Origin of the sequence: Bacillus sp. FJAT-42376 (genome assembly GCF_003816055.1) — a bacterium.
In the GTDB taxonomy this organism is placed as follows: domain Bacteria; phylum Bacillota; class Bacilli; order Bacillales; family Bacillaceae; genus Metabacillus_B.
Genome location: NZ_CP033906.1, coordinates 2922503 through 2978660 on the forward strand (window position 1 = coordinate 2922503; position 56158 = coordinate 2978660).

Sequence of the window (56158 nt, forward strand, 5' to 3'; positions counted from 1 at the left end):
GACTTTTCCGTCAAGATTCGCCTTATCCCATGTATTAATCTGAGGCGGAACAAATCCGATGTAACCGATTTTGATGGTCTGCTCTGTTCCGTTCTCATCTGTTACTTTCTTTTCTGCTATCTTATAAGGGGTGAAGTAGTTTTGATCATTATCAGCATTTTGATCTCCATCTGCACGGTACACATTGGCATTTACATAACTGAAATTCGCGTCATCTGTTGCTTCATTTAGAAAATCCAGCCCGTAGTTGAATTCGTGGTTGCCGTACGTTGCTGCATCGTACCCCATTTGGTTCATCGCTTTATAAACGGGATGAATATCGCCTTCTTTCAAGCCTTTCACTTTAGCCATATACTCTCCAAGCGGATTCCCCTGAAGCAAGTCTCCGTTATCAACAAGAATGGAGTTTTTCGCTTCGGCTTTCATTTTATCAATGAGTGACGCCGTTCTCGAAAATCCAAACGTTTCTTTTGCGGAATCTGAATAGTAGTCGTAATCCGTTATAAACGTATGAATATCTGTCGTTTCCAATAAGCGCAGCTTAACAATGGAATCTGCCGTTTCTCCCTGCGCAGAAACAGGAAAAGCGGAAGGAATGGTAATGGTGCTTAAAGCAACAGCTGCCGCCAAAGAGAGTTTCATCATGCTATTCTTTTTCTTCATTTTTTAATCCCCCATTATATGTAGTGGGAAAGGATGAATCCTTCCCTTATTCCCATTAATTTTTCGTGTAGATAACTTTGCCTGCATCAAGCTTTATGGAATAGCCCCCGCCAACATAGAGAAGATCATCTTCCACTCCGTAGACGCGGTAAAGATTTCCCTTTTTCAACGTTTTAACCGCTGCTCCTTCTTTTAAAAGAGGGACATCCGACCTAAGCGATACGTAGCCCTCATAATAAACAGCATTGCGGTCCTTCTTCACGTAATAGCCGTTTCCAGTCTGGTACTTATCCTCTTCCAGGGAATAGACTTTTACAGCCTCTCCTTTTTTCAGAGTGCGGTACACCACGCCGTTAGATGAATAAAGTTTCATATCTTGTTTAATCAGGATTCTTCCTGTGTAAATCACAGCATTTGGCCCGGCTGCAACATAGTATTCTCCGCCAACGTTGTGCCATTTGCTATTGGAACCGTAAACGCGGAGCTGTTCCCTTGGAAGCACATCGCGAATTTTCACGAGCGTCCCATCCTCTTTAAGCTTAACGAGCGTAGCCGCCTTTTTAATGATGAGTCTTCCTGTCGGACTTTTTTCTTTATCCATTTCCCATTCGGATGGAGTTTCTGCAGCCGCTCCTTCTGAAATTCTTCCTTCCGCTTTATAGGAAAGCGGCTCTTTGAACGATTTCACAAAATTAACGGTTGCATCTAAATCGACCGGGCCATCAGTTCTTCCCGTTCCGTTTGCACGAATTCTGTATTTATCATCGCCATGATCATACATATAGTTGTTAACAGTAAGGGTATAAACTTTTTTATCTTCAATTGGCGACCCATCTGCCATTTTTAATTCGGTTACTTTGTTCGTCTTCGCATCCCATTTATACGTAAATCCACCGATTGAGCAATCCGGGCCGTATTGGGCAGAAATCTGTGCGTTGACAATATCGCGCAGTCCTTCACCGGTTACAGAGGTTTTCACCAGGTAATTTCCGAATGGCTGCACGTTAAACAGCTCTTCCCAAGTAATGTCTCCCTCATTGATCACATCACGGATACCTCCGCCATTCATCATGGCAAAATCACTTTTCATTTCAGCGTTCATTCCATCAGCGATTAAATTCCCCAGCGCATTATCCCCGATTTCTCCTTTTTTCCCGTAACCGCCCTCAAGTGCAGATGAAGTCTTTCCTACCACTTCATCAAGCTTCGGGCCGACCTGAGCATCATATTTGTCCATGATTGACTTAACCGCTGGATCCGGCGCAATGCTGCCTTGAACAACATCTATAATTTCAGCTTGCTTCTTAACGATGTCGTGTGTAGTCCGATCAATTTCTAAGTCTACATCCACAAACGCTTTGCCGTACTCCCACGCTTGAACGAGAAGTTTGTTATCAACAAGGCCATTTGCTTTTTTATGATTATGAGCTCCATAGATGACATCCACCTCGTCATCCACTTTGTTCGCAAGATCCGCAAGTTCACCCGAAGGAGTTCCCATTCCTTCAACAGGGACATGGGCTAGGACGACAATCGCTTTTACTCCCTGTGCTTTCAATTCAGGAACATACTTATTAATCGCTTCCGCCTCGTCCGTAAATTTTATATTCTGCACGGCTGATGCTACCACATTGGCTGGTGTCGCGGTTGTCGCAACACCGATGAAACCAATTTTCTCACCGCCGGACTCGATAATCTTGTAAGGATCCAGTACGAGCTTCCCTGTATCTTTATAGGTCACATTCGCCGCTACAAGCGGGAAGTTCATCCCGTCATATCCTTTCGTTCCGTTCGGATGATCTCCACCTTTAATCAGCCGGTTCATCTCAGGAACACCTTCGTCAAATTCGTGATTTCCGACCGTTCCAATGTCCATGCCGAGGGATTCCATTATTTCAACCGTTGGTTCATCCTGCAGCAATGCAGAAACCGGCGAACTGCCGCCTACCATATCGCCTGAATGCATCATGATTGTGTTTGGATTCGAAGCTTCTCTTTGACGCAGATAAGCAGCTAAATACTCAGCACGGCCGTATTTGTTAGGATCATTGGCCAAAGTTCCTGTCACATCGATTTTCCCATGCAAATCGTTGATGCCAAGCAATTGAACCTTAACGTTCGCCTCTTCCGCAGATGCAAGGGGAGCTGCCGGAGTTGCTAGCACGACCGCACTTGCAGCTGCCGAAAAAGCAAACGCTGATTTTAACAGCCTTCGCTGAATGGACCTTCTTATTCTTCTTCTCATTATGTACAGATCCTCCTAAAACAAAATGTAGTTTGACTGGCTACTAGTAATTCTAGATACCTATTGTAAAAATCCTCTATGAATTTTGTAGATTTTTTGTAAATGCTGTAAAATGATAGAAAAGTAGGAGAGATATTGCTGAAATATAAGGTCTATTGTCGGATTTTAGCTCTTTTCTTCCTCCAGTTAAAGGAAAACAGAGAAAAAACCTTCTCCCCCAGCTGGACTCAGGAATTGAAGATTTTTTCTTTTAGCTCTGTTAAACTTGGCTGTTGATTACAGCAAGCAGTCGTTCGCTTATTCTTGGGCGGGCGGTGAGCCGCCTCCTGGCTTCGCCACTGCGGGGTCTCATCCGTCCCGCTGCTCTAAGCAGAAGTCTCACGCTTTCCTATTCAATCAACAGGTGTCAAAAATCAACAACATGCATTAACATAGCCTTTCTTTTTTAATAGATTCAATCAAGAAAGGATTGACTTGTCATCAACGTCAGTGCAGGTTGCTTTTAATCCGGCAAAAAGCCAGGCACGGGAAAATTGGATAAATTAAAATCGATTTTAAAAATTTGCTTTTGCATGTAACGCTTGGACTTTTGAAAACTAGATACAGTACTTCATACATAAGGGCGCCTCGGGTATAGGGAGATGATCTTGGTTGAATAATGATTTTCAGCTTACAGGCCCCTCCGCCCCCGGGCTTGCTTCTTACAAAAGAATACTTTGCAAAAGAACGCAGCAAAAAACGCCTTCTCATTCCGCAGAGAAGGCGTTTTTTTATTTTCATGAATTCAAGTATGAGTACAAGGACTTATCAAAAATTTCAATGGATCCCGGGACAGAATAAAATGTGTTATGAAGCCATATGCTCCAGACGAAGCTTATCCGCAACCATCGCAATGAATTCGGAGTTGGTCGGCTTTGCTTTTGTCATGCTGACCGTGTAGCCGCGCGGTTTTGAACGGTTTTTGAAATCGTCGTTCCAATGAATTTCCTCTATATTTCCGTGAATTCATCGCAATCTCAACCGAAAACTTATCGGATAAAGGAGAGCGTTAATTTATGGCGAAATCACAAACGAATGAGGGCCGCAAATTCAACTTTAAAAGCCGGTCGGTACCACGGAAGAATATCGACCTGCAGGCGGAAATCGAGCGATTTTTGGCCGCTAAGCGATCAGAAGGCCGGTCTGAGCGGACCATTAAAACGTACAGACAGGCGCTGCTTCACTTTAACGGATGGTATGCGGAAAGGCCGGACGCTGCATTAACTACGGATACCCTGCGCGGCTACTTCGACTATATGAAGAACGAGAAGCAGAAATGGGACGACCATCCGACGAATAGTTCAGAAGTGATTGGCGTCTCTGCGCGGTCGCTGAATAACCTGCGGCGGAATCTCAACGTATTATTTAACTTTCTCGTTAGCGAGCGAATTATCGCCCAGAATCCATTAGCGTCAATCAAACCGTTTATAGATAACGAGGATACTTTCGCGGTCTTTTCGGATGAAGATGTGCTGCGGCTTTTGGAAGCGCCAAATAAGCGAGTCTATACCGGATTCAGGGATTACGCCATGATGCTCGTCTTAATCGATACCGGCCTGCGGATTAATGAGCTGACGAATCTCCGCGTATCTGATTTCGATATGACCTTGCGGCAAATTACGGTTCGGCCCGAGATAGCAAAAACCAGGACGACGCGGATCGTGCCGATATCTATACGGACCTTAAAGACAGTGCTGCAGTTGGTCGATTTTATCAACGTTGAGTCTAGCGATTATCTGTTCTTGACGCAATTTGGTGAGCGCTATATGGCGGATACGTTTGCGAAGATGTTGAAACAATATGCGAAGAGAGTCGGTGTGACAGGCGTCCGAGTGTCGCCGCATACGTTCCGGCATTACATGGCGGTAAAATTCTTGAAGTCAGGCGGGGATCCTTTTACGCTGATGCGGATTTTAGGACATGCGGATATTTCGATGACGAATAGGTACGTTAAGTATACAAACACCGATATTCAAACGCAGCATGATAAAGCGAGTCCGGTGCAGAATTTAATTGATAGCGGAAATGATCGGAAGCGAGGGCGGAAGAAGTTTATGTAAAATAAGAAAAGCCCTGTATCATCAGGGCTTTTCTCTAAATCGAATTAGGATACCAGATCACTTAAGTTGTGAGCATCCCTTTCAATAATATTACATAACTCAAGAACTTTCCCTCTATTATCTAGATTAAGCCTGGATATTCTACTCTCATCTAACTTCTGTAGATAATCTAAAGTACTAAAGAATTCCTTCTGTTCAGATATGTCTGATTCTCTATACATTAAATGAATTTTAGTGTCTTTATTTAAGTTTTCAAACATAAACTTTGTTTTAGCAAACCACTCTGTATTTTTTGAGGGACCATTTAGATTTGGGATGGTTTGCAGATAGTTCCAAACTCCATTTTTATATCCGAAATCTATGTTAATTTTTATATGATCAAGATCATGGATAGGGCTAATTGAAAAGTCGTGCTTAACCTTCTTGTCTAAAAGTGCCTTTTCCTCAAAAACCTCCTTCATGTATTTTTTTACACTTACATGTTTATGACTATTGGTTAAATATTTTTCGCCAATATATGTCTCAAACAGGCTTTTAAATAACATGTTAGGATTCCCTGTATACGAATACGTAGGTTTAGTTAAAAATAGTTGCTTATTTGTGTAGTAATCATGAAGTTGGAATAAAAAGTTGTCCATGTAAGGACTACCTATTTCGATTTCTCCGACCTGTCCAAACATATTTTTAACGCTTTTAGCTAAATAATGTTCTATTGAGTCTTTAAAACTTTTGTATATGTTTAATTCAACTTGAGAATTTGTTATTGCTTTAAGTTTAAGGGAAGTTTCACTCAAAAATTGGAATTTTGTACTATTCTTATCTTCTATAGTGTGTAGAATTATTCCAACATTTATAACTTCGCCTGAAACTTTGTCAGCACAATACCTTACTATACTGTACCAGCACTCTTGTCTATCTGCCAAGTTAACGCACCCCCTAAATAATTTGTGAATGCACGCCTATGAGCCAGCCTTTGTATTAAATGTCTTACTACATTTTTTTGTTTAAGAATGAACGATTTATAATAACTAATAATAACCTTTTCGTCAACGGAGTTAAACCAACTTTGAGGTATGTTTGAGAACCATTCATCTATGAGTTCCTCAGTAATGCATTCAATAATGGATACTACTTCTTTAAATGGGTTGTCATTTAAATTTTTCAAGTTAATATTGGATTCTAAAGCATGGAAAACTTCACCTAATCCATTTCCAAACCACGCATTCCCATTTAAGATTAGATCTACCGTAGGATCTATATATCCACTTAAATCATCAGACACAGATCTCATGGCATTAATTTTTGAGGTTTCCCAAATAGGCCCAAAAAAAGCGTGCCCGTGGTCTATTGTAAAAACTTTTCTTTCTCCGTTATCATTTGCTACGAGCAAGTTACCATTATTGTTATAACGATCAAAATTAGCAATTAGTAGATCAAATGCTATTATTTTCACTATATCTTGTGAATTAGTAATATTATTAAAAAAAGATTTCCACGTTTTATTCAGATATTTCTTGCCTTGATTGATCATTTCCACATAATTCTCAACCAAGTTATCTTCCTTGTTTTTTAATTCGAGAGAAGCGAATAATTCTCCTTCATAAAATCTATGGGCGAATTGAATAACTGGGTCATTGTTAATTATTCTTTGGTCTAAATAAGCAACTGCGGCCTCTGGAACTGGAACTTCGAGATGTGAAGCTATTTGATATGCTAGGAGTTCATTTATAAACATACAGTCATAAAAACTTGTTGTGCCTTTTTCTACTACTTTTTGTGTTTTCAAAATGTACTTCTTATAATCGTCTCCAATAACTAACGCAGGTTGAGTTATACCAGTTCCTAAATACTTAAGGAAGGTTTCTACATGTATCTTTCGAACGACCAATTAAGCAATCTCCCCTCGGACTAAAGTCTGTACTTATTCTAATAGCACAAGGGGAAAAAAACAATAAAACTTTCCAATTTATACAGATTTTATTATGATATTTGATGTTTTATGATTAGGATATAAATTTCGTTACACTTCCTACCTTACTTTGTTCCAACTTCTTGCTCATCTGCGCCAACCCTTCCGCTACCTCATCATCGGTCAACTGCGGAGTCAGCGGTTTAGTACCGATCTGAACGAGTGGCGTCGCAGTCTTACGCCCAATCAGCCCGTAATAAAGTTCGAGCGCTTTAATCGAAGCCACTCCGTTATTTGACGGTCCCTTGATAATCAAGTCCATCAGCCGGGCGTCAACCTCGCTGCGGAACTTGTTAAGATGAGCGTCAGATAGTGCGCTCTGATAGGCGGTAAAGTCGCCATTCGTGCGCCATGTATAAAGCGTAGTCCTGGACACGCCAACCTCTTCCGCAATATCATCCAGCGTCTTTTCCTTGCCGCCGAATTCATTATCCGTAATCATATGCGCAGCCAGCCGCTGTTGTTCGGTCAGGCGCGCTTCTAAGTCGCGTAGTTTCATTCGTATTACCTCCGTTTAATTAGTATAGATGCGATATTTGTTCGTATCGAGCGCGATATTCAGCGAGCTCTTTTTCGAAAACTGCCGGGTCCTGCTCATATCGTTCAAGCGCGGCCTTTGCATCTGCCGTTTGATTGGCGTAAGTTTCGGCGGAACTGGCGTCATATAAGCTCTCTAAACTAGGCGCGGCGTCGAGTAATTTAAGGTTGATATACAAGGATCTCGCCAAGTCTTCGGCCAACTCGGTCGTACTTTGACCGCCCGCTAGCGCCTGTTGCGTTTCTTCGATATCCCGTAAACTTTGCGACAAGAAAGCGCCCCAGCTTAATTGTTCAAGACCGCGGCAGGCGCGCTTTAGTAGCGTGATATCATCTTGAAATCGATCGAAGTCAGAGAGATTAATCGGAAGCACCTGGCCGGCCTTATGCGTCAATGTCGCGTATTGGATGATCGCTTCTTTTGCGGGCTTGACCCGGCGGCAAAGTATGATTCCGATTGCTTCCGGAATGAAAGGCTCCGGCGGTTCAGCCGGCAGTCCTTTCGCTACTCTTTCCGCTTGCATGGCCGCGATTTGTTCGTCTAGTTCCGCGATGCTTTCATCTAATCGGTCGTAGTCTATATGTGTCATTCGTTCATTCCCCTTTCGTCAGGTATTATCGCTTTTCCAAGTATTAACCATGTCTGCTGCTCATTGATGGACACCAGATAAACCCGGTCATCGGTCGTCAGCTTATGCGGATACTTGATTGTCGCAGGCTGGCCGTTGATTTCGACAATTTCAGTCCGCTCAAGCAGCGATTCCTCGATGATGAGGTCTTCCGCCTCAAACACTAAGCTGTTCGGATTATCGTCGTATTTGACTTTAATATCCGGCAGAGGGGCGATGACCTTCCCGATCATGAGGTCGACATCGCGGTTGTGTCCGACTTTCTTGATGACCTCCGCTAAGTTACTGTAACCGTTACCTATTAGTCTCACCACGCCGGACCTCCCGCACGTAACGCTATATTTTTAGCCAACGATTTTGCGATTTTTTCTATATCCGCTTCTTCGCGAACAATAATTTGATCCGCCAGTTTAGCGATTGTAACTCCACCGCCGCCGAGTCCGCCGCTCTTTTTAAGCTGCGTATTTTCCTCGTTGGTTAGGACGCGTTCGCCTTTGTGGAGCGTTGCTGCAAATCCGTCGTAAGGGACGTTGTCGAGTCCCGCAGATGCCGACTTGCCCTTTTTCCCCGTTACCCACTCGAATGTATTCACTACTCCATTCGTCATTGTATCGCTGATTTGCTGCGACATTTTTCCGAAGTCTGGCATCTTAATTTGCGAAATCCAGTTAATCAAGTCCTTCACCGCAGATACGACCGTGTTTATCGCTTCTGTAGCGTTGTCAAAGTGAACAACCATAAATTCAAGAATCGGTTTTGTTCTTTTCCAAGCGTTTTCAAGCTCATGCGCAATAAGCGGAACCAACGGCACGACAACCTCGTTAATGAGCGCCATCACCGTATCGGCCACCGTATTAAAGAGGTCGTTCATCGGCCCAAGCGCAGGCTTTACCGTTTGCCATACCTCATTAATAATGCGTCCGAGCACCGGAAGCAACGGTATCACTACCCCGTTTATCAGCGCCGCAATCACGTTCGATATTTTAGTTATGACGTTCCAGATAATCGGACCAACTGTCGCCACTATATCCGCAATTGTCGGCCATATTGCTTGGAAAGCGACGCCTAACGCATTTAGCACCGACCGAATCACTTTTCCGCCTGCATCCAGCGCCGCACCAACGCCATTATAGCCGGCTTTCAGCTTATCGAAATGTTGTCCGACGGTATTGACGACTGTTCCGACAAGCGCCTGGATAGCGCCGAGATTCAGCTTGATATTAGCGATGAATTCCGGCGGGATCAGCGACATGACCTTCGCTTTAAAACTGTCGAAGCCGGCCGATGCTTTCAATAGCCACGATAACCCTTTCGCAATCCCCGTAAACATGCCGGAGAGAGCGCCACTGGCCTGCTTCTTGAATGCCGCAAACTGTCCGCCGTCGAGGAATTTCTGCAGTTCGTCGAGCGCTGGTTTGGCCGCTTCAAGCGCACCCATACCCATTTCAGCAAACGCCATTTGCATCGTATCCTGGAGTTTCATCCATTTTCCCATCGCAGATTTATTCACTTTATCGATATAGTCTGTGGTATAACCTTGATTCGCCAGCAACTTGTCGAGTGCTTGGAGTTTCTGCATTTGAGTCGCGGCTTCCTTCATAGGTTTGAGGTCCTTCTTCGAAAGATTGAACCTTTCTTTAAGCGACACAAAATCATCCGCAAGTGCTTCCCGGAGTGCGAAGGCGGCACCTTCCATTTTTTGCGCAGGATTTGATGCAGCCAACCTTTCCGCAATCTTAACAGAGTATTCTAGCTCCTTGTTGTTGTCACGAAATACTGGTTTCATCATTTTACTCGTGGTAATAAATTCCTCCATTCCGAAGAGGGATTCCTTCGCCATGCCCGTAAGAAACTTCATATTCTCCGCGGCCCCTTTGGTATCGCCTTTGTATAAGGCTTCAAGGCTCATGACGTTCATTTCGGTCGTGGCCGCTTCGACCATCGCCTTTTTGATTAAACCGTAGCCAGCCGCCACTGTCCCGAGCGCTGCCGCCGCCGCCGCAATCTTGCCCGTTAGTCCGCTCATTGCTGATGATCCGCTACTTCCGATATGGTTGAGCGAGTTTCCGGCATTGTGGGCGTTGTGGTTAAGCTGCGTCAGGTTATTGTTCACAATGGTTATTCGGGAATTGACCGCGCTAAACGAATTCCCTACGCGATTAATACCGCTCGCCTGCGAATTAAAGCGACTCATTGCGTGGTCTAGGCGGCCGATTGAGCCGGAAGCCCTGGACATTGCGCGCTCGAATTTTTCCATTTCCTTCGTCGCTTTCCGCAGCTTGGCCGTCATGAGATCGCGTAGTTTAAGCGTCGCTACTAAGTTAATCGCCACGGCCAATCACCTCTATCGCGCGTTTTAACGCCTTAGACATCGCCTGCATGTTTCGCTCGACCAAGCGCCTGCTTGTACGGTCTAATTTGCCATTGATGATTCCGGTTCTTAACGCGATATAATTCTGTCGCGCCAGTTTGCCGACTCTCTTTAAATCCGGATCCGCGGCTTCTTCAAATGGCTTTGCTGTGGCCAGATATTCACTAAGACTAGCGTCGCTAAATTCGTTTGTTACGGCGGACCATGCTTCGTTCAGGCGGTCCAGATTATCCGCAAATTGTTCTGCATTCATTTTCGTCATCCCTTCCGTTTATAATAGGTGGCGCTCCGCGGCACCAGGGAGGAAGCCGCATCATCACGCCCGTTTTGAGTGAGTTATTTCGTGTTGACGTTTATCGTTCCGCGTTCGGATGCATCGTGAATCTCATGTGCTGCAATACCGTAAAGAGCTCCGTCAGAATATCCGTGGTCGTTATGACCGAAGTAAATTACTCGCTGTGAAGGGAAGTCAATTACCGCAGCATCACGCCCGACCTCTCTCGCAGCATCGATAATTTGCTTGCGGACGCCTTGATGAAGTGAATGATATTTCGCCAGCGATTCTAGATACGAGCGTTTCGCGGCATTGATTTCGGAAAGCACTCCCGGCAGTTCTTTTTCGTAATGAGCAGCCGCCTCTTGTTTAGTCAACGCAAGCGCTTCGTCCATTAGCGAGATTACGTCAGTTGGAAAAGCCATCCGGGCTTCTCGATCCTCTATCGCTGCGATTGACGCGGTTGTTTCGTCGATTTCGCGTTGAAGAGATACTTCCTTGCTGATTGCTTCGTCGGACACATCGAATACTGATTTCGCTTTCTGCGCTTCTAGTGATGTGATTGATTCGGCAAGTTTAGCTTGGAGCTCCGCTTTCTTAGACGCCAGTTGTTCCTTACCTTGCGCTACCTGTAAATTTGCTGCTTTTACCTCGCTGATTAGTGTTGCCGCTGTTTTCTTTGCCATTTTGAATTCCCCCGTTTTTTAGTTTTGGTTTTATCTAAAAAGACGCTGGTTGGGCGCCTTATTATTCGGATTCCTGCTTCGCTAATCTAGCTTGTTTCTCTTCTTCAAGTTCGTAAAATTCCGGCCTGTTGGCGTACTCCGCGATTCTAGGCCCGAAGGTTTGTTTAATAAGCGTCATTTCCATACCTTGAGGGAAGAATAAGTCTCTTCCGAAGTTGTCCCCGGCAATATCGAAAAGTTCAGCAGCCTTTTTCTGTTCTGGTGATATTGCTTTACTGCGGCTTTCGGATAAGACTGCATGTAGCTCGCTTTTGTATTTTGCCGGATTAGAGCCAGCTATTTGTATGACGGATTGCGCTAGTGAAGGAAAGTTTTCAATAATTTGATCTGAAAGATACGGATCCGTAATCTCTTTAGCGAAGGACTGAATTTTACTTAGAGCACTCTCCGGACGAGACTCTAGCATAATATCCATTTTTAGTTCGGATAGCTTTCTTTCAAAGGACTTAACAGCAATTTCAGAAGGCTTCTTGGGCTTTTCGTTCATAATCATTTCCGCGGCAGTCCTTGTTTTAACAGCACTTAAATTACGTTCTTCTTTTAGTTTCCGCGCGTTTCTGATAAATGCTTCTCCGAAGTCCTTCTGTAATGCTTCTTTTTTCTTTAGCTTTCCGTGTTCAGAAAGATCACTGTTAGACTCTATTTTGCCGCACTCTTCTTTATAAAGGTCTCGAACTGTGGTTACAAATGTACCGGTTGATTCTGAAACCTCTCTCAGCATTGAAAAGTGAGTAAGCATTTCTTGGTATTTTGACATTTCGCATTTCCCCTTTTATTAAATATTTGTAATTACGTCTTGCTTTCTATTAAGTGCATCCACCGCGAGCTGCACGCAGTCTTCCGGCATTCTGACAATTTTGCTAAAAACCAATCCCGCCCGGCAATATAAACCGAGCTTCCGTTCAAGCTCAGTTTTCCGTAGGAGCTGCGGCATAGTTCCGCGGACAATAATGAGCTTAATGCCGTCTTCGTCAATTTCCGTAAGCACTTGTTCCAGGACTTCGATAAGTGCGGCGCGCCTTGTAACATCGGCCCTGTAAAGAGAATACACACGGACTAAATTCCGTCCTTCGCTGCCCGGAGTCCAGACCTCGGCGCCGAAACCCATCTTGGAATCTTCGTCCTGCTTTCGCACGGATGCTATGCAAATATGAGCCACCTTATTTTCCGGAATCATGTTTTCCATTGCGCTCCTCCTTTCGTAATAATTTCACGCGCTCACCTTCCGGCCAGGCATCCGGCTGATTAGGCGTTGGATGATAAATTCCGACTTCAAGCGCTTATGTTCTTCGATTATTTCCGCCACCGACACGTTCCGGGCCGCCGCGATGCGCGAGATTATATTAGCGAGTCGATCGATTGTAAAACGTTCGTCGCGCTCGTAAAAGATAAAGAGTGGCAGCAGGTCTTTCCGTTTGTTCGCTGATCCGGAAGAAATCGTCACATTATCGATTGAATTGTGACCGCCTAGCGCAAGTGGCCGGATGTGCTCTAAATGCGGCGTATTGGTTCCGATTGTTAGAGGTTCACCGGTATATTGACAATTGCCTCCGAACTCTTTAAATAGCGCGAAGACTTGCTCGTAAGTGAGATCGCTCGGCACTCCGAACTTGGCTGCGCTTTGATTCGCCTTATTGAAAGCCCGGCGAGCGCGGCCGGCTAGGCTAGTTCTATATTTCTGTGAATAGGCGGTGCTGCATTTCCGGCAGACATACTTGCGGCCATTTTTTCCCCTGGGATCACGATTGAATTGCTCTAATGACTTAGTTTCGAGACACGTCGCGCAGACCATCGTTGTCATGAGTTCTGTCGCCTTCGCTTGGATTTTGAGTCCATGATTAATCGCGGTAACATATGAACTATGTGCGAATTTGAATTGTACGGGCCAAAGGCAAAAAACTTTGTGTCCTCGCCATCTATTACTTTCGCCGTGATATTCTTATCGCCAGGACAGTTTCGGCCAGGAATGCAAAGCATCGTACGTATTTTGTCATTCTGCATGACCTTCGCCCTCCCGTATCTGCAGTATTTGGTTTAAAATTTCATGACGGATGTACGACTTCTCTAACCCGTAATCACGCATCGGAGCGCAGACGCGGCAAAATAGCATCGCAATCCTTTCGACTAACTTTAAGATAGCGACATTATCCATACTGCGTAACGACTTCGCGCTGACTTCTTCGCGTGTAAATTCGTGAGCGTAGTTTAGAAGTCCGTATTGATCTGCGGTTATGCCGTCTACGGGCGCGGAATATTTAACTTTGCGTTTAGCTCCGTAGTCATATAGCCATTCGGATTTCTCTTCGTTCAGATACTCGATTAGCACTTCTGACATTTCGTAAGCCTCCTTTACAAAATTTGTTTTTAGTGGTATGATAATATTGGATATATATTTTATTTTTTTATTAAGGTGAAAAAATTAATAAAACTTCTTATAGCGGTCGATTGCAGTTAGAAGTTCGTCTGTAAGTTCAAATTGCTGCGAGAGTTTGAATTTCACTCTTTCTCCCACGTTTCTTCTATTGGTTTCAATGGCTGCAATGGTACCCTCTGCTACTCCTAGCAACTTCGAAAACTCCGGCTGTGAGTATCCGTGGAACAACCGAATAGCCTTCATTGTTTTACCGTCCATTACTCTTCCCTCCTTATCTTACAAATTGGTAAATAAATTATAGGGCTTTAAAAACCCTTTCAATATTATAGGACTGCATAGGGAGGCTTTTTGCCATTTTTCGAGGTTTTTTCATCAGTTTTTCGAGTTAATTTTGCTGGATCGGTCGGCGTATTATGGCGCTTATATTGACGGCCTTTCCAATCGTCCATGACGTACTCGTATTCGTATTCCGGCAGCATAGTCCCGGTCTTTTCTAAACGTTTTAGCGCGTTCTCTTGACCTTTACGGCACGTTTCCGAACAATAAACGCTATTTTTGTTGCCGCTTCTTATCGCTTTATACTTCCAATAGCGGTCAGCCGCCTTAAAATGGTCTTTCGTGATCGGAAAGTAATTGTCGCAACTAAAACAACCGCATTTCCGCCATTTCTTCCGCTCCTCACGATAAGCCTTTACCGTTGGCTCTTCGAAATGTTCTTCGTCTATGTGTCTTAGAATATCGTCATGCAAATCGCGCAAGTTATAATCATTCCGTTCTACAAACTCGTATTCTAGTCGCTTCCATTCCGCTCGCGTCCGGTTTGCGACTTCTTCTCGATGGGAGGCCCGGAGCAAATATTCAGCGTTAATTCCAAGCAGAGCGCCAATCGCATCCTGTGTATATAACGGGGCTTTCCGCAGCCTGTCTTCCGGAACATTGGCGAACGCGGCCGTTCGGTCGTATTTCTTTTGCGGAAATTCTTTGGAAACTTTATAGCGTGAGTGATTCATCATTAGTGGCGGACGCTTGCCGGCTTTTATGCAGAACGCTTCTACCGCTTTTTCAGTGCGATCGCATAGGTCGTCGCAGCGCTCTTTCATCTCGGCAACCGTAATTTTTTTCGGCGGCGCGAAACCGTATTTATTGCGGAGCCGGAGCATTTCTTCGTTCAATTCGTGTCTGGCGGCTAGTTCGTCGTATGCTTGCGTGAGAATGTCGCTTTTCTTTTTGGCGATTGTCAATTTAATCTCCCCTTTGATTTTATTGTTTGAAAACAGCCGTATATAAGATTTTCACCTCCTTAAATTTCGTAGTTGGCCCATGCTTTTAATAATCCGCGCATCCGGCTAGACGGCAGATACAACTTAATTGGCTGCCCTTCGCGGATCCTTGACCGCCATACCCATTGCAATAGGTCCGACACAGCTATCGCGTTCTGATTGACGGTCACATTGTTATCCTCGAAGAACGCTCTTTCTACCGGGTTAAGAAAACGGTTAAACACGTAAGCCAGCGCCCAACGGTCCTTATATTCGTTAGTTGCCCGTGCCGTACACGCTAGAAAAGTTCCGCGCTTATAACTTTTCGGACACATCGCTTTCTCTCGCACTTTCAACGTGGTCCATAAAACCTCGCCTTTCTTGGCGCCAGCAACATTCGAGAAGAAATTGTAAATATTCTTGCTGAACTGATTAATCGTCTTCTCGTCCGCTCTCCTTAACCATCCGGCGCCCAAAGCATTATCGCGATCGGCAATGGCGTTCATCTTTCCGTCGTAGATTTCGATAAGTTTCATTATTTCCGTCCGGTTTTCAGCCTTCGCATTATAGGCGCAGAGCTCGTAACGGCCGTCTACTAATCTAACGGACTGATATTCGTATTCGAAGCGGTAAAGGTCGTAATAGTAGCGCTGTGTCTGGCCGCTAAACATGTATGTCATTACGAAAACTTCATCGAAGGTGTGGAATACTTGCGGAGGAAACGCCCATATAAGAAACCGCCCGCGATGATAGAACAAGTTGCCGGCCTGCGCAAGCAAGCGAATATCCATATATCGGCTGTTGTCTTCCGGATCTCCTTTCCATACGACTTTATTTTCGTTCAAATCGATATCGCCAGTGTCCAGCAAGCGCCGGATATCGGTCGCGTTGACGTTCGCATAGTCGATCACGTCCATTACCTCGTCCAATATCAGCGTGTAGCCTGAACCGGTTAACAATTCGATGAGCTCGTCGTCCGCCGCCTGGAATAGCGAATGCGTCGCTACAATATCGTATCCACCTACGATAAGCTCTTTTAGACTGCGCAGCTTCTTTCGCTCGGCATTCGCAAGGTTTGGCTCGATAAATTTGCGATTCGCTACGCCACCTTTTACCCGAGCTACTTCGGTCAAGAATGGCGTGATATAGATGAATTTCTTATCCGCTGGATTTTCGTTCATGTGCTGGATAGCCCACGACGTCTTTCCGCTTCCCATGATTGCGTCGATAACCTTAATTTTCGTCAAACTTTATCCCCCTCCGTTTTTTGTTCCGCTAGATTTTTAGGCAATTTTTTGCCTAGAATTTTTCTTCGGCCTTACTCTCCCAACGGTTTTCAAGCGTTGTCCCTTAAAGGAAATTACTACAGTTTCGATATTAATATCCGCGGTGAATTGTAAATGAACCGCTATGTTTTGAACTTGTCATAACGGTCATATTCCGCTATTACTTCCTGCTTCGCAGGCATTTCGGCAAAGAACGCCTCATGCACCATTTATAACTTTTCGACGGTCTTATTTTAAAGAACGACGATATAAACGTAGTGGTCTAGCGAAAGGGCTAGGCCGAAGCCAGGCGCTAGTTTATTCGAGATCGATTTCCACTTTTGTGATGCGGCCCTCTGAATCACGCTTTACGAATACGTCATATATCCCGTCTCCATACGCTGTCCCTAAAGCGAATGCGCTCCCGTTTAAAATCTGACCGCAGTTATCCGGAGTCAATGTGACCTCGCAAGTTTTTTTATATTCTTCCTCGGTCCCTTTTCCGATGACGTAGCATGGATCAGTAATCATAAGCTGACCGCTATCGACTGCGACTGACCCGGCGTACTCCTTATCATCGAGATCCTCATATTTATAGAACTCAAACCAGAAACTGGCCGCTTCGAGTTCAAACCCTTTTAGAACTTTGCGGATTTCGTAAGTTTCCCCTAAATCAAGAGATGCCTTCAATTCTCTCAAAGTCTCGCCTTTGTCCAGAATGAATAGATCAACCGGTGTGTTGCTTTCTTTTTCGTAAACCTCATAATATTTTTTAGTCATTTCAATCTCTCCCTTAAATGTTTTTTGCTTCCTACTTTAAAATACCGATGTAAACTATAATTTGGCGCAAATTTCCCGGAAGTTTTTCACTATCTACTTAATATTGTGAGATTACTGCACCAAACCGCGCACTTTTTTCAACACTTTTTGCCTCTCATATATTTGTTATACATAAATCCGCGAATGGCACACTTTTTTCATAAGAAAAAACCGAAGTCAATCTCCCACCTAATGAGATCGACCGCGGCCGTAATCCGTTATATTCCGTTTTTATAAAGGATCACACTGTTGCCGCAGCCATCCTTCGTTTAGGTTGAAAGCACGTTGTCCAGCCGTTACTTTCGCTCGCTTCGTCCGTAATCGGTTTGTTGCCGGCGACCTGCCCTCCGTCTTTTCCGCTCCTTACTTCGACATCATCGGGCAATTCCGTAGTTACCGCCGATAAATTCGTTCCTCGCCGCCAAACAATGCTTCGATAAATTCTACCGCTGACATCATCCCGAGATCCGCCAACGTTGCCGCGTCGATCCGTCCGGCCGGTATTTCGATACTTTCCATCGTATCCTTTACGCTAATCTCTACGACAGACTTGCCGGTCTGTTCCGCAGGGATTACATTGAATTCAATTGTGCTGCTGTTGGATATGAGGTAGAAAATCCGTGGAGTTAAAAGCCATGCTGGATACTCTAATTCGAAGGTTCGCCCGCCATAGGAGCCGCGATAGTGAACGGTAATCTGTTTATCACGCTTCATCGCGCAGGAAGCCTCCGATTATCACGCCGAGGCAGAGCATGCAGAACGAAAATATAACCATCGCCGCCATTAGTGGGCGCCCCCTTTCGCGATTGCCGCAAGCTCGATGATTAGATCAAGCGCCGACATTTCGGATAGCCGTTCAAGATTGAAGTCCGCCAGGTCCGCCCCGTCTACGTTGATATTGCCGAGGAATTCAGTGACGACATTCGCTTCGTTAACCTGGTCGATGCAGATGCCGCTGTCTTCCGAAAAGCTGACCACGATATCCTCCGCTACTTTGAATGCTGGAACGTGATCCTCGATGATGGCGCCCTTTTCCTCGAATTGAATTGTTGCGCAAACTTTTTCCATTTAAAATCCCTCCGATAATTTGGTTGTTAGTTTATTCGTTTGACACATTTCGTGAAGCCAGCGTTCTCCTTCGAGATCGTAACCGAGTTCTTCTAATATCGCCGGTGCCATCAAGCAGCGTTTCACCGTGATATGCCGTAAGCCAAAATACTCTTCGAACTGCATTTCGTCGATTCTTAGTACATCCGCAATATGCTCGCCGGTATCATAGTCGTAAATATAGAGAAAATATCCGCTATCTGGCGCCGTTGTAATTAAGACCTCTCGATGCTTTTCAAGTGGATGCAACTGCATCACCCTTTCGAGTTATTGACTACGCTTTGTAGTTAACCAAAGTATATTACGACCACGTTTCGTTGTCAACAAAAATTGACTACTTTTTTTAGTCAGGATATTCTATAATGATTTTGGGAGGTGTTTTAAATGGGGAAAAGGTTAAAGTCTAATTTAAAGAATCTACTCGAGGAGCGCGGTTGGTCCATTAGAAAACTCGCGGAAGAAACCGGGTTGCAGTTTGAAACTTTGCGAAGGCTCTATAATGATGATACGAAACAATATCAGCGTGAGACGATCGGAAGAATTTGCGAAGTGTTAAACGTAGAGCTAAGTGAGGTATTGATTTTAGTGGACACAGAAGAAAGCAATACATAACATAAGGAGTAAAATGTTTATGGTAGAAATTCAAGACGGAAACACAAAAATCATTATTTATTCAGAGGTAGCAGCAATGTCAGACGCGGAACACGCAGCATGGATTAAGGAGGAAAAAAGAAAGGGAAATCCTTTATTTGAAAATATAAATCGGATTTTAAGCGATTACTTTTATAACCGCCACAAACGAAACGATAGCGAAAAATAGCCGTCGTTTTTTTATTGCCTCCATTCTGCCGTAAAATTAAAGCCATACAGCCGTTTGCCTCCGCGCCCACTAAGATCCTCCACCGCTTAATACGTAAGTATCTCCCCGTCAATTCGCCGCCAAAAAACACGGTGAAAAGCGCAAGGTTATCACGTTTATGATGGCCGATCGGATGACTGGGCCGGCTAAACGATTCGCCAGGCTGCTGCGCCATAGATTTCGCCAGGGCGTGCGCCACTAGGACGGTCGATACTTACGCAAAATAAAAAGCCGGCGATTTTGCCGACTGTTTTAATTATAACGAAGCTTGTTTTTGCTCTTTTTTATCCTCAAAATACGTTGCTAACAAGATAAAAAGATATGCACCTACAGCAAATAAAATGTTTACCAAGAGTAGCAAACTATAAGTGTTAAATAAACTAGCAATACCTATTGAATAAAAAAACCAATAAACTTCTGCTACTACTGGCAAACATAATGCAATAAGCCCTCCTAAAATTCCGTGCTGCGAATATGCTAAAAGCACTGTCCATAAATGAAATATCAAAAATCCTACAGAAGCTATCAACCTTGAAGTTAATCCCAACCCAAAAAACAAACGACTCATACTTATTTCCCCCGTATTCTTTTACCATAATAATACAATATTTACCTTTAATTTACGAGGAGTATTTTACTACTTAGCGAATATTATTATCGAACTAGAAGGAGGTGATTACGTATGATTAAACGTATTAAAATACCGCCTCACCTGCTTGAAGAGGCACGGCCGATATTAGAACGCGCCATCGTCCGCATACTTAAAACCGAAGCAGCAAAGGAGGCCGCTAATGGACGCAGCAATCGAGACAATAGTAATCGGAGAACTGATCGTCGAGATATTTGATTATGGCGATACATATGAAGCAATCTCGTACTACAACGGAAATATGGTCCGTGAAAGATCGGACAATCGCAATGAAGCCGTGTTTCTGACGCTGAAAAGAATGAGCGAATATATTAACGGAGCGTTTCCGGTAGACACTTCCGTTCATTAATTATGTAAAAAAATGGAATTTATTTCATATTACAACACGCTATATTTTACGCAGAAAGTTACGAAAATGTTCAGTTTTGGCCAGTCCGAAATCGCCAGGAATGCCGTCATATTAACGTTTGTGACGAATAAACTTATTGAACATGAACGCTTGGATTTTCGAAACATGTAGCGAAGTATAATGTAGCAAATACGGCGAAATAAAGGTGGCCGGATGGGGAAAACAAAATCAGACGGGAAATAGTTTTGTATAACGTTGCATAACGTATACACATCTGGTTTACATAACAGAACCTCTCGCTAGTTGCGAATATGCAAAGTCCTTGCGACTCTAAGCGTCAGTGACTGCGCCTTTTTCCCGATTATGCACGATTTTATACATAGTTGATATGACGCGGTTTATCCGATTGATCGGCGGACTGGATAGCGCTGTATACTGCATAAACATAACGGTATTTCCCGCCTCCTTTTCACCGGCCAAGACCGAGGTTACCGACCCCTCCCTCCGCCAGCAGCGTCGTGTTGATTATATGAGCGATAATACAACGGTATGTAAACGAACGCAACAAAAAGCGCCTTCTCTATTCCGCAGAGAGGGCGCTTATGCTATAATGCTCTCGAGTATTTGCGTGAGAATTCACCGGAATCTGGCCGGAAAATTCATCGGAATCTCGACGAGAAACTTATCGCAGTAAGACCGTACAAACCGTGTTATGAAGCCATATGCTCCAGACGAAGCTTATCCGCAACCATCGCAATGAATTCGGAGTTGGTCGGCTTTGCTTTTGTCATGCTGACCGTGTAGCCGAATAATGAGGAGATGGATTCGATATTGCCCCTGCTCCATGCTACTTCAATCGCATGGCGGATCGCCCGTTCAACACGGCTTGCAGTTGTATTGTACTTTTTTGCAATATCCGGATAAAGAACTTTCGTAATAGAGCCAAGCAGTTCAATATCGTTGTACACCATTGAAATGGCTTCGCGCAAATACAAATATCCTTTAATATGGGCAGGCACTCCAATTTCATGGATGATGCTTGTGATATTGGCATCCAGGTTTCTAGATTTATTTTCAGGTTTTGAGCTGAGGATGGAGTTGGATGATCTTTTCATAACCGGCGCTGCGTTTCCGCTCACCTGACGGATATGGCTCGCAAGGTTTTCCATATCGAAAGGCTTAAGAATAAAATAGGAGGCTCCAAGGTCAACCGCTTTTTTCGTAACATCTTCCTGGCCGAATGCCGTCAGCATAATTACGTTTGGCTGTTTTTCCAGATTCAGGTCTCTAAGCTTTTCCAATACGGCTAACCCGTCAAGATGAGGCATAATGATATCAAGAACGAGCACATCCGGTTTCTTTTCCTCCAGCATTTGCAGACATTCTTGTCCATTATACGCTACCCCTTGCACTTCCATATCATTCTGGCTTGAGATGTATTCCTCTAAAAGCCCCACTAGCTCACGATTATCATCCACGATACATACTTTTATTTTATTCACCATTTTTCCTCCTCAGTCTTCAATTCCCATAAGGTATGGTCATCTAAAAGAAGTTTTCGACAATCATGAATAAAACACCTCTAAATTTTTGAAAAAAATTCAAAATTTAAATATATCTCTGTTTTTCTCCATTTTACTCACAATTTCGACTTAAAACACAATTTGACTTTTAAATTTTCTGACAATTTTGTCGAAAAATCTTTCTATGGATATTGTACCCAATATTTCATGATAAATAAAGGACTTTCTATCTGTTTTTCCGTCTTATAAGGAGTCCTGTGCAAAACCTTAAGTATTTAAGACGGGCACGTGGAAGAAAACAAAAACCCGGGATGCATGCGAGTGCTCCCGGGTTTTTATATCTATTGCAAACTTTAGCCTAGCTTGCAGCTTGTGCTTTATCCTTATAGAGATTGATCCCCGCCTCATTCAGCATCCATTCAATATGGACTCCGTAGCCGGAAGTCGGATCATTTACAAATACGTGTGTGACGGCTCCGATTACTTTTCCATTCTGAATGATGGGACTTCCGCTCATTCCCTGCACGATCCCGCCTGTCTTTGCAAGCAGTCTTGGATCGGTCACTTTAAGAACAAGTCCTTTTGTGGCCGGGAACTTTTGAGGAATGGTGCTGACGATTTTCACATCGAATTCCTCGACTTTATCATCTTCCACAACGGTCAGAATTTTAGCCGGTCCCTCTTTTACTTCATGGGACAGGGCAACCGGCATCGGTTTATCTGCAATACCGTTTTTCATTCCCTTATTTAATTTTCCGAAGATGCCAAAGGGACTGTTTCTTGAAATGTCGCCTATAATGACACGGTCACTCGAAAACCTCGCAATTTTTTCTCCCGGATTGCCATTGTTTCCTTTTTCAATCGCTGTCACAGTGGATCTCATTACTTCGCCGTCATGGACGACAATCGGTTTTTTTGTATCCATATCCGATATAACGTGGCCAAGCGCCCCGTATTTTTGTGATTGCGGTTCAATAAACGTCATCGTGCCAATTCCAGCGGCTGAATCCCGAATATACAACCCGATTCGGTACGCTTGTTCGTTTTCATCTTTTAAAGGATAAAGCTTCGTTTTGTGTGAACGATTGTTTCTGAAGATGACGAGACTAAGCGGTTTCCCCGTTTTGCCAGAGGATTGAATAAAAGGTGTTACGTCACTCATCTCTTCTATTTTTGTTCCGTCTATTTCTGTAATGATATCTCCAACCTGCACTCCGGCTATTTCGCCAGGAGACTGTTTTCCTTTGGCCGTGTTCACCTGATGATGGCCTACAACCAGCACCCCAAGGGTGTTAAGCTTGACTCCGATCGATTGGCCTCCGGGTATAATCTTCAAATCAGGAAGAACCCTTACAGCTGTCTTTTTGACAGGAACTCCGCCCCACTCAAAAACGACGCTTGACGTACCTGGTTTTTCACCGGTTACCTTTACCTCAGAATCCATTTGCTCAACCCTGAAGGCGTCTGTATGAGGAATGGAGGCTGCTGGTATGGAGGAAGCAAAACTGGCGGATTGGCTTTCAAAGACGGTCATGTTTTTCGGGAGCTGCATGTATTCTTTCACAGGTTTAAGAAAACCTATACTTATTAAAGATACAAGGAGAATTACACCAATTATTTTTCTTATTTTTTCTAAAGCCACTACTTCACTCTCCTCGCTCCTTACCCACACTCCATATGAAATGGCTACATTCATTACTTTTGCCTTCAAGAGGCTGGTTTATAACCCGCAAAGAGAGAAAAAGTTGATTAAAACGAGGCATATATGGGAATTATATGATTTTTTTGTGATACATGGGCAAAATAAAACTGTCCGGGGCCTGAAAGGCCCCGGACAGCTGATTATTTTTTAGAAGAGCTGGCAAGTGACAGCAGTTCTTTCGCATGCTGTCTGGTTAAGTCCGTCACCTCAACCCCTGCAATCATGCGGCCAATTTCCCTGACTTTCTCATCGTCTGACAAAGGTTTGACACTCGTCTTTGTCCTCCCCTTTTTCGTTTCTTTTGAAATGAAAAGGTGGGTATCAGCCATCGCTGCCACCTGAGGAAGATGTGTGATGCAAAGCACTTGGGAACCGATGGATACCCTAAAAATCTTTTCTGCAATGGATTGGGCGACTCTCCCGCTTACACCGGTGTCAACTTCATCAAAAATAATGGATGTTACACCTTGATGTCTTGAAAATATACTTTTCATCGCCAGCATAATTCTGGATAGTTCTCCGCCTGAAGCGGTTTTTGATAAAGGCTTCAACGGTTCCCCCGGGTTAGTGGAGATGTAGAATTCAATATAATCGGCACCATCCGCCGTGAATTTTACAGACTCCCCATCCAGTTCAGGATCATCTTTTCCTCCCGGTCTTCGGCTGAAGACTACATCGAATGAGGATTTGTCCATGTAAAGCTCTTTCAGCTCCCGATGTATGTCTGCGGAAAGTTTTTTCGCTGCCTGCTTTCTGACAGAGGTCAAGTTTTCCGCCTCTACTTTCATATCCATAAATAAGGAAGACAGTTCCGATTTCATCTTGTGAACATGGCTATCCCTGTTCGTGAGGGTTTCGATTTCTTCCTCGATTTTTGCTGAATACGCTAATATTTCTTCAACAGAATTTCCATATTTTCTTTTTAAATAGCTGATCTCGTTCAGCCGGCCTTCAATAAAGTTCAGCCTTTCAGGATCATATTCCAGCTCATCAAGCTGCGAACGAAGCTGATAGGACAAGTCCTCCAAGATGTAAAAGCTGTTGGACATGCTTTCCGACATGGTTTTAAGGGATTCATTAATAGACGAGACATCCTCGAGACTGCTCATGGCAAGACCTGTCCAGTCCAGCCCCCTCTGTTCACCGTTCAGCGCATTATACGCATTCTGCAGGGCTTCAAAAACTTTTTCGAAATTTGATATCTCTTTGCGTTCTTCCTGGAGTTTCACATCCTCTTCCGGAAGAAGTCCGGCCTCTTCAATTTCGTTCAGCTGAAATTGAATAAGATCAAGGCGGTGCGCAATTTCCTGATCATTATCGGAAAGCTGGCGGATTTTCTTTTTCAGGGCGGAATATTTCGTAAACAATTCGGTGTATGCCTCAAGAGCAGGTTCAATCTTAGCGGCACCGAATTGATCAAGAAGAGCCTGATGATGATCCTCATCCATCAATTCCTGATTATCATGCTGTCCATGAATATCAATCAGCATTCTTCCGATTTCCCTTAATATCGCAATTGTCACAAGCTTGCCGTTGACTCGGCAAATGCTTTTTCCGGAAGAAGATATATCTCTTCTCAGGACAACCATGCCGTCGCTTGCCTCAATTCCAAATTCTTCGCACTTATCCAGACACGCATGCTGATCATTTTCCAGCAAAAATAGACCTTCCAGCTCTGCTTTATTTTCCCCGTAACGGACAAATTCCGAAGATCCCCGTCCTCCGGCAAGCAAGTGAATGGCATCGATGATAATCGACTTCCCCGCCCCCGTTTCTCCGGTAAGCACGGTCAGTCCTTTTTCAAAGGAAATGGTCATTGACTCTATAATGGCAAAGTTTTTGATTGATAATTCCGCTAACAAGACAGAATTCACCTCGACTTATCATTTCTATAGTTAGAGCATTTCCAAAAATCGGCTCGTGATCTCCTCGGTCACTTCTGGAGACCGGCATATAATTAAAATGGTGTCATCTCCGCAGATGGTTCCCAATATATCATCCCAATCAAGATTATCAATCAGTGCCCCAATCGCATTGGCATTCCCGGGCAGCGTTTTCATCACAATCATATGGCCTGCAGAATCCACCTTCACGAAGGCATCGATGAGCGCACGCTTAAGCTTTGCGAGCGGGTTAAACCGCTGATCTGCCGGCAGGCTGTATTTGTAACGCCCATCGATCATCGGCACCTTCACTAAGTGAAGCTCTTTGATATCTCTGGAGACAGTGGCTTGTGTGACATTATAGCCGGCGCTTTTTAAGCGGTCGACTAAGTCATCCTGCGTTTCAATTTCATCGTGTGTGATGATTTCTCTGATTTTGATATGTCTTTGCCCTTTGTTCATGCGGCACCCCTTACTATTCTTATAGCCATCATATGTTTACACCCTCCATGTTAAAGGAAAGCTTTCAAAAAGTACATGCATTTGCCGGTTTTGGCATTCTATGTAAAAGCGGAATGAAACCAGTGTTTCATTCCGCTTCAGGCAAGGATTTCGATTTTAGCTCCTCATGCGCTCTTTTGACAACATCGGTTGTCTGAACAGGAATAACTGAGCTGCCTTCTTCTTCCTTCCCCGTCCATTTTAAGTGCAGGAGAAATTCGATATTGCCGTCTCCGCCGGTAATGGGGGAGTAAGATAGGTTCATGCAGTCAAATCCTTCTTTTAAGGCAAAATCGATCATCCCTGTAATAACGCGTTCGTGAACACCGGGATCTCTGACTATCCCTTTCTTTCCAACCTGATCCCTGCCTGCTTCAAACTGCGGTTTTACCAGGGCAAGGCAATCGCCTCCCGGAACCAGTATTTTCTTCAGCGCAGGGAGAATCAATCGAAGAGAAATAAAAGACACGTCAATCGTTGCAAGCTCGGGAAGCCCTTCCTGAAAATCAGCAGCCTCCGCATAACGGAAATTGGTTCTTTCCATGACAATGACCCTCGGGTCCTGTCTAAGCTTCCACGCAAGCTGATTATAGCCTACATCCACTGCATACGATTTTATCGCTCCGTTCTGAAGGGCGCAATCCGTAAAGCCTCCAGTGGATGAACCGATATCAATCATGATTTTGCCTTCTGCCTGTACGTCGAACTGCTGAAGGGCCTTCTCGAGCTTCAGCCCTCCTCTGCTCACATATGGAAGCACTTTTCCTTTTATCGTCAGCGGAAGATCCCGGTCTACTTTTTCTCCGGGTTTATCCAATCTCATTTCATTTGCGAAAACAAGTCCTGCCATAACAGCTCTTTTCGCTTTTTCTCTCGTCTCCATTAATCCTTTTTCGACGAGAAGTACATCCAAACGCTCTTTTTTACTCATTATTATGCCCTTTTTTCTTTAAGTGGTGTGATTTTTTTTATAGCTGCTACTGTTTGTTCAGTCGTCATACCAATTTCATTTAGCAGCTTTGATACGCTGCCGTGTTCAATAAAACGGTCCGGAATTCCCATTCGTTCGATAACGGCATGATGATACTGGCGTTCATGGGCAAACTCAAGCACTGCACTTCCGAAACCGCCCTGAAGAACAGCTTCCTCAATTGTCAGGATCGGCATATTTTTTCTCAATAGCCCTTCAAGCATTTCCTCATCCATAGGTTTTATGAAACGCGCATTAACGACTTTAACAGAAACGTTCTGTTTCTCTAAAAGCTCTGCTGCTTCCATGGCCATTTCAATGGTCGTGCCAAATGTAAGGATAGCTGCATCGCTGCCTTCGCGCAGCACTTCCCAAGAGCCAATCGGAATTTGTTTCAGCTCTTCATCCATTTTTACTCCAAGCCCGTTTCCGCGCGGATAGCGCATTGCAATTGGGCCGTCATCGTACGTTAGAGCTGTATGGACCATATGCTGGCCTTCATTTTCATCTTTTGGCATCATGAGCACCATGTTCGGAAGATGCCGCATAAAGGCAATATCAAATACACCCTGATGGGTCTCTCCATCAGCTCCCACAAGGCCTGCCCGGTCAATGCCAAAGAAAACATTTAAGTTCTGGCGGCAAACATCGTGAACGACCTGGTCATAAGCCCGCTGCAGGAAGGTGGAATAAATCGCCAGAAACGGCTTCATATCCTGGGTTGCAAGTCCGGCAGCCATCGTAACCGCATGCTGCTCGGCAATTCCTACATCATACATGCGGTCCGGGAATTCTTCCGCAAATCCAAGCAGTTTTGATCCTACAGGCATTGCAGGCGTGACGGCCACAACTCTGCTGTCCTCTCTTGCAATTTTCCGGACGGTTTCACTGACTAATCCACTCCAGGAAGGAGCGGTGATAACAGGCTTGACGAAATCGCCGGTTTCAATTTTATAGGCTGGTGTACCATGCCAATTCCCCTGTTTGTCAGCTTCTGCCGGCAGATAGCCTTTGCCCTTTTTCGTAATGACATGCATAAGGACGGGGCCTTTTGTTTTTTTAGCGTAGGCGAGATTTTCCAGAAGCGCATCGTAATTATGGCCATCAATTGGCCCAAGGTAAGTGAACCCCAGTTCCTCAAAAAACACGCCGGATACAAGAAGATATTTTAAGCTGTCTTTAATCCGCTCCGCAGTGGCAGCAAGTGCCCCTCCAACAGCCGGAATCCGCTTCAGCAGAAGCTCCAGTTCGTCTTTTGCCCACTGGTATTTGCCCGCTGTGCGAAGGCGGCCGAGGACGTTATGAAGGGCGCCAACGTTTGGCGCGATCGACATTTCATTGTCATTCAGAATGACAATCATATCCTTCTGTTCGTGTCCGATATGGTTGAGCGCTTCCAGGGCCATTCCGCCTGTAAGAGCACCGTCTCCGATAATCGGCACAATATAATCGCCGGTCTTTTTCAAATCTCTTGCAAGGACCATTCCCATAGCCGCTGAAAGAGAGGTAGAGCTGTGCCCGGTTTCCCAGACGTCATGTTCGCTTTCGCTTCTTTTAGGGAAACCGCAAAGCCCCTGATATTGTCTCAAGCTGTCAAATTCGCCTGCACGGCCTGTTAAAATTTTATGAACGTATGATTGATGTCCGACATCCCATAAAAATTTATCTTTCGGACTGTCAAAAACCTTGTGCAAAGCAATGGTCAACTCAACTACTCCCAGGTTCGGGCCGATATGCCCGCCAGTAGCAGCCAGTTTTTCAATTAAAAATTGCCGGATTTCAGCACTTAGTTTTTCGAGTTCATTATTTGAAAGCTTTTTCAGGAACCTTGGATTTTTAATCGATAATAGATCCAATTGGATCACTCACTTTCGGTAGTTTCTATATTTGCCGTATCTTTTTGTTTTATCCTATAATCCCCATGTTAAACTACTTTTCCCCTAAAGGAAATCTTTATGGAACCTGAACCATTATATCAGTGTGCGGCTGAAAATCAATGGCGGTTCCCGTCCATTCGTTTTCAGCAGAAAAACGAAAGCCGCTAGCACTTAAGTGTTAACGGCTGTAAGAGGAAAATATGATGTCCTAAACAACCCATTTTATTTAGGACATTATAGCACAAAATTTAAAAACAGGCTCTTTTTCCTATCACTCAAGACTCTCTGAGTGCAATAAGGTCCGTCAGATCCTGCAGGAACGTTTGATGCATACCAAGGTCCGCCAGTACATTTTTCGCAAGAGCAATATGGGTTTCCAGCTTATCCTTTGCCCCATCGATGGCCAGCAAAGAAGGATACGTTGTTTTATGATTGCCTGTATCCGAACCAACGGGTTTGCCGATTTTATCTACTGTCCCTTCAATATCCAAAATATCGTCTCTAATTTGGAAGGCAATTCCGATGTGCTGGCCGAATGCTCTTATTTTTTCCACTTCCGGCTCTTCAGCATCAGCGAGGATTGCGCCTGCAACAAGACTGAAGGTTAGAAGCTTTGCTGTTTTATGCATATGTATATACTCCAGGTCTTCCAATGAAAGGGTTTTTCCTTCCCCCTCCATGTCTGCCACTTGTCCGCCGACCATTCCTTCCGCCCCTGCTGCATGGACGAGTTCAGAAATAAGGCGGAGTTTTTTCTCAGGACTCAAAGTTTCATGAGACATAACCGCCTGAAAACTTTGCGTTAAAAGCCCGTCTCCGGCCAAAACGGCAAGAGCTTCTCCGTACACCTTATGATTAGTCGGTTTGCCTCTCCTAAGATCATCATCATCCATGCATGGCAGATCGTCATGAATTAATGAATAGGTATGAATCATTTCCACTGCGCATGCAGCAGGCAGTCCGAGTGATTCTTCTTTTCCAAAGGCCTTGAGAGCGGCAAGAATCAGGATGGGTCTAAGACGTTTTCCTCCTGCATTAAGGGAATATAGCATCGCTTCTTTAAGCGATTCGGGTGCCTTCAGTTTTTCTATATAAAGCGGCAGCTCTCTTTCCACTAACGCTTTTCTGCTTGCCATAAAATCCTTAAACAATTCGGACAAGTTATTCTTCCTCCTGAATTTCGAAAGGCTCAAGCTCTCCGCCTTCACGAAGAATATAATCCATTTGTTTCTCCACTTTTTGAAGTTTATCGTGGCAAAGCTTCGAAAGCTTCATACCGTCTTGAAAAAAGCTGATGGCCTTCTCAAGCGGCACATCCCCCTCTTCAAGCTTTCCGACAATTTCTTCAAGCTGTTCCATCGCCTCTTCAAATGAAAGCTCTTCAGCAGCCGTTTTTTTACTCATCGTTTCTCTCCACCTTCTCCATGACTTCACATAAAAGGGTTCCATCCTGAAGTCTTACTGTTACTTTGTCTCCCTCAGATGTACCGTTGACGGATTTAATCAGCCGATCTTCTTTATAAACCAGGCTGTATCCCCGCTCCATAATCCTTAAAGGATTAAGCGCATTAAGTTTTTCAAGGGAATGCTGAAACTCTTTTTGCTTTCCGGCAAGAATTTGGGACATCTCTCTCGTGAGGGCTCTCACAGTCTGCTCATGGCGCTGCACAGCAGCATTTGCCTGCGTTCTTGGATGAACACGCTGCAGGCGGCGTTCGTTATTTTGAAACCGGTCTTTCTTTAGATGGAGGGTCCTCGTTATTTCCTTCTGTAAACTTTCAACCAAACCATCGAGCTGCTGTTCTTTTTGTTCATAAAGCTGCTTCGGGTATCGGAATGCATAGGACCTCATATAGGATTTAAGCCGCTCTTGATCCTTTGTGACCTTTTCCTGAATCGCTCTCATTAACCTGGCCTTGCGAACCGATACTTTTTCCAGAAGATCTGCAAAATGAGGAACAGCGAGCTCTGCAGCCCCGGTCGGAGTAGGAGCCCGCAGATCGGACACAAAATCAGCAATCGTATAATCGGTCTCATGCCCGACCGCAGAGATAACGGGAACTTCAGAATCAAAAATAGCTCTGGCGACAATTTCTTCGTTAAAAGCCCAAAGCTCTTCAATGGAGCCTCCGCCGCGGCCAACAATCAGCGTATCAATGGTGCCCATGCGATTTGCCTCTTTAATTGCTGAAGCCACTGATTTGCCGGCATTCACTCCCTGGACCAGGGCAGGAAGAATGATGACTTTCACAAGCGGATATCTTCTTTTAACCGTAATTAAAATATCCCTTATGGCAGCGCCGGTCGGAGAAGTCACTACCCCGATCGTCTGCGGAAATGCCGGAATAGGCTTTTTGAACTTTTCGTCAAAAAGCCCTTCCTTTTGCAGATTTCTCTTTAGTTCTTCGTAAGCAAGGTACAAACTCCCGATTCCGTCCGGCTGCATTTCCTTTGCATAAATCTGATACTGTCCGCTTTGTTCATACACACTGATTTCTCCGCGGAGAAGGACTTTCATCCCGTTTTCAGGGCGGAATTTCATATTTTTATTCTGACTTGAAAACATGACACCCAAAATACGGGACTGCTCGTCCTTCAAAGTGAAATAAAGATGACCCCTTGAATGAATTTTCACATTGGAAAGTTCACCTTTCACCCATATATCACGGAGATGCGGGTCCACATCAAACTTTCTTTTGATATATTTTGTCAAGGCTGTTACCGTTACATGCTTTATTTCGCTCATGGCGCCCCTCCTTTCCATCCTGCAGATGCAGGTTAAAGAAGCGTATTTTTAGCTGCTTCTACTGTATTATGGGCGAGCATTGTGATGGTCATAGGCCCTACTCCGCCTGGTACAGGAGTGATATAGGAAGCGACTTCCTTCGCTTCTTCAAATGCCACATCACCGCAAAGCTTTCCTTGTTCATTGCGGTTCATGCCAACGTCAATCACGACGGCACCCGGTTTGATATCGTTCCCAGTAATCAGATTAGCGCGTCCAGCCGCCACAACTAATATATCCGCCTGCCTTGTCATGTCAGATAAGTTTTCTGTTCTGGAATGACAATAAGAAACAGTGGCATTCTCTTTAAGCAAAAGCTGCCCTACGGGTTTCCCGACAATATTGCTTCTGCCGACAACCACTGCGTGTTTGCCAGCAGGGGTAATCCCCTTAATGCGCAGCATTTCCATTATTCCTGCTGGAGTGCAGGACAAAAAACATTTTTGGCCTGTCAGCATTTTGCCCAGGTTTACCGGATGGAAACCGTCGACATCTTTCTCAGGGGAAATCTTTTCAATCACTGCTATCTCATCAATATGATTCGGAAGAGGAAGCTGCACAAGAATGCCGTGATAGTTCTGATCTTCATTATACTGGCCAATTACATCGAGAAGTTCTTCCTCTGTTAGTGATTCGGGGAATTGTTCCAATTTAAACCGGATGCCGATCTCCTCGGAAGCCTTCTTTTTCCCTTTTATGTAAGAAAGAGATGCAGGGTTGTCACCTACAAGAATAATCACAAGCCCCGGATGCACCCCTTTTTGCTTCAGTGCCGTTACTTCGTTTGCCAGACTATCTCTCGTTTGTTTTGCTATTTCTGTTCCGCTGATGATTGAAGCAGTCATTTTGCCTTCCTCCAAACTGTTTAGATGGTTTCAATGTCTTTTCTAATGTTAGAAAGTACCCCATTTACAAAACGGCTTGATTGATCGTCACCAAATGCTTTTGCCAGTTCAATCGCTTCGTCAATTGAAACAGAAGCCGGAATCCCATCTTCATATTTCATCTCATAAGCAGCCAGACGAAGAATGCCTCTGTCAACATTTGCAAGTCTATCCAGCTTCCAATTAACAAGATGAGGTTTGATCAATGCATCAATCTCCTCTATATGAGAGATTGTTCCTGTTACAAGTTCGCGTGTAAAGGAATTAATTTCATCTTCATCGAATGCGTGCTGCAAAGCATCGGCTGGATCAATTTGGCTCACATCTATCTGAAATAATGCCTGTAAAGCTTTTTCTCGCGCTGCTCTTCTGTTCATTCTATTTCTGCTCCTTTAAAATACGTTTATGTCCATTCATTTTATCCATGTCCATGTCTAGCCAAATCATATCATAATTTTGAACGCGAATCACTTCCAAAATACGCATTTTTGCACAGGAACCGAATAAAAGCACTTTTTTCACCCTGAACATTCGTCATTTAATTTTATCGTTCTATTCATGCAAAAAGGACTGCATTAAGCAGTCCAGTTTGTAAGTGAGATAAATCCCGATTACATTTCCTGATCAATCTCTACTTCAGGAGTTTTAGTATCAAAAAGAATTCCGACAACATGCACATTAATTTCCGTTATGTCAAGAGCTGTCATCGTAAGCAAAGCCTGACGGATGTTATCCTGAATGGATTGGGCCACATTTGGAATGGATACACCAAATGCCATTGTGCAATAAATATCAATGGAAATGCCTTCTTCCGACAAATCCACTTTTACCCCTTTGCCGTGGTTTTTTTTACCAAGTCGCTCCGCTACGCCCGAAGCAAAATTACCGCGCATATTTCCTACACCTTCAACTTCAGAAGCGGCAATTCCTGCAATCACCTCAATGACTTCCGGTGCAATTTCCACTTTCCCAAGTGTACTGTCTTCCTGGTTCATTTCAAGTAAACGATTTTCCTTCATATGTTCCTGCACCTCCATAGGATTAAGTTTCCATTAACGGATACAATTCCAGAAACTTGGTGTTAAAATTTCCGCTTTTGAACGTTTCATGCTCCAGCAATTTCAAATGGAAAGGGATCGTTGTATATACGCCTTCAATGACAAATTCACTAAGAGCACGTCTCATTCTGGCAATCGCTTCTTCTCTTGTTTCCCCATATGTAATCAGTTTCGCAATCATGGAGTCATAGTATGGAGGAATCGAATAGCCCGGATATACTGCTGAATCAACCCGTACACCAAGTCCGCCCGGCGGCAGATACATTTCAATTTTCCCTGGAGAAGGCATAAAGTTTTTGGAAGGGTTCTCTGCATTAATACGGCATTCCATTGCCCAGCCTTTAAATTGCACATCTTCCTGCCTTAATCCGAGAGCTTCTCCAGAAGCCACTTTGATTTGCTCTTTAATCAAATCTGTACCAGTGACCATCTCTGTAACGGGATGTTCTACCTGTATTCTCGTATTCATTTCCATGAAATAGTATTTTTGTTCATTATAATCAAAAATGAACTCAACTGTTCCCGCTCCTGTATAAGCCACTGCTTCTGCAGCACGTACTGCAGCCAGTCCCATTTTTTCACGCATCTCAGGGTCCAGAGCAGGTGACGGCGATTCTTCTACGAGCTTCTGCAGCCTGCGCTGAATGGTGCAGTCACGCTCTCCAAGATGGATTGTGTTTCCATGGGAATCTGCCATAACCTGAATTTCAACATGGCGGAAATCTTCTATAAATTTTTCAATGTATACACCCGGGTTTCCAAAGGCTGTTTCTGCTTCCTGCTGTGTAATGCGGATTCCTTTTTCAAGATCCTTCTGGTCTCTTGCCACTCGGATTCCTTTTCCGCCGCCGCCTGCAGTAGCCTTTATAATAACCGGATACCCTATTTCATCCGCTAAAGAAACCGCTTCTTCTATATTTTTAATAATTCCTTTTGAGCCGGGAACAATCGGAACATTTGCTGCACGCATCGTTTCCCGCGCTACATCTTTTGTGCCCATTTTAGAAATGGCTTCCGGACTCGGCCCGACAAACGTAATGCTGCATTCTCTGCACAGCTCGGCAAAATCAGCATTTTCCGCAAGAAAACCGTATCCTGGATGAATCGCATCAGCTCCTGTTAAATTCGCGACACTGATGATATTTGTAAAGTTTAAATAGCTGTCCTTAGAAGAAGTGGGTCCAATACAATACGCTTCATCTGCAAGCTGAACGTGCAGGGCATCTCTGTCCGCTTCAGAAAAAACAGCCACCGTTTCAATTTCGAGCTCTTTGCATGCCCTAATGATTCTGACTGCTATTTCTCCCCTATTGGCAATGAGTAATTTCTTAATCATAACAGTTCGCTCCTTATTCAGGCTTTACGAGGAACAGAGGCTGGCCGTATTCTACTAGCTGACCGTTTTCCGCCAGAATTTCCACGATTTCTCCTTTAGTTTCTGCTTCAATTTCATTAAACAGCTTCATTGCTTCTACAATACATACGACGGAATCATTTTTTACTTTTGAACCGATTTCGACATAATTTCCTGACTCAGGTGATGAAGCTGCATAGAAGGTTCCAACCATTGGGGAAGTAATCTTCACCAGGTTTTCATCTTGAGCCGGAGCAGAGGTTTGCTTCTCTTCTGCTTTAGGCTGTACTTGCTCAGCCTGGTGATTGGCGGCCTGAGCCGGTGCTGCTGCCTGAACAGGTGCATCTGCCTGCGGCTGAACTGGAAGACTGTAAACAGCTTCTGGCGCTGACTTTTTCAGCAAAAGCTTTGCACCTTCATTTTCGTATGTAAATTCGTCAATTGAAGATTGGTCGATTAACTTGATCAGTTCCCGAATCTCCTGGATTTTCAACATAAACTGGCACCCCTTATTGGAAAGTTACGTGATATTTTCTAGATATTATCATCTAGTACTAAAAGCAAGTCTCATGAACATCTTACGATACTATGCAAGCTTAATTCAACTTAAATCAATCCGCTATCCGACTTTTTGATTAATCCTGATTCTTAGTCCCCTTCTCATTATAGTCGAAATATCATCTTTTTGAAACGCTCTCATTTTAATCATACTTTACATGGCAGAATCCTTCATAGCAAGGCTGCACCCGGGAGAACAGAGAAAAAGGCATCAGCCATCTGCCTATTTATCCTTTCATGATCCGGCTGAGCCTATATCCCCTTTTTCATTTCAATTAAAATAGACGCTGCTAAAGCATGATGTTGGTTTTTACCACCCGATGATTGGGGTCTCAGCGTGACAGGTGAAATACCGCAGGTGCAAAGCGTCGAGGACCGTCCGTCCCGCGCCTGCTAACTGCATTCAGCAGCCAAGTTTAACAGAGCGTAAAAATAAAATAAATCAGCCTGCACCATGTTGGCAGGCTGATGAATCCATCTATATTTACTTATTTCGCCGGCTCAAAAGAAACGGCCACATTTTCCATGCCTGCAATTTCACTTCTCACGAGCATGATAATATCATTGGCATTTGCTGCACTGTGTTTTTTCGCCTTAACCGTAACAAGCACCTGATTATCTTCCACTCTGACTAAAGCATCATCATAATCTTCTGATTTTATCAGCGTTTCAAGCGTATCTTCTTTTCCCTGTATTTCAGAAAGCTCCTTCATTTGCTCATACGCTTTGCTTTTTTGTTCTGCTGAGGCGTCTTTGCTTGCAACAATGGATTTCAGCTGGCTTTTCAGCTCACTGCGCTGGTCTTCGAGTTCCATTCTTAAGGATGTAAAGAGCTCATCGCTTTCGACTGCAGAAACAACGGTTCCATCTTCACCGGAAGCTGATTTAGCCTCGCCCTTCGAATCCGCTGCCTTCTCATTTTTCGCACTTCCAGGTAAAGCCCCTTCTGTTTTATCCTTTTGCTTTTGATCAGGATTCACAGCAGCCATTTCATTTCCTGTTCCGCCTTCAGGGGATGTAATGTAATAGACAGATAGTACGACAACTAAACTCAGCATGGTAAGCAGCCAAACCGTTTGTTTTTTTAACATCATTTTATGAAGCCTCCTTTATTTTTTTCGGAGCTACTGCAACTTTGAAGCTTTCAACCCCAAGCACCCGCGTCACAGAGTCCACGATCATTTTTTTTATTTGAACGTTGTCCGCCCCTTTGGCGACAACGAGTACACCCCTGATTGCCGGTTTCGTATATTGAAGAACAATCGGCGTTTCTTTATCGCCTTGTTTGATGATGACAATCTGTTCATCCGATTGAACATCCTCAACTTTCCTTTCGCCTCCGTCGCGGTCGGTCTCATTCGTAGTCTGACTCTGCGTATTCCGGTTTTTCTCAAGAACTTTAAGGGACGTCGCATCTACGTTAACGACCACTGAAACATCATCAATTCCACTGATGGTCTCCAGTACTTCCTTCAGCTGATTTTCATACTCCTGTTCGTAGCCTGCGATTAAATCCTTTTCTGAGTCGCCGCTCTGCTTGAAAACCTCTTGTTCCGCTGAATTCGTGGTTCCCGGAGAAGCGGCGGCCTGCTGAACTTTACTCGCCGGGCTGCTCCCCTGCCCCGTCAGGCTGCTGATCAGCATTACCCCGATACCTGCTGCGAGCAGGATCAGAATGGTTTTTGGATTGAATTTTGATTGTCCCTCGTGCTGCCCGAAGATTTTTTTCACTTTATCCATCCATGCTGTTTTTTCACTCATGAACTTGATTTTCCCCTCCTTCCGCATGAATCTGAATCTGGCTCTGATCCAGCTGCCATATTTTCGCAAGCAGCACGGTCATTTCTTCCAAACGGTTTTTGTCTATTTCCTCCTTAGGAGCCAGTTCTTTTGATGTATCAATTCGAACCGGTGTGATTGCTTCTACGGACGGCTGCTGCTTTTGGGATGCGGTGCTTAAAAATACATCAACAGACTGAACATCTTTACTGCTTTCGATCGCTTCCTGCCCATTCTGTATGTGAATGTCAATGCTGCTGATATTCATATGAAACGATTTCTCCAAATCCTCCCCGGCATCTTTTTTCATTTGGACAGCCATTTGTTCTAAAATATATGCACGCTGTGAGGCTTGTATTTCTTTTTTCTGAGATTCGATTAATTTTTTTGATTCTTCATCTTGGGATAGGTTGTTTATTTGAAACTCACTGATCAGCTTGTTAATGTCTACAGAGAATAAATTGAAAACGGGATTCAGTATGATCACAATCAGCATCAGCCCTATGACCATTTTTGCGTATTTCTGCATGGAGGAGTTTGGCAGGAGCAGATCAATCACAATCGCGAGCAGGATAAACAGCAAAATATTGGTAATCCAGCTTGTGAGAAAAGACATGTTTACCCTCCTATCGGACCATTAAAGTTAAATTCCCCGCGGCAATAATAACCGTCAGACTGAGGAAAAACATAAAAGAGACGATAGCCAGAGCCGCAAATATATAAATGACGCTTTTGCTGATAATATCGAGGCATTTGATCACAGGCCCGCCGCCCACCGGCTGAAGAATCGCTGCGGCAAATTTATAAATGAACGCCAGGGAGAGAACTTTCAGTGCCGGAAAAGCTGCAATCGCCAGCAAAATCGCCACACCTGCAATCCCTACCGTATTTTTCAACAGGACCGAGGCACTGATCACGGTATCTGTCGCATCGGTAAACATGCGTCCCAATACCGGAATAAAATTACCCGTCAGAAATTTAGCTGTTCGAATCGTAATTCCATCGGTTACGGCAGCAGACGCCCCCTGTACCGAGATGACCCCAAGGAAAATGGTAAGAAAAGTCCCGAGCAGGCCAATTCCCGCCTGCCTCATGAGCTGGGCGAGCTGGGTTACTTTGTATTGATCTGTCAAGGTGCTGACAATGCTCAAAAGCGCCGATAGAAAAAGAAGAGGCAGCACGATATGCTGAATTAAAACTCCGCTTGTATTCATTAAAAAGAGAATAACGGGATGAAAAAATGCTGCCGAAACAAGTCCACCTGATGAAGCCATCAGCGCCAGCAATAAGGGTATAAGGGCCATAATAAAGTTTGTCATAGACTGAATCGCTTCACTCGTATACTGAATAGCGATATGAAAGCTGTTCAGCGCAATAATCATCAGCACCATATAGACAAGTGCATATGCTACCTTACTGACTGTACTCTGCTGAAAAGCATTCTGAAGGAGCTGAAGCAGAACACTGAAAATCGTCAGCAAAATTAAGGTTCCCAACAGTTTTCCGTTAGCCAGAATTTCATGAAACAAATATTTCAGGAGGGCCTTCAGCCAGTCCATCAAGGAAAAGTGCTTCTCTCCCGTCACAAAATCGTATAAGCTTCCTTTTTGGCTCTCCGGCAAAAAACCGCCGTATTGAACGAGGAGCTCGTCCCAGAAATTTTTAACCTGCTCTAAATTAAGCTTGTCCGCCTGCTGTCTGATGAGCCCCTCCTGGGCGGCCGGATCCAGAACGGCAGAAGATGGATCAGGTTCAGCCGGCTCTTTGTTTTCCGGCAGGGTTTCACTGTGAATGTCTTCTGTTTGAACAGGCTCTCCGGGGACGTTTTCAAGAGCTTGTACACGGTAAGGAGCGACCATCAGAAAGCAAAAAATTAAAGCAGACAGCCATTTCATCTGTTTGCCTCCTTTCAATCAGAATTTCGGGATCATTTTGATGACCGTTTCAATAATGACGGTTAGGATCGGAATAGCCATCGTTAAAATCAGGATTTTGCCGCCCAGTTCAATCTTGGAAGCAATCGCTCCCTGGCCCGCATCCTTTGTGAGCTGGGCGCCAAATTCAGCAATATAGGCAATTCCGATTATTTTCATAATGGTTTCTACATAAATCAGGTTGACGTTTGCATTCACTGCAATTTTTTCAATCATCCGGATGATTGCATATACTTGATCTACCAGGTACAGAAAAATAACACATCCCGTAAAAACAACCAAAAGAAAGGCGAAAGTCGGCTTTTGTTCTTTTAAGACCAAAGCAAGAAATGTCGCAACTAGACCCAGACCTACAATTTGGATAATCTGAATGGAATTCCCCTCCTTACCCTTGGAAAAGAAAGACCGCTTTAATCTTTTTAAAAAGGTCATCTACAATCGATGCCACCATAAAAAGGATATAAATAAACCCCAGCAGGGTGACCCATTGCGCATATTCTTTCTTTCCCATTTGATCCAGGATCGTGTGCAGGAACGCGACAACGATTCCGATACCGGCTATTTGAAAAATGATATTTATATCGACGCCCATTTTTCCGCTCCTTCCCCGCTGCTACAGCAGAACAATCACAAGCAAAAGCCCGCTCAAAAATCCAATGCTTTTAATCATTCTTTCATATCGGTTCTGTTTTTCCCCCGCCTCCGCTTCCTCCCGTTCTAAATGGACCATCGCGAGTCTGATATGTTTTTGCTGAGAAATCAGATCATGTTTTCCAAGTGTTTCTCCGAATTGTTTCATGACCTCAAGTTCCCCTTTTTGAAGAGTACTGGCTGCTGCAAGCTGATCCAGACTCTCTTTCCATGCTGCTTTCGTGTCAATCCCCCCGCGGGATAGAATGTGTGAGAATTGCGAAAAAAATTGGGACAGCGGCTTTTCCAGCTGTTCAGATAAATCAGCCGCAGCGGCTTTTAACGGTTTTTGGCTAAAGACAATTTCTGCTTCCAGTGATTGCATCGCAACCTTCATTTCCCTAAGGAGCCTTGTCCTCTTTCCAAATCTGCCTGCGAGTTCAAACCCGATCCATGTGGAAGCAAATAGAATCATAGCAGCTCCAATCAGCTTGACCATACGATTTCCTCCTCAGTGAGGGGCATCAAATCTGATTTCAGAATACGCATGTGTCTCATACCCTGTCTCCGGCTGAGTTCCACAACCCTTTCAAATACCCCCTGCTCTAACAGAGGCTGAATGGACGGCCTTTTTGAGGCATCATGTGCCCCAAATCCATGGACGCTCACCATCACCTGCACACCTGCATGAACAGCTTCCATGATCGCATGGCAATCTTCCGCTGACCCAATTTCATCTGCCACCAGAACATCAGGACTTAGAGAACGGATCATCATCATCATCCCTTCTGCCTTAGGACATGAGTCCAAAACATCCAGCCGGTGACCAAAAGAATGCTGCGGAATGCCGTTAACAGAGCCGGCAATTTCGGAACGTTCATCCACAATCCCGACCTTCATGCTCCTCCTCTCCTGATCCCCTGTACTGATGACACGGGCTATATCTCTAAGGAGGGTCGTCTTCCCTGTTTGGGGCGGTCCTATAATCAGCGTATTCAGCCAGCGGCGTTCATACAAAAAAGGAATCAGCGGTTCGCCTGCTCCTATTTTTTGTCTGGCTACCCGGATATTGAAAGACGTGACGTCTCTAATCATTTTTACCCGCCCATTCGACGTAATGACTTTCCCCGCAAGCCCGATCCTGTGACCCCCGGAAATGGTAATGTACCCTCTGCGAAGCTCTTCCTCAAGGGTATAAATGGAGAATCCGCTTATCTCACTCAGAAGCACTTGTCCATCTTCCGGTGTAGCTGCATAAGGCAGAAAAAGATGCCGGCCGCTGAATATGACTTCAACAGGTTTATGCACCCTGATACGGATTTCTTCAAGCTTTTGCCGATTCCATTCCTCGATACCATCTACATGATGCCTAATCGACTCAGGAAGGATCCGCATAATCTCTTCCATAGAACTTTCCTCCTTATTCCCGGCTGATATAAAAAATGTATGCCGGCCTGGCCGCTTTATACCAAACGTTACTTATAAATTCCAACTAAAATAAAGACAACCCCAAGACCGATGAACACCATTTTTCCATAAGATATCTCACCGGCAATCTGAAAAATTCCTATCGCCATCGTTCCTATAAAAATGGCCGGACCAACAATAGCTAAAACAGAATTGATTGCGATCGCTTTCCTTACATCATTCACAAACAGCATGCAGATAGCCGCTGTGAGTTCAATACTTGCAGATAAAAACCTGAGACCGGCCATAGCGAGTACAGTCTGATCCAGTCCACTCCACCAATTTTTCATTCTTCCACCTCAGATCCTTTTGTACAGACTATGCGTCTTGTCCAGGGATTAGAAAAGAATCCTGATATTTATCACCTGAAATCAGCTATAATGGAAATAAAAGGAGGTTATTCATATGGATGAAGAGATTTGGATTCATTTGTATACCATTCTCCAATGGACTTTGGCGGCAGGCGTGTATCTGCTGATTCCAGCCATCATTTTGATCAAAGCCTTGAAAAAAAAGCAGTATCCAAGAAGCAGCCTCTATACTCCATTCGATAACATCATTGAAGGCAAAGTTTCATCAGAAAAACTGACTGCCGAACAAATTCGGGAGGATGACAGACATAAGAACCGGTACGGGGAAATTGACTGAGTCATGTTAAAAACAGGCTGAAGCAAAGTAAAAAACCCCCGGCATGCTCCAAATCGAAGCATACCGGGGGTTTCCCCATTGATTATTTTTCCTGTTGCGGGTTTCCGTTTATCGATTATTCCTGCCGGCCGAAGTAAGGGTTTTAACTCTCTTCAGGAGGATTTTCTTTGCAGGAAATCGTTTCCCCTTCCTGTATAGCCTGCCGGATGAATAATATTCTTCAATAATGGCTTCATCGGAATGGGGCACCGCTTTTCCTTTTACCATCTGAGCTCCATTGATGCATCCGCTGGTCAGCAGGATGATATCATTTGATTGGCCAAGGCTCAGTGATTTCAGGACTCCCTCTTTCCTCGTTAGTGTGGGATGAATCCCGGCTGCCTCAGGATAGCGAAAGCCCTTCATGACTTGATCAACGATAGCCTGGGGATCATGATGGCCGGGATGATCGACTGTGACGACGATTTCATCCGCCTTGTGTTCAATCACCTTCGCCATTTTGGGCATTTTAGCAAAATCCCTGATCCCGATTCCGGCAATCATGACAATAAGCCGATTGTGAGGAAGCTTTTTCACTTCTTGTAAAAGACGGGTCAAGGCAACAGGTGTATGCGCATAATCAAGAATAACCTTTTGCCCGTCCATGCCATTTATAATCTGAAAGCGGCCTTCAGGACTTTCCATCTTCGGAAGTACGCCAATAATCTGCTCCATTTCGAATCCGAGTAAAAGACACGCTCCGACGGCTGCCAAGACGTTGGAAACGTTATAGTCCCCATAAATCGGGGCTTTTATTGCATAGGTGAGGCCTCCATAGGTCAAGTCAAATGCTGTGCCGTCTTTACTGAAAATCAGTTTGCTTCCTTTCAGGTCGGCAGCTTTATCGTCTGAGAGGCTGTAGGTGAGCTGTTTTCCGGAAAAACTGTCCGAAAGCTCCTTCCCCATCTCTTCATCATCGGCATTAATAACCGCATGAATGGCCTGTTTGAATAATCTCATTTTACATTCTTTATACCGGGCAAATGTTTTATGGTATTCCAAGTGCTCTTCCGAAAGATTTGTGTGAATCGCCACATCAAATACCATCTGATCGACGCGGTGCTGGTCCAAAGCGATAGATGATACTTCCATCGCTACAGCCTCATCTCCCAAATGATAAAGTTCTTGAAACATATACTGCAAATCAGCCGATTCAGGCGTCGTAGGAGTACTTTTTTGGGAGGATAATTTCTCCGTTGAAGACCAAAACCCCGTGGTGCCGATTGACCCTGCCGGCATCCCCAGCAGGGTCAATAGTGACCTTACATAAGCAGCGACTGTTGTCTTTCCGTTTGTTCCTGTAATACCGACTGTTTTTAGCTTCTCATCTGCTGCTTGAAAATATCGTTTAGCGAATTTCGCCATCGTTTCTCTGACATGGTCAACCACGATAAACGTACACTCAGGATACTTGGCGCTTAGTGATTTAAGATGCAGATAGCTGGAACCATAAACGGCAGCAGCCCCATTTAAGATAGCCTCTTCAATATACTGGTGTCCATCCGCGCTTTCTCCTTTCATGCTGAAGAAAACCGATGATTTTTTTACTTGCCGGGAATCGTATGCAAGATGTAGAATCCTTTGTGACAGAGGGCCGAATAGATGGTTTATTGGCACTTCATTAACTGAATCGAATTGTATTAGCATAGCTGACCTCTCATCAAGTTAGAGGAGCTGTTTTGGAACAGCTCTCATTTATTTTCAAATCCGGATTTATTTTATAATCCCCCGAATTCTTTACCCTCATTTATGCGACTTGAAACGCATTGAAAATGAAGCCTTAAAAAGAGGCTAAGCGAAATTATACCCAAATAAAAAATCCCGCCGGCGGCGGGATTTTTTTATGCTCTGGAAACATAGGAGGATTCTGTTGTGTTGATTATAAGCACGTCCCCCTCATTGATAAAGAAAGGTACGTTCACGGTTAGTCCCGTTTCTAGTTTAGCTGGTTTCGTACCTCCTGAAGCTGTATCACCTTTAATTCCAGGCTCTGTTTCCGTAACTTTTAATTCAACTGTGTTCGGAAGCTCCACTCCAAGAGTTTCAGCCTGGAACATCATGATTTGAACTTCCATGTTTTCTTTCAGGAATTTCAGCTCATATTCAATGGATGCAGCCGGAAGTTCAATTTGCTCATACGATTCATTATCCATGAATACATGCATATCATCACTGGCATATAAATATTGCATTCTGCGCGTTTCAATCTGTGCTTTAGCTACTTTTTCGCCCGCTCGGAATGTTTTTTCCTGAATAGCACCAGTTCGCAGGTTGCGAAGCTTGGAGCGGACGAATGCCGCACCTTTACCCGGTTTAACATGCTGGAAATCAATAACGCGCCAGATACCATTATCCACCTCAATGGTTAAACCTGTGCGAAAATCATTAACTGAAATCATAAATGTGTTCCTCCTAGCTATCTTTTACCCCGGGTCAATGCCCGGATGGCTTATGTAAAAAAGCAAATGCGCCTTTTTTTACAAAATAATCAGTTCTTTTGGGGAAGAGGTCAATGCTTCATTCCCTGCTTCCGTAACGACGGTGTCGTCTTCAATTCTTACTCCTCCGAGCCCGGCAATGTAAATACCCGGCTCTACGGTTACAACCATGCCTGGTTCCAGAACCGTATCGGAGCGAAGGGAGAGCGCCGGCCCCTCATGGACTTCCAGTCCGAGACCGTGCCCGGTAGAATGGCCAAAGTAGTCCCCATAGCCTTTTTCAGTAATCAAATCACGGGTAAGGGCATCGGCTTCTTTACCAGTGATCCCAGCTTTAATTCCATTCATACCCCTCATCTGCGCTTCAAGAACAACGGAATAAATTTCCTTTAGTTTATCAGAAGGTTCCCCTACTGCAAACGTTCTCGTAATATCCGAGCAGTATCCTTTATAATAGGCACCGAAATCAAGCGTAACAAAGTCGCCCGATTCAATTTCTTTTTCGCTCGCTGCGCCGTGCGGAAGAGCTGAACGGTAACCGGATGCTACGATGATATCAAAAGAAGAAGATGCGGCCCCGTTTTTTCTCATAAAAAATTCAAGCTCATTGGAAACATCAAGCTCTTTTAAGCCCGGGCGTACGAAATGCAGGATGTGTGAATAGGCGGCATCGGCAATCTGCGCCGCTTCCTTTAATATCTTAATCTCTGCCGGTGACTTAATCAAGCGTAACTTTTCAACCGCACCTGATACAGGAACGAGGGATATTCCGCTCATCGCTTTTTTGTACTGCTCATAGGAAGAAAAGGTCATATGGTCCTGCTCGAAGCCTAATTTTGCAATCCCCATTTTTTTGGCCTGTGCTGCCGCTTCTTCTATGATTGAACCGGTATGCTGAATAATTTCATATCCCTGTGCCTGCTTCCCTGCCTGCTCGACATAGCGGAAATCGGTAATAAAAACAGCCTTTGATTCCGAGATGATGGCAAGACCTGCCGAACCAGTGAACCCGGTCATATAGCGCCGGTTAAATTCACTCGAGATGATCAATCCGTCAATTCCTAAGTCGTGAAACGAGTTTCTTAATTTTTCAAGCATGTTCAGTTTCCCCCTGACTGATTCATTAGCGCAAGCAGCGCTAGTCTGTATCCAAAGAATCCGAGTCCGGCAATCTGCCCCGCCGCTACGGGTGCAATGACAGAGTGACGTCTGAATTCTTCTCTTGCATATACGTTTGAAATATGTACTTCCATTACAGGGACAGATACTCCTGCAACTGCGTCCCGAATAGCATAGCTGTAATGTGTGAACGCTCCCGGATTCAGAACGATCCCCGCATACTGTTCATCTGCTTCATGAATAGCATCAATGATATCGCCTTCATGACTGGACTGAAAACAAGTAATCTCTATTCCGGAATCTTCTCCGAATTGCAGGAGCTCACGCTCAAGATCCGTCAGTGTTTTTCTCCCGTAAACATCCGGTTCCCGTTTTCCAAGCCTGTTTAAATTAGGGCCGTTAAGGACTAGATACCGCTTCATTTCTCTCTCTCCCGTCCTAGAGACTAAAACCCGGCTGTTGTTCAGGCAGCAGGGGGCATAAGCCGCTATTTAATCTCATTTATTTTACCATAGTCAGCTGTTTTCCTCTATTGATTTAGGGGGTTTTGAATCGGATTCTTTCATGACCTCGCTGTAGTCATAGGAAATCGAATACCCAATGAAGGTGCCGTAAAGAATATAAAGGCACAAAGTCGCAACCACTGTATTGGAGCTCAGTTCCGTAATCGTTTGGAGGACGGGAAATAAGGGGGTAACGAGGAAAAAAACAAAGGCCCACAGAGCGATGCCAAATCCAATACCCGCCCAAATTGTATGAATTTTTCTAAGCAGAGCGTAATAAATAAAGGCGATGCCGATTGACAAAACGCTTATTAAAACAATACTGACAATATTGCCTGCTGCCCCATCTTTCCATGCACCTGCTGAAACAGGCTGGAGTATGATATTCGGACTTATTTGCGAAAGTTTAAAATAGGATGCTATAAACCCTGCTGCCGACCATACGAATCCCCCTGCAAAACCGCACGTTGCCACTCTTCCTAAAATAGAAGCCGGAGAAGGACCTTTTCTGACGTTTCCTGTACTTTGATTGTTCATTATTCCTTTCACCTCCACCTCAGTATGCCCTGTTTTGTTTCGGACAATGTCAGTGTGTCCAGTATGTGTAAGAAAAAAAACGGTGGGTATACTGTAAATAGACAGAACGCGGTAAATAAATGTCAAAACAATGAAACATCAGCCTAGAGGTTTACCTGTTTTTTAGGTAAAATAGAATCATAACACTTTTGAATGAATTTTCAGCAAGAGTGACCACGTTTAGATAGGTTGGTGTTTCATGTCTACAGAAAAAAAGCCCGCATATGGCGGTCAGGCAGTGGTTGAAGGAGTTATGTTCGGCGGTAAGCATCACTATGTAACTGCAGTGCGAAGAAAAGATCAATCCGTTGAATTTTTCCATTTGCCGAGGAAGGTCAGCCCGATTCTCGCCAAATTGAAGAAAATTCCTTTCTTAAGGGGCATTATCGCCATCCTGGAAGCCAGCGCCAACGGTACAAAACACTTAAATTTTTCAACTGAACGATATGATGTTGATCCTAAGGATGACCGTAAAGCAGCATCCGAAAGGAAAGAATCAAAATTAACAATGATTCTCGGCGTAGCTGCTGCGGGCATTTTATCCTTTTTGTTTGGAAAATTCATTTTCACGTTAATTCCTGTCTTTTTGGCCGAATCTACCCGTTTTATTTTTAAAAGCGATTTTTCTCAAATTATGGCAGAGGGTGCCTTTAAACTCATTCTGCTGCTCGCTTATATTTATTTTATCTCGCTGACTCCGCTCATAAAACGTGTTTTTCAATACCATGGAGCGGAGCATAAAGTGATCAACTGCTATGAGAACGGGTTGGCTCTGACAGTGGAGAATGTCCAAAAACAATCCAGACTCCATTACCGCTGCGGGAGCAGTTTCATTTTATTTACCGTCATTGTCGGGGTCTTTGTTTATATGATCGTTCCGACAGACCCGCTTTGGGTCAGAGTTGTAAACCGGATTACCTTAATTCCGGTTGTCCTCGGCATCTCTTTTGAAGTGCTTCAGCTTACAAATATGGTGCGGAACGTTCCGGTTCTGAAATGGCTCGGCCTGCCCGGCTTATGGCTGCAGCTGCTGACCACGAAAGAGCCGGATGACCGTCAAACTGAAGTGGCAATTATGAGTTTTGAAGAGCTGTTGAAAATGGAAAAAGAAACAGCTATGTCTGAAGAACAAATTGTTTAACTGTCTTTCTTAATCTTCTGGGAGGTGGGTTTATGAAACGCGGATCAAACTGGTTTTTTCTGGCTATCGCAGGTCTTGCAGGATTTTATTTAATTACTACATTACTGACAAATCCCGCTGCTTTGTTCCAGCAGGCAGCGATCATCGCCATAACGGTTGCCATTATCTATCTTGTCTTCCGTTATGTCATGAGAAAAAGAATGGGATTGGATTATTCATCCTATTCAAAAGCAGCTAAACATACAAAACGAAGCGCATATGAAAAGACTCATACCGGATCCCCTTCCAAGACGGTTACTCCCATTAAAAAATATGCCAAAACGAAATCCTTTAAAAAGAAAAACTCCAGTCATCTAACCGTCATTGAAGGAAAAAAAGGAAAAAAGAAAAACAGGGCCCTTTTTTAAAAGGCCCATGTTTGAAGAAAAAGCTCCGTTTCACTTCTGCCTAGCTCAATTAGAGCTAGCTTTTTTTCTTCCGTTAAATCGAATTCTGTCGTCAAAATGTGATCCACGGGCAAAAACACAATGTTCCGCTCATGCTTGCTTGAAATATGCCTCGCATCATGAGCATCTTTCATTGTCTCAAATAATGCACCATACAGCTCAATAGCGTTCGTGATTTTGTTTTTTGGACGTTCCTGTTCGTTAGGCGTTAACCGAATTCCAAGGACCGGCCGTTTTGGAAACAGATCAGATGTAAAAAGCCAAATGGGGAAATTGCTTAAAACCCCGCCATCCACTATCACGCAGTTTCCTAGTTGTGAAGTCAGTTTCACCGGTTCAAAAAAGTAGGGCAGACTGCTGCTCATTCTTACGGCCCTTGCAATCGAAAAATGCTCGGGAACGAGGCCGTATGAAGGTAAATCATCCGGAATGACGACAATTTTTCCGTTAGTCAGATCTGATGCAACGACCTTTAATGAACCGGCACGCAAATCTCCAAAAGTTGAGATCCCTTTGGCTTTTAATTTCTCCGAAATCCAATTCTCTAATTTTTGGCCTCTATACAAGCCAAGCCTCCAATAAATCGATATCCATTTAAGAAACCGAAGCGGGAAAAAGGAGATCCTTTCATCCATGAAGTCTCTTAAATTCACTTCTTCGAGCAATTCAATAATTTCATCACTTGTATAACCCGCTGCAATAAAGGCGGCAACAATGGATCCGGCGCTTGTACCTGCTAAACGCGCAAATCGAAGTCCTCTTTTTTCAATCGCCTGGTATGCTCCTGCCATTGCGAGCCCTTTTATTCCCCCGCCTGAAAAAACACCGTCAATATACACAGGAATCCCCCTCTGTATGCCGTCTGTTTATCTTATTTCAGTGCGCTGTTTTCTTAGAACTTCCTCTGCTTGGTCCGGGTAAAATGGAAAGTTTTCGAAGTGTATATGGGAGGTTTAATCGGGAAGATTGGAAGAAGCAAGAGCGTGCGGTTCCTTATTGAGCCGCTCTCCTGCTGCTGTATATCAGGTTGGGTTCTGTTCACTGCGCTTTTGAACACTTTTTAAATCTTCTGTACGTTTCGGATTTTCCTCGAAATACTGGACGAGATCCCCAATTCTGTCAATCGCATTCCAGCTCAAATGATGTTCGATTCCTTCTACATCATCATAAATGATTTCTTCTTCAACACCGATAATTCTCATAAATTGTTCAAGCAATTCGTGTCTGTAAACGAGCCGTTTACCGATTTTTTTACCTTTCGGCGTGAGAATTAGGCCTCTATATTTTTCATAAACTAAATATTCATCTTTATCCAGCTTCTGTACCATTTTTGTTACAGAGGAGGGATGGACACCAAGCGCTTCTGCGATATCAGACACTCGTGCATATCCTTTTTCTTCTATCAAATTGTATATTTGTTCTATGTAATCTTCCATACTGGGCGTTGGCATGTAGTTAAGTCCCTCCATTGCTTACCAATCATCTTCTTCAATAAATCATAACAAGTGTACACTTTTTTTAAGGCTATGACAAGGAAACATCCCGTCAGATAAGGCTTTTGGCAGGGGATTTGCCCTGAACAATCCACGATGTTCGCCTGAAAAGAATGAGCGGGGCTCTTTGCAGAATCCTGAACAGTCATATACCCTTAATCGTTTTGGCCTCTCTAATCGAAAGCTCTGTTAAACTTGGCTGCTGTTTGCAGTTAGCAGGCACTTTTCTTTCCTTTGGCAGACGGTGGTCATCCTTGCCGCTATGCTCCCGCAGGAGTCACCGTGACTTCCACTCCGATCAGCAGGTGCTTTAACAGAGACAATAGAAAAAAACTGCCGGGCTTAACCCGGCAGCCATAAAGCAGTCTTCATACCTTATAATCCGCATTTCAGCTGTGCGCCGCAGCTTGTACATGTGTTGCATCCGCCCAGGTCTTCAACCGTACCCTCGCGGCATACAGGACAGGTATTTCCTACCTCATTCCCGATTGTCACATCTGTGGAGCGCAAAGCATTGATTGTATCCACAAGAACTACCTTGCCCTTCTCTTTCGGGGTTTCTTCACTGACATCATCGAACGTATTCTCTTCAGCTTTTAATGTCAGAACTTGTGAATCCCGGCTTCCATCGACATAAACCGTACCGCCTTTTGCTCCGCCTTTGTAAAGACGCTCATACACAGCCTCAACCTGCTCAACAGAATAGCCCTTAGGTGCATTAACCGTTTTACTGATTGAGCTGTCAATCCAGCGCTGAATTACACACTGTGCATCCGCGTGGGCTTCAGGGGACAGTTCCATCGCTGAAATGAACCAGTGAGGAAGATTATTGGAATCCGCAGCAGGATTACGATCCAAATACTCCTGAACAATGTCCGCTTTGACTTCAATAAACTTCCCGAGTCTTCCGCTCCTGAAATAAGAGAAGGAGAAATACGGCTCAAGGCCCGTAGACACGCCAACCATTGTTCCGGTTGAGCCTGTAGGGGCAACCGTCAGCAGGTGTGAGTTGCGAATTCCATACTTTTCGATCTCTTCGCGGAGATCTTCCGGCATTTTCTTCATATAGCCTGTTTCAGTAAACTTTCTGCGAAGCTCCATCGTTTCCGCTTCTCTGGAACCCGTGAGGAACGGGAAGCTGCCTTTTTCTTTGGCCAGCTCTACAGAAGCACGGTAAGCGGTAGTCGCGATTGTTTCAAATACTTTATCAACAAGCGCGTTGCCCTCTTCTGTTCCATACTCTGTTTCACAGTAGATCAGCAAGTCATGCAGACCCATTACACCAAGTCCGACGCGGCGCTCTCCAAGTGCCTGTTTTTTATTTTCTTCAAGAAAATATGGAGTGGCATCGATGACATTGTCCTGCATTCGGACACCGGTTTCAACCGTTTTGCGAAGCTTGTCAAAGTTAACCGTTTTCGATGTCTTGTCGGCCATTTCTGCGAGATTGACAGCGGCAAGGTTGCAGACTGAGAAAGGAGCGAGCGGCTGTTCCCCGCACGGATTCGTTGCCACAACCTTTTGTCCGTATGCTTTTGCATTTGTCATATCGTTCGCATTATCAATAAAGAAGATTCCAGGCTCCGCTGAGTATGTCGCGCAAATGTTAACGAGGTTCCAAAGCTCTTTTGCTTTGATTTTGCGATACGTGCGGACTTTAAAGCCTTTCGCTTCCCATTCACGCACATCCCCTGATTTGTGCCACTCTTCGTTGTAAACCTTCATTTCCTCTTTGCTGTAGCTCTCCACATCCGGGAACCTCAAATCATAGTCCTGATCCAATTCTACAGCTTTCATGAAATCGTTCGTCAGGCAAATGGAGATATTTGCTCCAGTCAAGAATTCAGAGTTGTGTACACTGTACTGCCCGCCTGTTTTAAGTTTCGTTTCCGCATCTTTCATTACTTTGTCAGAGAAACCGCCGTTTCCAGGTATGGCTTTATAATTCACGATTCCCTGGTACATATCTTGTTCAGCCTGAGTGAAAGGGGTGAATTTAAGTTTTTCCTGAGCCGCCCGTTTAATGGATTCATCTTTTGTATTTTCAATCAGATAGCGGAGAATACGCGGATTTTGCATTTTGGAGATGATAAATTCCACGATATCAGGATGCCAGTCGGCAAGCATAATCATTTGTGCTCCGCGTCTTGAGCCGCCCTGCTCAACCAGATGTGTAAGCTTCGCAATATCATCAAGCCAGGAGACTGACCCGGAAGACTTTCCGTTCACTCCTCGTGCAAGCGCATTGCGAGGACGAAGTGTCGAGCCATTTGTTCCGACACCGCCTCCGCGGCTCATAATTTCCATAACCTGTTTGCGGTGTTCGGAAATCCCTTCCCGTGAATCCTGCACAAAAGGCATCACATAGCAGTTAAAGTAGGTGACATCCGTACCTGCCCCGGCTCCATAAAGTACACGTCCTGCCGGAACAAAATTCATGCTCACAAGTTCCTGATAGAATTTTTCAAACCACTCCTGGCGCTTTTCCGTTGTTTCCTCTACGGAAGCAAGACCTGTAGCATTCCGTTTCGCAATCTGCTCGTAGAAAACCTCTAAAGGCTTTTCAATCACATCAAGAGATCGGACAATCACTCCGGTCTCTATTTCTTCCGGCTTGTCCAGAGAATGCCGGTACTCTTCTTCTACTAAAACAGTCGCTGTTTTGGATGACCAGTCAAGATGAAGTATGTATCCAAGTCCCCGTGCAGGAAATTTTGGATCTTCTTTGATTGTCAGGACAACGAAGTCGCCTTTTGATAAAGTCACCTTTTCTGTGTCTTTGAATGTGTACCGGTCCAGCATGACAAGGCGGGAAACCCCTTTATGTGTAATGTTCATATCTTCAGTGACCGGATGAACCTGCGGGAATAACGTTATATCCTTATTCAGCTTCTCTCTATCCAATTTCATTTTTTCTGCTAGCGAAACGGGCATCTTAACAACTCCTCTTTCTATTGTACTTAGTAAAAATAGCATAGATGCTACTAATTTATCAACATATAGTGTATTCATTATAAAGAACAATACTAGATATTGATTATACCTTGGCTTTTCCCCTATTTGTCAAATTAAAAACTAAATAAAAACCAGAGAAAAACAGCGGAAATGAAAGCTTGTTCAGACTTTTTTCTATAAAACAAACCATTTTGTGATTTGCAAAATTTCAAGGTGAATTAACTTCTGATAAATAAAGGAAATATTTGAATTTTTTTCTATAGGCAAGAAAAATATTTTTGTTCTCGTTATTATAGAACAAACGTTCCTGTTAATCATTGATCAATTCCTGGAAAAAATGAAAAAGCGGCTATTTGCCGCTTTTCGCTTGCTTATCTTTTAAAATTCCATTCATCGCTTTCATATTTGCTTTTTGCAAGGTTTTGCACATATACATATTCCTCATCCGTCAGTTCATAAGGTACAAGTTCAATATTCAGCCCAGACTCAAATCCCTGCTTAAAAGCAGCTCTCGCTTCCTGCATAGTGACCGGGGTTTCCCTTAAGTCATTAGCCGCAACCGCCTTGCTGCTGAAGTTTTTCCGCATCCGGTCTTTTACACGCTCACTCGGATAGTTGAATAAATCGAATAATTTATCTTCGTCCAAATCAAGCAGAATGGACCCGTGCTGCAAAATTACACCTTTTTGCCGTGTTTGAGCACTTCCGGCTACTTTTCTTCCTTCTACTACAAGTTCATACCAGGAAGGGGCATCAAAGCAAACAGACGATCTGGGGTTCTTCAGTCCCTGTTTTTCTTCTTCTGTCCTCGGAATCGCAAAATATGCATCAAGCCCCAGATTTCGGAACCCTTCCAATATCCCTTCAGAAATCACTCTGTATGCCTCTGTTACCGAGCCGGGCATCTCAGGGTGCTCTTCTGTCACAATTACGCTATATGTAAGTTCCTGATCATGAAGAACGCCTCTGCCGCCGGTAGGTCTTCTGACAAAGCCCAAACCATGGCGCTTTACCGCTTCAAAATTAATTTCTTTCTCCGCCTTTTGAAAATACCCAATAGAAAGGGTCGCGGGATCCCAGCCGTAAAACCTGATAACAGGGGGGATTTTCCCTTCGCTATGCCAATCAAGCAGTGCTTCATCCAACGCCATGTTAAAGGAAGGTGAGCAATTGCCCGAATCAATAAAACGCCATTTTTCTTTTTCCATACGCTTCCCTCTTTTAGCCATTTTGTCATTGCCTCAAAAGATACTTTTCCAGTCTAACAAATCCAGAAAGACTTGAAAACAATTCTGTCCTCATTTCAAGTGACATTTGGGATTGCCTCTTATATAATTAAAGGTATCGCTTAGACATGGTATTTTTACATTGACAGAAGGAGTCGAGTTTCATTGGAATGGATTATTTTGATTGTGCTTATTGCAGCCATTATCGGCTACAGCGTTTTCACCTATTTTTATCAGCGGAAAATTCTTAAAACCCTTACTGAAGAAGAGTTCCGGGCTGGCTACCGTAAAGCCCAGCTTATTGATATAAGAGAACCGAATGAATTTGAGGGAGGCCACATCTGGGGTGCCCGCAACATTCCCCTGTCACAGATGCGCCACCGGTATAAAGAAATCCGCAAGGATCAGCCTGTCTATCTGTACTGCCAGAATACAACACGAAGCGGCCGTGCAGCACAGCAGCTGAAAAAGAAAGGCTACAGCGACCTTTACATGCTTAAAGGCGGCTTCCGTTCATGGACAGGAAAAATTAAAAAGAAATAAAGAACACCGTCCGCATTCAGCCGCGGACGGTTTTTTCTGTTTTAGCGCCTTATCTTTGAGGGTATAGGACGGGAAAAGGAGGCGGGCTTAGTGGCTTTTGATTATGAAATGGATTTTGAACATACTGATTTTAGAAAAGAGCCTGAGAAATACAGAGTCGGACGGGGCGAGCAAGGTGTATTAATGGTCGAACCCTACAAAAGCGAAATCCTTCCCCACTGGCGGTTTAAAACACCCGATATCGCCAGGGAATCCTCTGAAAAAATTTACGCCCTTTATCTTGAATATAAAGAGAAGGGAGATTTCCCCGGAATGGATATGGCACGAAAGTTTCTTCAGATGGGGTATACACGTTCACGGAGGTATGCCAACTATAAAGGAGGCAGGAAGTACAGCAAGGAGGGAAAAGTGAAGGAGCGGAGTATCAATGAAGAAAAGGCCGAATCTGCTGCGATATTTGAAGAAAAATGGAAGCAGGTACGAGCAGACCAGGATTACCTGAAGCTAAAAAAAGAGCACCAGCAGAAGTATGGCTGATTTCTGCCGGAGCTCTTTCTTTAATTCGTTACAGGTTCTTTTTTCTCATATTTAAGCACTGGTTTTCTTGCCGCCAGGGTTTCATCCAGGCGTTTGATCACCGTAGTATGCGGAGCTTCCTGAACAATCTCGGGATTCTCCTCTGCTTCTCTCGCAATCTGGATCATGGCTTCAATGAAGGCGTCGAGCGTTTCTTTTGATTCCGTCTCCGTCGGCTCAATCATAATGCACTCCTCAACATTCAGAGGGAAATAGATCGTCGGCGGATGATAGCCGAAGTCAAGAAGACGTTTCGCAATATCCAATGTACGGACACCAAGTTTTTTCTGGCGTTTCCCTGAGAGGACAAATTCATGCTTGCAATGCTTATCAAACGGCAAATCATAGTGCGGTGCGAGTCTTCGCATCATGTAATTCGCATTCAGCACAGCGAATTCGGTCACAGCCTTCAGTCCGTCCGGTCCCATTGTGCGGATATACGTATAAGCGCGAACATTGATCCCAAAGTTTCCGTAAAAAGGCTTAACCCTGCCGATTGAATCCGGACGATTATAGTCAAAGTGATAGCTTTCCTTCTCTTTAACAAGCACCGGCTTAGGCAGGAATCGGATCAAATCGCTTTTTACGCCAACAGGGCCTGATCCAGGACCGCCTCCTCCGTGCGGGCCGGTAAAGGTTTTGTGAAGATTTAAATGGACTACATCAAAGCCCATGTCTCCCGGTCTTGCCTTGCTCAGCACTGCGTTCAGGTTCGCACCGTCATAATACAGCTTCCCGCCTGCTCCATGAACGATTTCAGCCATTTCCTGAATGTTTTCTTCAAAGAGACCCAGTGTATTTGGGTTCGTCAGCATTAATGCTGCCGTATCACTTCCCACCACCCGTCTTAAGTCCTCAAGATCGACGAGTCCGGTTTCATCCGATTTCACCGTGACGGTTTCAAAACCGGCTACTGTCGCTGATGCCGGATTGGTTCCATGCGCCGAGTCAGGAACAATGACTTTCGTGCGCTCCAAATCTCCATTCGCCTCATGAAAGGCACGGATCATCATCAGACCGGTCCACTCTCCATGCGCTCCAGCTGCCGGCTGAAGGGTGACTTCATCCATCCCGGTTATTTCTTTTAAGTGCTCCTGCAGATCAAATAAAAGCTCCATCGCCCCCTGAACCGTTTCTTCCTCCTGCAAAGGATGAATGTGAGCCAACCCTGCCATTCTTGCTACATTTTCATTGATTTTCGGATTGTATTTCATCGTACACGAACCAAGTGGATAGAAACCTGAATCCACTCCGTGATTCCGTTTGGAAAGAGCCGTATAATGGCGCATAATATCCAGCTCTGAAACCTCCGGCAGTTCAGGCTCTGATTCTCTCC

65 protein-coding genes (2 of these 65 cut by a window edge) are annotated in these 56158 nt (G+C 44.3%); 9 read left to right on the forward strand and 56 right to left on the reverse strand.

Annotated elements, in window-relative coordinates; genetic code table 11:
- From CEF21_RS14660 to CEF21_RS21735, 3 genes are all read right to left on the reverse strand, one after another.
- Positions 1–663 carry the 5' end (the start) of a bifunctional 2',3'-cyclic-nucleotide 2'-phosphodiesterase/3'-nucleotidase gene (locus tag CEF21_RS14660; RefSeq protein WP_123917588.1) on the reverse strand. Its footprint begins 1911 nt before the window's first position, so only the first 663 of its 2574 coding nucleotides appear in the window; its start codon is at positions 661–663; the stop codon falls past the left edge of the window.
- Between the two features lie 55 nt (positions 664–718).
- A complete protein-coding gene (locus tag CEF21_RS14665; RefSeq protein ID WP_123917590.1) occupies positions 719–2908 on the reverse strand; it encodes a bifunctional metallophosphatase/5'-nucleotidase in 2190 nt (729 codons plus the stop codon).
- Between the two features lie 846 nt (positions 2909–3754).
- Positions 3755–3913 carry a sporulation initiation factor Spo0A C-terminal domain-containing protein gene (locus tag CEF21_RS21735; RefSeq protein ID WP_123920280.1) on the reverse strand — a complete coding sequence of 53 codons (159 nt, stop codon included), beginning with the start codon at positions 3911–3913 and terminating at the stop codon, positions 3755–3757.
- Between the two features lie 50 nt (positions 3914–3963).
- On the opposite strand from CEF21_RS21735, the gene CEF21_RS14675 reads away from it, so the two are divergent.
- Positions 3964–5007 (forward strand): tyrosine-type recombinase/integrase, encoded by a 1044-nt coding sequence (locus CEF21_RS14675; RefSeq protein ID WP_123917592.1) that lies wholly within the window; start codon positions 3964–3966, stop codon positions 5005–5007.
- Between the two features lie 44 nt (positions 5008–5051).
- On the opposite strand, the gene CEF21_RS14680 is transcribed toward CEF21_RS14675, so the two are convergent.
- From CEF21_RS14680 to CEF21_RS14770, 19 genes are all read right to left on the reverse strand, one after another.
- A complete protein-coding gene (locus CEF21_RS14680; RefSeq protein ID WP_164462200.1) occupies positions 5052–5930 on the reverse strand; it encodes a DUF3037 domain-containing protein in 879 nt (292 codons plus the stop codon).
- The gene (locus tag CEF21_RS14685) at positions 5897–6895 is read right to left on the reverse strand and encodes a protein kinase family protein (protein WP_123917596.1); all 999 of its coding nucleotides are present in this window, start codon (positions 6893–6895) and stop codon (positions 5897–5899) included. The genes CEF21_RS14680 and CEF21_RS14685 overlap by 34 nt, the downstream gene beginning before the upstream one ends.
- Before the next feature lie 115 nt (positions 6896–7010).
- Complete coding sequence (locus tag CEF21_RS14690) at positions 7011–7475, reverse strand: phBC6A51 family helix-turn-helix protein (RefSeq protein WP_123917598.1); 465 nt, start codon at positions 7473–7475, stop codon at positions 7011–7013.
- A 19-nt stretch (positions 7476–7494) separates the two neighbouring features.
- Positions 7495–8103 carry a hypothetical protein gene (locus tag CEF21_RS14695; protein WP_123917600.1) on the reverse strand — a complete coding sequence of 203 codons (609 nt, stop codon included), beginning with the start codon at positions 8101–8103 and terminating at the stop codon, positions 7495–7497.
- The gene (locus CEF21_RS14700; RefSeq protein ID WP_123917602.1) at positions 8100–8456 is read right to left on the reverse strand and encodes a DUF2577 family protein; all 357 of its coding nucleotides are present in this window, start codon (positions 8454–8456) and stop codon (positions 8100–8102) included. The genes CEF21_RS14695 and CEF21_RS14700 overlap by 4 nt, the downstream gene beginning before the upstream one ends.
- The gene (locus CEF21_RS14705) at positions 8450–10474 is read right to left on the reverse strand and encodes a phage tail family protein (protein WP_123917604.1); all 2025 of its coding nucleotides are present in this window, start codon (positions 10472–10474) and stop codon (positions 8450–8452) included. The genes CEF21_RS14700 and CEF21_RS14705 overlap by 7 nt, the downstream gene beginning before the upstream one ends.
- Entirely contained in the window at positions 10464–10766 is a 303-nt protein-coding gene (locus CEF21_RS14710; RefSeq protein WP_123917606.1) for a hypothetical protein, read from the reverse strand. The genes CEF21_RS14705 and CEF21_RS14710 overlap by 11 nt, the downstream gene beginning before the upstream one ends.
- Positions 10767–10849: 83 nt before the next feature.
- A complete protein-coding gene (locus CEF21_RS14715; protein ID WP_123917608.1) occupies positions 10850–11473 on the reverse strand; it encodes a hypothetical protein in 624 nt (207 codons plus the stop codon).
- A gap of 61 nt (positions 11474–11534) precedes the next feature.
- Positions 11535–12290 carry a hypothetical protein gene (locus tag CEF21_RS14720; RefSeq protein ID WP_123917610.1) on the reverse strand — a complete coding sequence of 252 codons (756 nt, stop codon included), beginning with the start codon at positions 12288–12290 and terminating at the stop codon, positions 11535–11537.
- 18 nt (positions 12291–12308) lie between these two features.
- Entirely contained in the window at positions 12309–12719 is a 411-nt protein-coding gene (locus CEF21_RS14725; protein ID WP_123917612.1) for a hypothetical protein, read from the reverse strand.
- A 24-nt stretch (positions 12720–12743) separates the two neighbouring features.
- Positions 12744–13334, reverse strand: coding sequence for an HNH endonuclease signature motif containing protein (locus CEF21_RS14730; protein WP_123917614.1), 591 nt, complete (start codon positions 13332–13334; stop codon positions 12744–12746).
- A 189-nt stretch (positions 13335–13523) separates the two neighbouring features.
- Entirely contained in the window at positions 13524–13868 is a 345-nt protein-coding gene (locus CEF21_RS14735) for a hypothetical protein (RefSeq protein WP_123917616.1), read from the reverse strand.
- A gap of 84 nt (positions 13869–13952) precedes the next feature.
- Positions 13953–14165 carry a helix-turn-helix transcriptional regulator gene (locus CEF21_RS14740; protein WP_123917618.1) on the reverse strand — a complete coding sequence of 71 codons (213 nt, stop codon included), beginning with the start codon at positions 14163–14165 and terminating at the stop codon, positions 13953–13955.
- Positions 14166–14230: 65 nt separating this feature from the next.
- Positions 14231–15148: a hypothetical protein gene (locus tag CEF21_RS14745; RefSeq protein ID WP_123917620.1), complete on the reverse strand. Its 918-nt coding sequence runs from the start codon at positions 15146–15148 to the stop codon at positions 14231–14233.
- 59 nt (positions 15149–15207) lie between these two features.
- Positions 15208–16413, reverse strand: a complete 1206-nt coding sequence (locus CEF21_RS14750) for a hypothetical protein (RefSeq protein WP_123917622.1) — start codon at positions 16411–16413, stop codon at positions 15208–15210.
- A 336-nt stretch (positions 16414–16749) separates the two neighbouring features.
- Positions 16750–17211: a hypothetical protein gene (locus tag CEF21_RS14755; protein WP_123917624.1), complete on the reverse strand. Its 462-nt coding sequence runs from the start codon at positions 17209–17211 to the stop codon at positions 16750–16752.
- 432 nt (positions 17212–17643) lie between these two features.
- Positions 17644–17964, reverse strand: coding sequence for a hypothetical protein (locus CEF21_RS14760; RefSeq protein WP_123917626.1), 321 nt, complete (start codon positions 17962–17964; stop codon positions 17644–17646).
- 69 nt (positions 17965–18033) lie between these two features.
- Positions 18034–18318, reverse strand: a complete 285-nt coding sequence (locus tag CEF21_RS14765; RefSeq protein ID WP_123917628.1) for a hypothetical protein — start codon at positions 18316–18318, stop codon at positions 18034–18036.
- Positions 18319–18606, reverse strand: coding sequence for a hypothetical protein (locus tag CEF21_RS14770; protein ID WP_123917630.1), 288 nt, complete (start codon positions 18604–18606; stop codon positions 18319–18321).
- A 135-nt stretch (positions 18607–18741) separates the two neighbouring features.
- Between CEF21_RS14770 and CEF21_RS14775 the strand changes: the two genes are divergently transcribed.
- Both CEF21_RS14775 and CEF21_RS14780 read left to right on the forward strand, forming a co-directional pair.
- Positions 18742–18969, forward strand: a complete 228-nt coding sequence (locus tag CEF21_RS14775) for a helix-turn-helix domain-containing protein (protein WP_123917632.1) — start codon at positions 18742–18744, stop codon at positions 18967–18969.
- Between the two features lie 19 nt (positions 18970–18988).
- Complete coding sequence (locus tag CEF21_RS14780) at positions 18989–19177, forward strand: hypothetical protein (protein WP_123917634.1); 189 nt, start codon at positions 18989–18991, stop codon at positions 19175–19177.
- A 295-nt stretch (positions 19178–19472) separates the two neighbouring features.
- Here CEF21_RS14780 and CEF21_RS14785 read toward each other — a convergent pair whose 3' ends face one another.
- Positions 19473–19784 (reverse strand): hypothetical protein, encoded by a 312-nt coding sequence (locus CEF21_RS14785; protein WP_123917636.1) that lies wholly within the window; start codon positions 19782–19784, stop codon positions 19473–19475.
- A gap of 223 nt (positions 19785–20007) precedes the next feature.
- Here CEF21_RS14785 and CEF21_RS14790 point away from each other — a divergent pair, with 223 nt between their 5' ends.
- Positions 20008–20214 carry a hypothetical protein gene (locus tag CEF21_RS14790; RefSeq protein WP_123917638.1) on the forward strand — a complete coding sequence of 69 codons (207 nt, stop codon included), beginning with the start codon at positions 20008–20010 and terminating at the stop codon, positions 20212–20214.
- 710 nt (positions 20215–20924) lie between these two features.
- Here the strand turns inward: CEF21_RS14790 and spo0A are convergent.
- The 23 genes from spo0A to CEF21_RS14905 form a co-directional block, all read right to left on the reverse strand.
- On the reverse strand, positions 20925–21716 hold the full coding sequence (spo0A, locus tag CEF21_RS14795) for a sporulation transcription factor Spo0A (protein ID WP_123920281.1): 792 nt from the start codon (positions 21714–21716) through the stop codon (positions 20925–20927).
- Positions 21717–22095: 379 nt separating this feature from the next.
- Positions 22096–23379, reverse strand: a complete 1284-nt coding sequence (gene spoIVB, locus CEF21_RS14800) for a SpoIVB peptidase (RefSeq protein ID WP_481747677.1) — start codon at positions 23377–23379, stop codon at positions 22096–22098.
- A 200-nt stretch (positions 23380–23579) separates the two neighbouring features.
- Complete coding sequence (recN, locus tag CEF21_RS14805; protein ID WP_123917642.1) at positions 23580–25301, reverse strand: DNA repair protein RecN; 1722 nt, start codon at positions 25299–25301, stop codon at positions 23580–23582.
- A gap of 33 nt (positions 25302–25334) precedes the next feature.
- On the reverse strand, positions 25335–25784 hold the full coding sequence (ahrC, locus tag CEF21_RS14810) for a transcriptional regulator AhrC/ArgR (protein ID WP_123917644.1): 450 nt from the start codon (positions 25782–25784) through the stop codon (positions 25335–25337).
- 127 nt (positions 25785–25911) lie between these two features.
- Complete coding sequence (locus tag CEF21_RS14815; protein ID WP_123917646.1) at positions 25912–26757, reverse strand: TlyA family RNA methyltransferase; 846 nt, start codon at positions 26755–26757, stop codon at positions 25912–25914.
- Complete coding sequence (gene dxs, locus CEF21_RS14820; RefSeq protein WP_123917648.1) at positions 26757–28649, reverse strand: 1-deoxy-D-xylulose-5-phosphate synthase; 1893 nt, start codon at positions 28647–28649, stop codon at positions 26757–26759. Before dxs ends, CEF21_RS14815 begins: the two co-directional genes overlap by 1 nt.
- 296 nt (positions 28650–28945) lie before the next feature.
- Positions 28946–29830 (reverse strand): polyprenyl synthetase family protein, encoded by an 885-nt coding sequence (locus CEF21_RS14825; protein ID WP_481747592.1) that lies wholly within the window; start codon positions 29828–29830, stop codon positions 28946–28948.
- A 1-nt stretch (position 29831) separates the two neighbouring features.
- Entirely contained in the window at positions 29832–30074 is a 243-nt protein-coding gene (locus CEF21_RS14830; RefSeq protein ID WP_123917650.1) for an exodeoxyribonuclease VII small subunit, read from the reverse strand.
- On the reverse strand, positions 30067–31416 hold the full coding sequence (gene xseA, locus CEF21_RS14835; RefSeq protein WP_123917652.1) for an exodeoxyribonuclease VII large subunit: 1350 nt from the start codon (positions 31414–31416) through the stop codon (positions 30067–30069). Before xseA ends, CEF21_RS14830 begins: the two co-directional genes overlap by 8 nt.
- Positions 31417–31448: 32 nt before the next feature.
- Complete coding sequence (gene folD / locus CEF21_RS14840; protein WP_123917654.1) at positions 31449–32300, reverse strand: bifunctional methylenetetrahydrofolate dehydrogenase/methenyltetrahydrofolate cyclohydrolase FolD; 852 nt, start codon at positions 32298–32300, stop codon at positions 31449–31451.
- Between the two features lie 20 nt (positions 32301–32320).
- On the reverse strand, positions 32321–32716 hold the full coding sequence (nusB, locus tag CEF21_RS14845; protein WP_123917656.1) for a transcription antitermination factor NusB: 396 nt from the start codon (positions 32714–32716) through the stop codon (positions 32321–32323).
- Positions 32717–32950: 234 nt separating this feature from the next.
- Positions 32951–33358, reverse strand: a complete 408-nt coding sequence (locus tag CEF21_RS14850) for an Asp23/Gls24 family envelope stress response protein (protein WP_123917658.1) — start codon at positions 33356–33358, stop codon at positions 32951–32953.
- A 22-nt stretch (positions 33359–33380) separates the two neighbouring features.
- Positions 33381–34733: an acetyl-CoA carboxylase biotin carboxylase subunit gene (gene accC / locus CEF21_RS14855; RefSeq protein ID WP_123917660.1), complete on the reverse strand. Its 1353-nt coding sequence runs from the start codon at positions 34731–34733 to the stop codon at positions 33381–33383.
- Positions 34734–34746: 13 nt separating this feature from the next.
- Positions 34747–35247 (reverse strand): acetyl-CoA carboxylase biotin carboxyl carrier protein, encoded by a 501-nt coding sequence (accB, locus tag CEF21_RS14860; protein ID WP_123917662.1) that lies wholly within the window; start codon positions 35245–35247, stop codon positions 34747–34749.
- Positions 35248–35797: 550 nt separating this feature from the next.
- Positions 35798–36400, reverse strand: coding sequence for a SpoIIIAH-like family protein (locus tag CEF21_RS14865; protein WP_123920285.1), 603 nt, complete (start codon positions 36398–36400; stop codon positions 35798–35800).
- 4 nt (positions 36401–36404) lie between these two features.
- The gene (spoIIIAG, locus tag CEF21_RS14870) at positions 36405–37070 is read right to left on the reverse strand and encodes a stage III sporulation protein AG (protein WP_123917664.1); all 666 of its coding nucleotides are present in this window, start codon (positions 37068–37070) and stop codon (positions 36405–36407) included.
- A complete protein-coding gene (gene spoIIIAF / locus CEF21_RS14875) occupies positions 37063–37704 on the reverse strand; it encodes a stage III sporulation protein AF (RefSeq protein WP_123917666.1) in 642 nt (213 codons plus the stop codon). Before spoIIIAF ends, spoIIIAG begins: the two co-directional genes overlap by 8 nt.
- A gap of 10 nt (positions 37705–37714) precedes the next feature.
- Positions 37715–38983 (reverse strand): stage III sporulation protein AE, encoded by a 1269-nt coding sequence (gene spoIIIAE / locus CEF21_RS14880; protein WP_241156686.1) that lies wholly within the window; start codon positions 38981–38983, stop codon positions 37715–37717.
- Between the two features lie 18 nt (positions 38984–39001).
- Positions 39002–39454: a stage III sporulation protein AD gene (spoIIIAD, locus tag CEF21_RS14885; RefSeq protein ID WP_123917668.1), complete on the reverse strand. Its 453-nt coding sequence runs from the start codon at positions 39452–39454 to the stop codon at positions 39002–39004.
- Complete coding sequence (gene spoIIIAC / locus CEF21_RS14890; RefSeq protein ID WP_035404031.1) at positions 39408–39614, reverse strand: stage III sporulation protein AC; 207 nt, start codon at positions 39612–39614, stop codon at positions 39408–39410. The genes spoIIIAD and spoIIIAC overlap by 47 nt, the downstream gene beginning before the upstream one ends.
- A gap of 21 nt (positions 39615–39635) precedes the next feature.
- Positions 39636–40151 carry a stage III sporulation protein SpoIIIAB gene (gene spoIIIAB, locus CEF21_RS14895; protein ID WP_123917670.1) on the reverse strand — a complete coding sequence of 172 codons (516 nt, stop codon included), beginning with the start codon at positions 40149–40151 and terminating at the stop codon, positions 39636–39638.
- Positions 40139–41059 (reverse strand): stage III sporulation protein AA, encoded by a 921-nt coding sequence (gene spoIIIAA / locus CEF21_RS14900; RefSeq protein ID WP_123917672.1) that lies wholly within the window; start codon positions 41057–41059, stop codon positions 40139–40141. The genes spoIIIAB and spoIIIAA overlap by 13 nt, the downstream gene beginning before the upstream one ends.
- A gap of 68 nt (positions 41060–41127) precedes the next feature.
- Positions 41128–41409: a YqhV family protein gene (locus tag CEF21_RS14905; RefSeq protein ID WP_123917674.1), complete on the reverse strand. Its 282-nt coding sequence runs from the start codon at positions 41407–41409 to the stop codon at positions 41128–41130.
- A 115-nt stretch (positions 41410–41524) separates the two neighbouring features.
- Here CEF21_RS14905 and CEF21_RS14910 point away from each other — a divergent pair, with 115 nt between their 5' ends.
- Positions 41525–41767, forward strand: a complete 243-nt coding sequence (locus tag CEF21_RS14910; protein WP_123917676.1) for a hypothetical protein — start codon at positions 41525–41527, stop codon at positions 41765–41767.
- 108 nt (positions 41768–41875) lie between these two features.
- Here the strand turns inward: CEF21_RS14910 and CEF21_RS14915 are convergent, their stop codons facing one another.
- From CEF21_RS14915 to CEF21_RS14935, 5 genes are all read right to left on the reverse strand, one after another.
- Complete coding sequence (locus tag CEF21_RS14915) at positions 41876–43453, reverse strand: UDP-N-acetylmuramoyl-L-alanyl-D-glutamate--2,6-diaminopimelate ligase (protein ID WP_123917678.1); 1578 nt, start codon at positions 43451–43453, stop codon at positions 41876–41878.
- Between the two features lie 194 nt (positions 43454–43647).
- On the reverse strand, positions 43648–44205 hold the full coding sequence (gene efp / locus CEF21_RS14920) for an elongation factor P (RefSeq protein WP_123917680.1): 558 nt from the start codon (positions 44203–44205) through the stop codon (positions 43648–43650).
- Positions 44206–44283: 78 nt separating this feature from the next.
- Entirely contained in the window at positions 44284–45342 is a 1059-nt protein-coding gene (locus CEF21_RS14925; RefSeq protein WP_481747593.1) for a M24 family metallopeptidase, read from the reverse strand.
- A gap of 2 nt (positions 45343–45344) precedes the next feature.
- Positions 45345–45785 carry a type II 3-dehydroquinate dehydratase gene (aroQ, locus tag CEF21_RS14930; RefSeq protein ID WP_123917684.1) on the reverse strand — a complete coding sequence of 147 codons (441 nt, stop codon included), beginning with the start codon at positions 45783–45785 and terminating at the stop codon, positions 45345–45347.
- Positions 45786–45878: 93 nt separating this feature from the next.
- Complete coding sequence (locus CEF21_RS14935; RefSeq protein WP_123917686.1) at positions 45879–46403, reverse strand: YqhR family membrane protein; 525 nt, start codon at positions 46401–46403, stop codon at positions 45879–45881.
- Between the two features lie 238 nt (positions 46404–46641).
- On the opposite strand from CEF21_RS14935, the gene CEF21_RS14940 reads away from it, so the two are divergent.
- The gene (locus CEF21_RS14940; RefSeq protein ID WP_123917688.1) at positions 46642–47583 is read left to right on the forward strand and encodes a DUF1385 domain-containing protein; all 942 of its coding nucleotides are present in this window, start codon (positions 46642–46644) and stop codon (positions 47581–47583) included.
- Positions 47584–47615: 32 nt separating this feature from the next.
- Positions 47616–47990 carry an SA1362 family protein gene (locus CEF21_RS14945; protein WP_123917690.1) on the forward strand — a complete coding sequence of 125 codons (375 nt, stop codon included), beginning with the start codon at positions 47616–47618 and terminating at the stop codon, positions 47988–47990.
- Here the strand turns inward: CEF21_RS14945 and CEF21_RS14950 are convergent.
- From CEF21_RS14950 to CEF21_RS14965, 4 genes are all read right to left on the reverse strand, one after another.
- On the reverse strand, positions 47987–48868 hold the full coding sequence (locus CEF21_RS14950; protein WP_123917692.1) for a patatin-like phospholipase family protein: 882 nt from the start codon (positions 48866–48868) through the stop codon (positions 47987–47989). The two genes, CEF21_RS14945 and CEF21_RS14950, sit on opposite strands and share 4 nt — an antisense overlap.
- A 183-nt stretch (positions 48869–49051) precedes the next feature.
- A complete protein-coding gene (gene mntR / locus CEF21_RS14955; RefSeq protein ID WP_123917694.1) occupies positions 49052–49480 on the reverse strand; it encodes a transcriptional regulator MntR in 429 nt (142 codons plus the stop codon).
- 417 nt (positions 49481–49897) lie between these two features.
- Positions 49898–52456, reverse strand: a complete 2559-nt coding sequence (locus tag CEF21_RS14960) for a vitamin B12-dependent ribonucleotide reductase (protein ID WP_123917696.1) — start codon at positions 52454–52456, stop codon at positions 49898–49900.
- A 392-nt stretch (positions 52457–52848) separates the two neighbouring features.
- A complete protein-coding gene (locus CEF21_RS14965) occupies positions 52849–53685 on the reverse strand; it encodes a lipoate--protein ligase family protein (RefSeq protein WP_123917698.1) in 837 nt (278 codons plus the stop codon).
- Positions 53686–53844: 159 nt separating this feature from the next.
- Between CEF21_RS14965 and CEF21_RS14970 the strand changes: the two genes are divergently transcribed.
- Positions 53845–54246 (forward strand): rhodanese-like domain-containing protein, encoded by a 402-nt coding sequence (locus tag CEF21_RS14970; protein ID WP_241156873.1) that lies wholly within the window; start codon positions 53845–53847, stop codon positions 54244–54246.
- 90 nt (positions 54247–54336) lie between these two features.
- Positions 54337–54783, forward strand: coding sequence for a DUF4385 domain-containing protein (locus tag CEF21_RS14975; protein WP_123917702.1), 447 nt, complete (start codon positions 54337–54339; stop codon positions 54781–54783).
- 20 nt (positions 54784–54803) lie between these two features.
- Here CEF21_RS14975 and gcvPB read toward each other — a convergent pair whose 3' ends face one another.
- On the reverse strand, positions 54804–56158 hold the 3' portion of the coding sequence (gene gcvPB, locus CEF21_RS14980) for an aminomethyl-transferring glycine dehydrogenase subunit GcvPB (protein WP_123917704.1). 121 nt of this gene lie beyond the right edge of the window; only the last 1355 of its 1476 coding nucleotides appear in the window; its start codon lies beyond the right edge, outside the window — the gene reads right to left on this strand; it ends in the stop codon at positions 54804–54806.

What these genes read in the sequence shown, in the direction of transcription:
- spoIIIAF (WP_123917666.1), bottom strand. Translation starts at nt 37,704, where the DNA reads ATGTCTTTTCTCACAAGCTGGATTACCAATATTTTGCTGTTTATCCTG.
- CEF21_RS14715 (WP_123917608.1), bottom strand. Translation starts at nt 11,473, where the DNA reads ATGGCAAAGAAAACAGCGGCAACACTAATCAGCGAGGTAAAAGCAGCA.
- CEF21_RS14740 (WP_123917618.1), bottom strand. Translation starts at nt 14,165, where the DNA reads ATGGACGGTAAAACAATGAAGGCTATTCGGTTGTTCCACGGATACTCA.
- CEF21_RS14690 (WP_123917598.1), bottom strand. Translation starts at nt 7,475, where the DNA reads ATGAAACTACGCGACTTAGAAGCGCGCCTGACCGAACAACAGCGGCTG.
- CEF21_RS14710 (WP_123917606.1), bottom strand. Translation starts at nt 10,766, where the DNA reads ATGAATGCAGAACAATTTGCGGATAATCTGGACCGCCTGAACGAAGCA.
- CEF21_RS14785 (WP_123917636.1), bottom strand. Translation starts at nt 19,784, where the DNA reads ATGAGTCGTTTGTTTTTTGGGTTGGGATTAACTTCAAGGTTGATAGCT.
- accB (WP_123917662.1), bottom strand. Translation starts at nt 35,247, where the DNA reads ATGTTGAAAATCCAGGAGATTCGGGAACTGATCAAGTTAATCGACCAA.
- spoIIIAE (WP_241156686.1), bottom strand. Translation starts at nt 38,983, where the DNA reads ATGAAATGGCTGTCTGCTTTAATTTTTTGCTTTCTGATGGTCGCTCCT.
- ahrC (WP_123917644.1), bottom strand. Translation starts at nt 25,784, where the DNA reads ATGAACAAAGGGCAAAGACATATCAAAATCAGAGAAATCATCACACAC.
- CEF21_RS14850 (WP_123917658.1), bottom strand. Translation starts at nt 33,358, where the DNA reads ATGAAGGAAAATCGTTTACTTGAAATGAACCAGGAAGACAGTACACTT.
- folD (WP_123917654.1), bottom strand. Translation starts at nt 32,300, where the DNA reads ATGACTGCTTCAATCATCAGCGGAACAGAAATAGCAAAACAAACGAGA.
- CEF21_RS14925 (WP_481747593.1), bottom strand. Translation starts at nt 45,342, where the DNA reads ATGCTTGAAAAATTAAGAAACTCGTTTCACGACTTAGGAATTGACGGA.
- CEF21_RS14695 (WP_123917600.1), bottom strand. Translation starts at nt 8,103, where the DNA reads ATGACACATATAGACTACGACCGATTAGATGAAAGCATCGCGGAACTA.
- CEF21_RS14905 (WP_123917674.1), bottom strand. Translation starts at nt 41,409, where the DNA reads ATGAAAAATTGGTGGAGTGGACTGGATCAGACTGTACTCGCTATGGCC.
- CEF21_RS14760 (WP_123917626.1), bottom strand. Translation starts at nt 17,964, where the DNA reads ATGAAGCGTGATAAACAGATTACCGTTCACTATCGCGGCTCCTATGGC.
- CEF21_RS14960 (WP_123917696.1), bottom strand. Translation starts at nt 52,456, where the DNA reads ATGCCCGTTTCGCTAGCAGAAAAAATGAAATTGGATAGAGAGAAGCTG.
- CEF21_RS14775 (WP_123917632.1), top strand. Translation starts at nt 18,742, where the DNA reads ATGGGGAAAAGGTTAAAGTCTAATTTAAAGAATCTACTCGAGGAGCGC.
- CEF21_RS14765 (WP_123917628.1), bottom strand. Translation starts at nt 18,318, where the DNA reads ATGGAAAAAGTTTGCGCAACAATTCAATTCGAGGAAAAGGGCGCCATC.
- accC (WP_123917660.1), bottom strand. Translation starts at nt 34,733, where the DNA reads ATGATTAAGAAATTACTCATTGCCAATAGGGGAGAAATAGCAGTCAGA.
- xseA (WP_123917652.1), bottom strand. Translation starts at nt 31,416, where the DNA reads ATGAGCGAAATAAAGCATGTAACGGTAACAGCCTTGACAAAATATATC.
- spoIIIAD (WP_123917668.1), bottom strand. Translation starts at nt 39,454, where the DNA reads ATGACCTTTTTAAAAAGATTAAAGCGGTCTTTCTTTTCCAAGGGTAAG.
- CEF21_RS14790 (WP_123917638.1), top strand. Translation starts at nt 20,008, where the DNA reads ATGGACGCAGCAATCGAGACAATAGTAATCGGAGAACTGATCGTCGAG.
- CEF21_RS14865 (WP_123920285.1), bottom strand. Translation starts at nt 36,400, where the DNA reads ATGTTAAAAAAACAAACGGTTTGGCTGCTTACCATGCTGAGTTTAGTT.
- CEF21_RS14945 (WP_123917690.1), top strand. Translation starts at nt 47,616, where the DNA reads ATGAAACGCGGATCAAACTGGTTTTTTCTGGCTATCGCAGGTCTTGCA.
- CEF21_RS14965 (WP_123917698.1), bottom strand. Translation starts at nt 53,685, where the DNA reads ATGGAAAAAGAAAAATGGCGTTTTATTGATTCGGGCAATTGCTCACCT.
- spoIIIAC (WP_035404031.1), bottom strand. Translation starts at nt 39,614, where the DNA reads ATGGGCGTCGATATAAATATCATTTTTCAAATAGCCGGTATCGGAATC.
- CEF21_RS14720 (WP_123917610.1), bottom strand. Translation starts at nt 12,290, where the DNA reads ATGTCAAAATACCAAGAAATGCTTACTCACTTTTCAATGCTGAGAGAG.
- spoIIIAA (WP_123917672.1), bottom strand. Translation starts at nt 41,059, where the DNA reads ATGGAAGAGATTATGCGGATCCTTCCTGAGTCGATTAGGCATCATGTA.
- mntR (WP_123917694.1), bottom strand. Translation starts at nt 49,480, where the DNA reads ATGCCAACGCCCAGTATGGAAGATTACATAGAACAAATATACAATTTG.
- CEF21_RS14735 (WP_123917616.1), bottom strand. Translation starts at nt 13,868, where the DNA reads ATGTCAGAAGTGCTAATCGAGTATCTGAACGAAGAGAAATCCGAATGG.
- CEF21_RS14665 (WP_123917590.1), bottom strand. Translation starts at nt 2,908, where the DNA reads ATGAGAAGAAGAATAAGAAGGTCCATTCAGCGAAGGCTGTTAAAATCA.
- spoIIIAG (WP_123917664.1), bottom strand. Translation starts at nt 37,070, where the DNA reads ATGAGTGAAAAAACAGCATGGATGGATAAAGTGAAAAAAATCTTCGGG.
- efp (WP_123917680.1), bottom strand. Translation starts at nt 44,205, where the DNA reads ATGATTTCAGTTAATGATTTTCGCACAGGTTTAACCATTGAGGTGGAT.
- aroQ (WP_123917684.1), bottom strand. Translation starts at nt 45,785, where the DNA reads ATGAAGCGGTATCTAGTCCTTAACGGCCCTAATTTAAACAGGCTTGGA.
- CEF21_RS14780 (WP_123917634.1), top strand. Translation starts at nt 18,989, where the DNA reads ATGGTAGAAATTCAAGACGGAAACACAAAAATCATTATTTATTCAGAG.
- CEF21_RS14830 (WP_123917650.1), bottom strand. Translation starts at nt 30,074, where the DNA reads ATGAGTAAAAAAACGGCTGCTGAAGAGCTTTCATTTGAAGAGGCGATG.
- nusB (WP_123917656.1), bottom strand. Translation starts at nt 32,716, where the DNA reads ATGAACAGAAGAGCAGCGCGAGAAAAAGCTTTACAGGCATTATTTCAG.
- CEF21_RS14940 (WP_123917688.1), top strand. Translation starts at nt 46,642, where the DNA reads ATGTCTACAGAAAAAAAGCCCGCATATGGCGGTCAGGCAGTGGTTGAA.
- CEF21_RS14675 (WP_123917592.1), top strand. Translation starts at nt 3,964, where the DNA reads ATGGCGAAATCACAAACGAATGAGGGCCGCAAATTCAACTTTAAAAGC.
- CEF21_RS14755 (WP_123917624.1), bottom strand. Translation starts at nt 17,211, where the DNA reads ATGACTAAAAAATATTATGAGGTTTACGAAAAAGAAAGCAACACACCG.
- CEF21_RS14935 (WP_123917686.1), bottom strand. Translation starts at nt 46,403, where the DNA reads ATGAACAATCAAAGTACAGGAAACGTCAGAAAAGGTCCTTCTCCGGCT.
- spoIIIAB (WP_123917670.1), bottom strand. Translation starts at nt 40,151, where the DNA reads ATGGTCAAGCTGATTGGAGCTGCTATGATTCTATTTGCTTCCACATGG.
- CEF21_RS14725 (WP_123917612.1), bottom strand. Translation starts at nt 12,719, where the DNA reads ATGGAAAACATGATTCCGGAAAATAAGGTGGCTCATATTTGCATAGCA.
- CEF21_RS14915 (WP_123917678.1), bottom strand. Translation starts at nt 43,453, where the DNA reads ATGCTAATACAATTCGATTCAGTTAATGAAGTGCCAATAAACCATCTA.
- CEF21_RS14910 (WP_123917676.1), top strand. Translation starts at nt 41,525, where the DNA reads ATGGATGAAGAGATTTGGATTCATTTGTATACCATTCTCCAATGGACT.
- CEF21_RS14730 (WP_123917614.1), bottom strand. Translation starts at nt 13,334, where the DNA reads ATGACAACGATGGTCTGCGCGACGTGTCTCGAAACTAAGTCATTAGAG.